The 57,671-nt window shown below is 37.7% G+C and carries 43 protein-coding genes, 4 tRNA genes, 3 rRNA genes and 1 CRISPR repeat array (2 of these 51 running past the window's edge); of the genes, 7 read left to right on the top strand and 43 right to left on the bottom strand.

Going from position 1 to position 57,671, the window contains the following annotated elements; all coding sequences use genetic code 11:
* Together LDX54_RS01925 and rhaB are read right to left on the bottom strand one after the other, a co-directional pair.
* Positions 1 to 322, bottom strand: partial view of an L-rhamnose isomerase gene (locus LDX54_RS01925; RefSeq protein ID WP_046324383.1) — the 5' end (the start) only. It extends 947 nt beyond the left edge of the window; 322 of the gene's 1,269 nt are visible here — the first part of the coding sequence; its start codon is at positions 320 to 322; its stop codon lies beyond the left edge, outside the window.
* Positions 323 to 515: 193 nt separating this feature from the next.
* Positions 516 to 1,937: a rhamnulokinase gene (gene rhaB / locus LDX54_RS01920; RefSeq protein WP_281214436.1), complete on the bottom strand. Its 1,422-nt coding sequence runs from the start codon at positions 1,935 to 1,937 to the stop codon at positions 516 to 518.
* Between the two features lie 295 nt (positions 1,938 to 2,232).
* Here rhaB and LDX54_RS01915 point away from each other — a divergent pair, with 295 nt between their 5' ends.
* Positions 2,233 to 3,204 carry a helix-turn-helix domain-containing protein gene (locus LDX54_RS01915; RefSeq protein ID WP_265667028.1) on the top strand — a complete coding sequence of 324 codons (972 nt, stop codon included), beginning with the start codon at positions 2,233 to 2,235 and terminating at the stop codon, positions 3,202 to 3,204.
* Between the two features lie 115 nt (positions 3,205 to 3,319).
* Here LDX54_RS01915 and LDX54_RS01910 read toward each other — a convergent pair whose 3' ends face one another.
* From LDX54_RS01910 to LDX54_RS01900, 3 genes are all read right to left on the bottom strand, one after another.
* Entirely contained in the window at positions 3,320 to 3,613 is a 294-nt protein-coding gene (locus tag LDX54_RS01910) for a HigA family addiction module antitoxin (RefSeq protein ID WP_265667029.1), read from the bottom strand.
* Positions 3,614 to 3,796: 183 nt separating this feature from the next.
* Positions 3,797 to 3,869 (bottom strand) — tRNA-Thr (locus LDX54_RS01905).
* A 67-nt stretch (positions 3,870 to 3,936) separates the two neighbouring features.
* Positions 3,937 to 4,695: an NADPH-dependent oxidoreductase gene (locus LDX54_RS01900; protein ID WP_046324363.1), complete on the bottom strand. Its 759-nt coding sequence runs from the start codon at positions 4,693 to 4,695 to the stop codon at positions 3,937 to 3,939.
* A gap of 140 nt (positions 4,696 to 4,835) precedes the next feature.
* Here LDX54_RS01900 and galE point away from each other — a divergent pair, with 140 nt between their 5' ends.
* Positions 4,836 to 5,828: a UDP-glucose 4-epimerase GalE gene (gene galE / locus LDX54_RS01895; protein WP_265667030.1), complete on the top strand. Its 993-nt coding sequence runs from the start codon at positions 4,836 to 4,838 to the stop codon at positions 5,826 to 5,828.
* Between the two features lie 37 nt (positions 5,829 to 5,865).
* On the opposite strand, the gene LDX54_RS01890 is transcribed toward galE, so the two are convergent.
* A complete protein-coding gene (locus LDX54_RS01890) occupies positions 5,866 to 6,414 on the bottom strand; it encodes a GNAT family protein (protein WP_265667031.1) in 549 nt (182 codons plus the stop codon).
* A 186-nt stretch (positions 6,415 to 6,600) separates the two neighbouring features.
* On the opposite strand from LDX54_RS01890, the gene LDX54_RS01885 reads away from it, so the two are divergent.
* Entirely contained in the window at positions 6,601 to 7,971 is a 1,371-nt protein-coding gene (locus LDX54_RS01885; RefSeq protein ID WP_265667032.1) for an amino acid permease, read from the top strand.
* 116 nt (positions 7,972 to 8,087) lie between these two features.
* Here LDX54_RS01885 and LDX54_RS01880 read toward each other — a convergent pair whose 3' ends face one another.
* The 13 genes from LDX54_RS01880 to LDX54_RS01820 form a co-directional block, all read right to left on the bottom strand.
* Positions 8,088 to 8,450, bottom strand: coding sequence for a DUF956 family protein (locus tag LDX54_RS01880; protein ID WP_110445632.1), 363 nt, complete (start codon positions 8,448 to 8,450; stop codon positions 8,088 to 8,090).
* Positions 8,451 to 8,456: 6 nt separating this feature from the next.
* The gene (locus tag LDX54_RS01875; RefSeq protein ID WP_265667033.1) at positions 8,457 to 9,371 is read right to left on the bottom strand and encodes a PTS system mannose/fructose/sorbose family transporter subunit IID; all 915 of its coding nucleotides are present in this window, start codon (positions 9,369 to 9,371) and stop codon (positions 8,457 to 8,459) included.
* Positions 9,372 to 9,398: 27 nt separating this feature from the next.
* Positions 9,399 to 10,208: a PTS mannose/fructose/sorbose transporter subunit IIC gene (locus tag LDX54_RS01870; protein ID WP_110445630.1), complete on the bottom strand. Its 810-nt coding sequence runs from the start codon at positions 10,206 to 10,208 to the stop codon at positions 9,399 to 9,401.
* A 17-nt stretch (positions 10,209 to 10,225) separates the two neighbouring features.
* On the bottom strand, positions 10,226 to 11,236 hold the full coding sequence (locus tag LDX54_RS01865; RefSeq protein WP_265667035.1) for a PTS sugar transporter subunit IIB: 1,011 nt from the start codon (positions 11,234 to 11,236) through the stop codon (positions 10,226 to 10,228).
* A 161-nt stretch (positions 11,237 to 11,397) separates the two neighbouring features.
* Positions 11,398 to 11,471 (bottom strand) — tRNA-Asn (locus tag LDX54_RS01860).
* A 10-nt stretch (positions 11,472 to 11,481) separates the two neighbouring features.
* A 5S ribosomal RNA gene (gene rrf, locus LDX54_RS01855) occupies positions 11,482 to 11,598 on the bottom strand.
* Between the two features lie 71 nt (positions 11,599 to 11,669).
* Positions 11,670 to 14,574, bottom strand: a 23S ribosomal RNA gene (locus LDX54_RS01850).
* A gap of 122 nt (positions 14,575 to 14,696) precedes the next feature.
* A tRNA-Ala gene (locus LDX54_RS01845) sits at positions 14,697 to 14,769 on the bottom strand.
* A gap of 41 nt (positions 14,770 to 14,810) precedes the next feature.
* Positions 14,811 to 14,884: transfer RNA gene (locus LDX54_RS01840), tRNA-Ile, on the bottom strand.
* Positions 14,885 to 15,013: 129 nt separating this feature from the next.
* Positions 15,014 to 16,573: ribosomal RNA gene (locus LDX54_RS01835) — 16S ribosomal RNA — on the bottom strand.
* Together the 16S, 23S and 5S rRNA genes with 3 tRNA genes alongside form the textbook arrangement of a ribosomal RNA operon.
* A gap of 568 nt (positions 16,574 to 17,141) precedes the next feature.
* Positions 17,142 to 18,449, bottom strand: a complete 1,308-nt coding sequence (gene serS, locus LDX54_RS01830) for a serine--tRNA ligase (RefSeq protein ID WP_265667036.1) — start codon at positions 18,447 to 18,449, stop codon at positions 17,142 to 17,144.
* Positions 18,450 to 18,769: 320 nt separating this feature from the next.
* Positions 18,770 to 19,312 carry a GNAT family N-acetyltransferase gene (locus LDX54_RS01825; protein WP_046324323.1) on the bottom strand — a complete coding sequence of 181 codons (543 nt, stop codon included), beginning with the start codon at positions 19,310 to 19,312 and terminating at the stop codon, positions 18,770 to 18,772.
* Positions 19,312 to 19,917: a VTT domain-containing protein gene (locus LDX54_RS01820; protein ID WP_046324322.1), complete on the bottom strand. Its 606-nt coding sequence runs from the start codon at positions 19,915 to 19,917 to the stop codon at positions 19,312 to 19,314. Before LDX54_RS01820 ends, LDX54_RS01825 begins: the two co-directional genes overlap by 1 nt.
* A 194-nt stretch (positions 19,918 to 20,111) precedes the next feature.
* Here LDX54_RS01820 and LDX54_RS01815 point away from each other — a divergent pair, with 194 nt between their 5' ends.
* On the top strand, positions 20,112 to 20,891 hold the full coding sequence (locus tag LDX54_RS01815; RefSeq protein ID WP_265667037.1) for an alpha/beta hydrolase: 780 nt from the start codon (positions 20,112 to 20,114) through the stop codon (positions 20,889 to 20,891).
* A gap of 119 nt (positions 20,892 to 21,010) precedes the next feature.
* Entirely contained in the window at positions 21,011 to 22,387 is a 1,377-nt protein-coding gene (locus LDX54_RS01810; RefSeq protein WP_265667038.1) for an NAD-dependent succinate-semialdehyde dehydrogenase, read from the top strand.
* An 82-nt stretch (positions 22,388 to 22,469) separates the two neighbouring features.
* Here LDX54_RS01810 and LDX54_RS01805 read toward each other — a convergent pair whose 3' ends face one another.
* From LDX54_RS01805 to LDX54_RS01720, 18 genes are all read right to left on the bottom strand, one after another.
* Positions 22,470 to 23,480, bottom strand: a complete 1,011-nt coding sequence (locus tag LDX54_RS01805; protein WP_265667040.1) for a zinc ribbon domain-containing protein — start codon at positions 23,478 to 23,480, stop codon at positions 22,470 to 22,472.
* A 98-nt stretch (positions 23,481 to 23,578) separates the two neighbouring features.
* Complete coding sequence (locus tag LDX54_RS01800) at positions 23,579 to 25,138, bottom strand: ATP-binding cassette domain-containing protein (RefSeq protein WP_265667041.1); 1,560 nt, start codon at positions 25,136 to 25,138, stop codon at positions 23,579 to 23,581.
* Positions 25,139 to 25,456: 318 nt separating this feature from the next.
* Complete coding sequence (locus LDX54_RS01795; RefSeq protein WP_265667042.1) at positions 25,457 to 28,489, bottom strand: MMPL family transporter; 3,033 nt, start codon at positions 28,487 to 28,489, stop codon at positions 25,457 to 25,459.
* On the bottom strand, positions 28,482 to 29,069 hold the full coding sequence (locus LDX54_RS01790) for a TetR/AcrR family transcriptional regulator (RefSeq protein ID WP_046324316.1): 588 nt from the start codon (positions 29,067 to 29,069) through the stop codon (positions 28,482 to 28,484). The genes LDX54_RS01795 and LDX54_RS01790 overlap by 8 nt, the downstream gene beginning before the upstream one ends.
* Positions 29,070 to 29,231: 162 nt before the next feature.
* Entirely contained in the window at positions 29,232 to 30,155 is a 924-nt protein-coding gene (locus tag LDX54_RS01785) for a serine hydrolase (protein ID WP_265667043.1), read from the bottom strand.
* Positions 30,156 to 30,169: 14 nt separating this feature from the next.
* Positions 30,170 to 31,087, bottom strand: a complete 918-nt coding sequence (locus tag LDX54_RS01780) for a magnesium transporter CorA family protein (RefSeq protein WP_046324314.1) — start codon at positions 31,085 to 31,087, stop codon at positions 30,170 to 30,172.
* A gap of 136 nt (positions 31,088 to 31,223) precedes the next feature.
* On the bottom strand, positions 31,224 to 32,528 hold the full coding sequence (locus LDX54_RS01775; RefSeq protein ID WP_265667044.1) for an extracellular solute-binding protein: 1,305 nt from the start codon (positions 32,526 to 32,528) through the stop codon (positions 31,224 to 31,226).
* 268 nt (positions 32,529 to 32,796) lie between these two features.
* The gene (locus LDX54_RS01770) at positions 32,797 to 34,107 is read right to left on the bottom strand and encodes an extracellular solute-binding protein (RefSeq protein ID WP_110445618.1); all 1,311 of its coding nucleotides are present in this window, start codon (positions 34,105 to 34,107) and stop codon (positions 32,797 to 32,799) included.
* Positions 34,108 to 34,157: 50 nt separating this feature from the next.
* Positions 34,158 to 35,453, bottom strand: coding sequence for an MBL fold metallo-hydrolase (locus LDX54_RS01765; protein ID WP_265667045.1), 1,296 nt, complete (start codon positions 35,451 to 35,453; stop codon positions 34,158 to 34,160).
* Positions 35,437 to 36,261, bottom strand: coding sequence for a carbohydrate ABC transporter permease (locus LDX54_RS01760; RefSeq protein ID WP_046324310.1), 825 nt, complete (start codon positions 36,259 to 36,261; stop codon positions 35,437 to 35,439). The genes LDX54_RS01765 and LDX54_RS01760 overlap by 17 nt, the downstream gene beginning before the upstream one ends.
* Complete coding sequence (locus LDX54_RS01755; RefSeq protein ID WP_046324309.1) at positions 36,262 to 37,128, bottom strand: sugar ABC transporter permease; 867 nt, start codon at positions 37,126 to 37,128, stop codon at positions 36,262 to 36,264.
* Complete coding sequence (locus LDX54_RS01750) at positions 37,128 to 38,213, bottom strand: ABC transporter ATP-binding protein (protein WP_265667047.1); 1,086 nt, start codon at positions 38,211 to 38,213, stop codon at positions 37,128 to 37,130. Before LDX54_RS01750 ends, LDX54_RS01755 begins: the two co-directional genes overlap by 1 nt.
* Before the next feature lie 332 nt (positions 38,214 to 38,545).
* Entirely contained in the window at positions 38,546 to 39,418 is an 873-nt protein-coding gene (locus LDX54_RS01745) for a DNA/RNA non-specific endonuclease (RefSeq protein ID WP_265667048.1), read from the bottom strand.
* Between the two features lie 105 nt (positions 39,419 to 39,523).
* A complete protein-coding gene (locus tag LDX54_RS01740) occupies positions 39,524 to 40,477 on the bottom strand; it encodes an exonuclease domain-containing protein (protein WP_265667049.1) in 954 nt (317 codons plus the stop codon).
* 10 nt (positions 40,478 to 40,487) lie between these two features.
* Positions 40,488 to 41,309: a Sir2 family NAD-dependent protein deacetylase gene (locus tag LDX54_RS01735; RefSeq protein WP_265667050.1), complete on the bottom strand. Its 822-nt coding sequence runs from the start codon at positions 41,307 to 41,309 to the stop codon at positions 40,488 to 40,490.
* A 13-nt stretch (positions 41,310 to 41,322) separates the two neighbouring features.
* The gene (locus LDX54_RS01730; protein ID WP_174794917.1) at positions 41,323 to 41,958 is read right to left on the bottom strand and encodes a DUF421 domain-containing protein; all 636 of its coding nucleotides are present in this window, start codon (positions 41,956 to 41,958) and stop codon (positions 41,323 to 41,325) included.
* Positions 41,959 to 41,971: 13 nt separating this feature from the next.
* A complete protein-coding gene (locus LDX54_RS01725) occupies positions 41,972 to 42,421 on the bottom strand; it encodes a DUF3290 domain-containing protein (RefSeq protein ID WP_046324303.1) in 450 nt (149 codons plus the stop codon).
* Between the two features lie 225 nt (positions 42,422 to 42,646).
* The gene (locus tag LDX54_RS01720; RefSeq protein ID WP_265667051.1) at positions 42,647 to 43,399 is read right to left on the bottom strand and encodes a PAS domain-containing protein; all 753 of its coding nucleotides are present in this window, start codon (positions 43,397 to 43,399) and stop codon (positions 42,647 to 42,649) included.
* A 164-nt stretch (positions 43,400 to 43,563) separates the two neighbouring features.
* On the opposite strand from LDX54_RS01720, the gene LDX54_RS01715 reads away from it, so the two are divergent.
* Together LDX54_RS01715 and LDX54_RS01710 are read left to right on the top strand one after the other, a co-directional pair.
* Entirely contained in the window at positions 43,564 to 44,478 is a 915-nt protein-coding gene (locus tag LDX54_RS01715; protein WP_122025658.1) for a proline-specific peptidase family protein, read from the top strand.
* Between the two features lie 459 nt (positions 44,479 to 44,937).
* Complete coding sequence (locus LDX54_RS01710) at positions 44,938 to 46,185, top strand: glycosyltransferase family 2 protein (protein WP_265667052.1); 1,248 nt, start codon at positions 44,938 to 44,940, stop codon at positions 46,183 to 46,185.
* 97 nt (positions 46,186 to 46,282) lie between these two features.
* Here the strand turns inward: LDX54_RS01710 and LDX54_RS01705 are convergent, their stop codons facing one another.
* From LDX54_RS01705 to LDX54_RS01680, 6 genes are all read right to left on the bottom strand, one after another.
* Positions 46,283 to 47,440, bottom strand: coding sequence for an MFS transporter (locus LDX54_RS01705; protein WP_281214433.1), 1,158 nt, complete (start codon positions 47,438 to 47,440; stop codon positions 46,283 to 46,285).
* Between the two features lie 674 nt (positions 47,441 to 48,114).
* A CRISPR array of direct repeats spans positions 48,115 to 50,394; the repeat unit is 36 nt; unit sequence GTTCTAATCATCATTGATCTAACAATCATCTAAAAC.
* Positions 50,395 to 50,426: 32 nt separating this feature from the next.
* Positions 50,427 to 51,095, bottom strand: a complete 669-nt coding sequence (gene csn2 / locus LDX54_RS01700; protein WP_265667054.1) for a type II-A CRISPR-associated protein Csn2 — start codon at positions 51,093 to 51,095, stop codon at positions 50,427 to 50,429.
* A complete protein-coding gene (gene cas2, locus LDX54_RS01695; protein ID WP_046324298.1) occupies positions 51,092 to 51,397 on the bottom strand; it encodes a CRISPR-associated endonuclease Cas2 in 306 nt (101 codons plus the stop codon). Before cas2 ends, csn2 begins: the two co-directional genes overlap by 4 nt.
* Entirely contained in the window at positions 51,375 to 52,286 is a 912-nt protein-coding gene (gene cas1 / locus LDX54_RS01690; RefSeq protein ID WP_265667055.1) for a type II CRISPR-associated endonuclease Cas1, read from the bottom strand. The genes cas2 and cas1 overlap by 23 nt, the downstream gene beginning before the upstream one ends.
* A gap of 223 nt (positions 52,287 to 52,509) precedes the next feature.
* Positions 52,510 to 56,697 (bottom strand): type II CRISPR RNA-guided endonuclease Cas9, encoded by a 4,188-nt coding sequence (gene cas9 / locus LDX54_RS01685; protein ID WP_265667056.1) that lies wholly within the window; start codon positions 56,695 to 56,697, stop codon positions 52,510 to 52,512.
* Positions 56,698 to 56,863: 166 nt separating this feature from the next.
* A protein-coding gene (locus LDX54_RS01680) for an L-lactate dehydrogenase (RefSeq protein ID WP_174794912.1) crosses the window boundary here: on the bottom strand, positions 56,864 to 57,671 show its 3' portion. Its footprint extends 101 nt past the window's final position; 808 of the gene's 909 nt are visible here — the last part of the coding sequence; its start codon lies off the right edge, out of view; the stop codon is at positions 56,864 to 56,866.

The following is a 57,671-nucleotide window of genomic DNA, read 5'->3' as shown; positions in this document are numbered from 1 at the left end:
TCTTTTTACCATCAGTCACAGCGTAAATTTGGTGCAGTTGCAATCTTTGCTTTGCAGGAATTAACTTAAAGGCTTCATCCAAGTCATTAGTTAATTCTTCAGGTGTTCTTGCAATGCCAGGGTAATTACCCGATACGCCAATTCCTCCAGACAAAGCAGCATCTGGTGTTAAGAAGCCATGGATATCATCTCCTTGCCAGCAAGGAAGAGATACACGAATATTTTGTAACTTCTTTAAAACCTTTTCTGTATCAACACCGACTTCTGCGTAACGTTCTTTAGCAACTTGATATGCTGTTTCAACTGCTTTTTCACTAACCATCGTTATTCTCCTTTTATTTAAAAAATACTTATAAACATAAATAACTAGACTATCCCTTGAATTTGCATGCATAGGTCTACTGTAAGGTTTGCTTACTGCACAAATTTTCGTTCAAGTATCGTGGACAATTGCATATGATTTTTATGATGCATTCTGACACTGATTTTATTTTTTACTTTAGCCGGGCCCACTCTTATATTGCTCCACCTCGGTTAGCTGTGTGCAAAAAGTTAATGTAGTCATCAAGGGTTCCTAAATACTTACCTTGTTCAGGTTTAAAATGCTTAATTGCAAATGAATCTTTAATAATTTGTCGCGCCGCTGAAACATTTGCAACATCGTTTCTGGTAATCATTTGAACTGCTAAATTACCGATTGCTGTAGCTTCACTTGGTCCAGCGTAAACATCGATGCCAGCAATTGTGCTCGTCAACTGATTTAGCAAGGCAACGTTTGATCCACCACCAACAATATTCAAAGTATCAATTTGGTATCCTATAATATGATTTAATTTTTGAATTTCATAAGCATAAAATAAAGCTAAATTGGAGTAAATCGCCATAGCTATTTCACCAGGTGTTTTTGGAACTCTTTGGCCTGTTTCTTGACAATAAGCTTGAATTTCTTGGATCATATTTTTGGGATTGACAAAACGTTCATCGTTAATATTGATAAATTGACTAAACGGTTTAGTTTTGCTTGCTAATTGCGCTAATTCACTGAAGGAATACTTATCATTAAAATCACGTTTTACACATTGAACCATCCACAGCCCCATGATATTCTTTAAAAATCTATAGGTGCCATAAGCGCCCCATTCATTAGTGTAATTTTCTTTATAAGCATCTGGACCATTTTCTGGAACATTGAGTTCTGTTCCCAGAAGTGACCACGTACCTGAAGAAATATATGCCCAATGATGTCCTATTCCAGGAGTGCCGACTACAGCCGAAGCTGTATCATGGGTTGCGACTGTAATCACGTCAGTATCAGGCAAATCATAACTTTGAAATTCTTCTCGCTTCAGTTTACCAAGCGGGGTACCAGCATCAACTAATTTAGGAAATTGATCTTGTCTCACATTAACTTCTTTTAGCAGATTCTGATCAAACAAGCCTTCTCTGAGACTCAACATTTGTGTAGTTGAAGCATTTGTCGTCTCTAAAACTGCTTTCCCGGTGAGAACATATCCAATATAATCAGGAATCATCATGATCTTATCCGCTTGAGCCAGAAGTTCTTTGTTTTCCTCAAACAACTGGTATAGAGTATTGAAATCCAGAAATTGGATTCCTGTCTTTTGATAAATCTGTCCCTTAGATACTTTAGCTGTTAATTCCTTAATTGCATTCGTGGTTCTCTTATCACGATAGCTAATCGGATCATCAAGCTTATTTCCATCTTTTCCTACTAGAACATAGTCAACTGCCCAAGTATCAATTCCTAAAGAAACTTTACTAAAGCCAGCTCTTTTTATTTTTTGCAGACCTAATAAAATCTCTTTGATAATATGGTCAATATCCCAGCGGTCATGTCCGTTTTTTAAGGTAAAACCATTTTTAAAACGATGCATTTCTGTTAAGACCATCTTGCCATTTTTTAATTGACTTAGCATCAGACGGCCGCTTGAAGCACCAATGTCTACCGCTACATAGGTCTTTGTCAATTGTAATCACCTCACTTTCAAACCTTACAGTTATATTTATACGTTAAAATGTCACCGCTTACAATGACATATAAGGTTGTGTATTGTATCATATTGGTAGGTTGATTTTTATTTGAATTATTTATTTATTAGTTTTATAGCACCATAACATAAGTATTAATTACATTTATTTATAAACTTATCTATTCTGAAGATAATATCAAATAACAATATGATAGGTAGTTATATTTGAGGTCGTAAATGGATGAACAATGAAATACTAAGCAAACTAAAAGAACTAAATCCGGTGGAAAAAAAGCAATATAATGAACAACTTTTTATTAATGACTTTAACGATAAAACCTTGCTACATGCTTCAGACAAAAAATTTGTGCCTATTTTTACCGAGGAATTTTTTAAAGGTAAAAATATATATGTCAGTAAGCACAACCGCTTTGCGCCCTATCCTAAACATACCCATACATTCTTGGAAATGAATTATATGGTATCAGGAAGTGCCAAGGAAAAAGTGAATGGTCATACCATTTATTTAAACCAAGGCGATATTTTATTATTAGGTGTCGGCACTACCCATTCAATTGCTACTCTGGGTAAAGATGACATTTTGATAAATATTATTTTCAGAAATAATATTAGTTTTTCTTTAGAAAATTTAAGAATCATTGGCAAGACCAAGAATGTTCTGTCCAGCTTTATTTTGGCCAATGACAACTCTCATGATTTTATGGTTTATAGAAAAAAGCATACTGAATCATCAATTCGCCAAATAGCCAATTTAATAATTGAAGAATATTACTTTGACAAGGATTTTTCTGATAAGCTAATTGACAGTTACCTCAATTCGTTATTGATATTGTTATCAAGAAATACTAACATCCATTCTGACAAGATTTTAAAAGAAAACACTCCCGATATTATTCTGTATATTTTAAAAGAAATATCTGCTAACAGTGCCAACATTTCTCTATCTTATATTGCAAAAAAGACCAGTTATAGTCGCTCTTACTTAGGCAATTTATTTAAGAAAACTGTGGGTAAATCTTTTTCAGATGCACTAACTGAACAACGGCTACTAGATGCATACAACCTACTTAATTCAACTAATTTGTCAATTTCTGATATTATTCAAAAGGTAGGGATTTCAAACAAAACTTTCTTTTACCAAAAGTTTAAGAATAAATTTAACTGCCTTCCTAGTGAAATTCGCTATTTTTAAATAAAAAAATCATTCATTTAACCTCAATTAGGTCATGAATGATCTTTTACTTTTAAGCCAATTAATACACTGATAAATCTGTTTACGAAAAATTATGAAAAATGGTTTTCTTTAGCTAAACAGATTGATACTTTTTAATTTGATCGTATTCTTTACCCTTTTTTATCTTAGCATTACGAAAAGCTATATCTTCCTGTAAATTAAAAAAATACTTGTTACTCACGCCAAATACTCTACCTAACCTAATAGAAGTATCGACTGTTATTCCAATTCTATCATGCAATATGTTTTGAATTCTTGAAGTAGGCACACCTATTAATTTTACTAGTTTATATGCAGAAATTTGCAACGGCTTCATAATTTCTTCTTTTAGTATTTCTCCAATTGTGGGTTTCGTAATTTTACTCATTTTATTAAACTCTCGATTAGTGATAATCAACAATTTCTACATTTGTAAAAATATTTTGTTTTTATTCTGAAGTTTTACCTGATTATCCAAATCTATTTAATACAGGTGCAATATAAAAAACCTTTCAAGCGCTCACCCATTAGGACTTCTTTGAAAGGTTTTGAACTATCTGAAATTTAAAAATGCTGATTGCCAGAATCGAACTGGCGACCTTTTCTTTACGAGGGAAACGCTCTACCAACTGAGCTAAATCAGCAACTTTCACAACGTTTAAATTATACCAAAACAAAAAAAGTCGTGCAATCGAATGCGCGACTTTTATTTTATTTCCAATCTAGGCAAAGCTCTTGCTTGTGCAACAATTCTGGCAACTCGTCACGATCAATTCTCTTATCGTTTAACTTGTCACCAGTTATTTGCTTGGTAAAAGAATCAATACGTCTATTAGCATCCCGCAAGTCATAGTAAGTGGTAACGACTTGGTCATAGTCTTTCAAGTCTACCACTTTAAAATCACGCGGATACTCATTTTCAAAAGTTGTAAATGCTAGTGGCAAGCGCGGTTTCAATTGCGGCTCTTGATCAGGAATACCCACTTGCATCCCTAACGCTGGAAATGTCAGCTTAGGCAAGTCTAATACGTCTAGCATTTTTAACGGATGATCATTAATGGTGCCAAGAGGCACATAGCCTAGATCCATACTTTCAACAGCATTAGCCACATTTTGCCAAGCAAGTAATGTGTCATCCATCCCCTGAAAGAAAATGTCAGTGGTATGAACACGTCCGTCATCTTTACCTAATTGGCGGCGAATTTGTTGGTTGCGGTATAAATCAACTACAAAGATAAACAAATCTCCTTCAGCACCAACATATTTTTGTCCGCACAATTCCCTGATTTTTGCCCTTTTACTTTCATCAGTAATATGAAGCATTGTCGCATTTTGCATAAACATGCTGGTCGCTGTATGTTGAAAAACGGTGTACAAAGTATTTAATTGTTCTGCACTTAGTGTTTGATCTTTAAATTTTCTGATAGAGCGATGATTAATTTGCTGGTTAATTGTGGAATTATGAATCATTTTGATACTTCTTTCTAACTATCTTACTAAAAGTAACTGTATTGCAAAATGATTTTACTGTCAATAATTGTCTTTTAAATTAACAGACTGTGCTAAAATTTAGACAGAAGATCATTACCATATAATAATTGGAGGAATTTATGCGCGTTTTAGTTATCGGCGGTGCCGGGTATATTGGCTCGGTAGCTGTTAAAAAATTAATTGAACAAAATAATGATGTTGTTGTCCTAGACGCTTTGTACACTGGACACAGAAAAGCAGTCAACCCTAAAGCCAAGTTTTACCATGGAGATATTGAAAACAAGTTTTTAGTTAGCCAAATATTGCGTCAAGAAAAAATTGAGGCAGTTATGCACTTTGCTGCATATTCTTTAGTGCCTGAATCTGTACAAAACCCACTAAAATACTATGATAATAACGTTTCAGGTATGATCGCACTCCTAGAAGCCATGAAAGATGCCGGTGTCAATTACCTCGTCTTTTCTTCAAGTGCCGCAACTTACGGCATCCCTAAGAAATTGCCAATTACTGAAGATTCACCTCTTAATCCGATTAGCCCTTATGGTGAAACCAAAGTAATGATGGAAAAAATCATGCATTGGGCAGATAAAGCTGATGGTATCAAATCAATTGCACTGCGCTATTTCAACGTTGCTGGTGCTGCAAGTGATGGGTCAATTGGAGAAGATCACTCTCCGGAAACGCATTTAATTCCTAATATTTTAAAAAGTGCTGTCAGTGGCGATGGTAAATTTACTATTTTTGGTAATGACTACGACACTAAAGATGGCACTAATGTCAGAGATTACGTTCAAATCGAAGATCTAATTGACGCACACCTATTAGCATTAAAACACTTAGTTACAACTAATAAATCTGATGTTTTCAACCTCGGGACTGCTCACGGCTACTCCAATTTAGAAATCTTACAAGCGGCTCGTAAAGTTACCAATGTTGAAATTCCATATACTATGGGACCACGCCGTGCAGGTGATCCTGACAGCTTAGTTGCCGATTCAGCTAAGGCCAGAACTATTTTAGGCTGGGAGCCGCAACATGAGAACGCTGAAGATATGATGACCAGTGCATGGAAATGGCACCAAAATCATCCTCAAGGATATGCAGATAAATAACAAAATTGCTGGTAAAACTTACCAGCAATTTTTTTTATTAGTTTTTAGGGTTAAATGTGATATATAACTCCATATCACAGAACTTGCCGTGGTACTTGACTTCATCTTTGAGCCTGGTCACATGTTCAAAATGCAGTCTTTCCGCAATGGCTCTACTAGGTTTATTATTATGATCTGCCAGTAATTTAATGCTATGTAGGCCCAACTGGTTAAACGAAACTTCCACTAGCTTTTTAACAGCTTGAGTCATAATTCCCTGACCCTGATATTTTTGTCCCAGCCAATAGCCTATTTCGCCGCTTTCATTTTTCAGCTTAATATTGTGCAGGTCAACCATTCCCGCTGGTTTGCCATTGACAAGAACAACTAGTACCAGTTTCTTATAATTAGCGGTGTCAACTCGCATTGCCTTAATAAAATCAACTTCATCTTTGACACTCGCTATCTTACCGGCCCAAGGTAAAAAATGTGCCAGCTGATCACGGTCATGGACAATAATTTCGTATAAAGCTTCTGCATGACTGACTTCCGGTAATACCAAACTAATCTCCAAGTTATTAACAGTAAATTGGCCAATGGTAAACATTAAATCTTCCTCCTTAATTTATTTTTAATAAAATATATGATACTACAATTTGTCTTCAAATAAAGCCCTTTTTAACATAACAAAATTTACAATTTGTTCAAATTTTAGTTTGGTTAAAAACATACGCTTATGTATAATGCTATAATTTAATAATGTAACTAATTTTTAAGTATTTGGAGTGATTTAATGAGCGAAGAAGAGGAAAATAACGGTTCTGGTTACGAACGAACCTTGACTAACGCGCATATTCAATTGATTGCCCTAGGTGGGACAATTGGGACTGGTTTATTTCTAGGTGTAGGTAATAGCATTAGACGAGCCGGTCCCAGTGTCATTCTGATTTATGTCGTCGTTGGTGTTTTCTTATTTCTACTAATGCGAGCTTTGGGTGAGCTAATTGTTTCAGACTTATCCAAGCATACCTATATTGATTTTATTGAAAAGTACTTAGGTAAAAATACTGGCTTTATCTCAGGTTATCTTTACTGGATTAGTTGGGTTACGTTAGGCATGGCAGAAATGACAGCCCTAGGTATATATTTCCAGTACTGGTTTCCCCATTTGCCCACCTGGGTGCCTGGCTTGATCACAATCGCAATTTTACTATTTATTAATTTGCTTTCTGCCCGACTTTTCGGTAATTTGGAGTTTAGTTTTGCTATTATTAAAATTGTGACTGTTATTGCTTTTGTGATTTTAGTAGCCTATTTGTTAATAACTGGTGGCAAAACCACTTTTGGTCCCGTTACTCTAGCTAACTTGTCTGCGCATGGTGGCTTCTTTGCTAAAGGGAGTACCGGCTTTTTCTCTGGCTTTCAAATGGTTATCTTTAGCTTTGTTGGCGTTGAACTAGTCGGACTGACTGCTGCCGAAGCCCAAAATCCTAAGGTAACGATTAAAAAGGCTATTAACGAAGTACCAATGCGGATAATATTATTTTATGTTCTCGCTATTATCGCCATTTTGGTCGTTATTCCTTGGGATAAGGTGGCTACTAACTCTAGCCCATTTGTGCAGACTTTAGCAGCAACTGGTATTCGCAATGCTGGTTCAATTATCAACTTTGTTGTCATTTCAGCAGCCGTTTCTTCAACTAATAGTATTTTGTATAGTGCAGGCCGATTATTATTTTCTGTTACTTTTAACGGTAAGGGTAAATTTAACCAGACATTTGGTCATTTAAGAAGACAATTACCACAAAATGCTTTAACTCTATCAGCTTGCCTAATGGCCTTAGCACCTTTTGTTATTATTATTATTGGCAATGAGGCCTTTAATTTTATTTCTTCTACTTCTACCAGTATGTTTTTAATTATTTGGTGTCTAATGCTTTTAACTCATATTGCCTACCGGAAAAAGACACCTGCACAAAAACTTACCGATTTTAAAATGCCAGGGTTTCCTTTTTTAGATTACATTACCCTGATCTTTTTTATTTTGATGATTGTTTTACTATTAATTTTACCTGCAAACAGAGTATCAATGGTTTCAGCTCTGTTAATCTTTATAGTTTTGTCAACCGTATCTAAAGTTTGGCACAAAGAAAAGAAGGCATAGCAATGCCAGCTTTGAAGCGGAAAATTCTGCGGAATTCGGTGTTGTGGTAGACATAAGTATTAAAACCAATAATTAACAAAAAATTCCTAGACAATTGATTTTGTCTAGGAACTTTTTTAATTATGTCTTATTCTTCTTTTGATTTTTTGCCATAATCCCAGCGCTTGTCGCATATGTTCAGCGGGAACATATTGACGAATAGCACGTAAAGTTTTCTTATTGTCTCGCGTAGTAAAAATAAACTTACCACTTGCACGAGTGCGAATTTCAAAACGAGGTATATAGCGTCCATGAAAATAAACATCCGCTACCACGTAGGTAACCTCTTGCCACGGAATTTGGACATAATCAGAGATATTGCGCTCATTATAGAATTCAAACGCCTTATCTCCAACCATTACTTTACCGTATGTTGATAACGCACGAAACCAAGTTGCATTTGCCGTTAAATCAACTTTAGTATTTTTTGATTCAACCATTTTAGCTTAAAGTACATGCAGAACGTGCAAAACGACACCGACAATAAAGATGGCAATAATGATCAAAATTGGTGAAACTTTCTTCTTTAATAGCCACATACAAAGGAAAGTAAGCAGCAGTCCGGCTAATCCCGGAATTAAACTATCCAAGTTGTTTTGCAAAGTAGTTACTTTAAACTTGGTTAGTGATAAGCCGTTGGCTTGATCTATTAAAGCTTGCTGAATTCCTTTGGCACCAGCAGGAAGTGATCCCCAGTCAATATAGCCACCCTTTTGAACTGGTGTCTTTGAAACAATCGGAGTGAACTTAATGTTAACCCAGCGTTCAATTAAGGAGCCTAAAACAAACATACCCATCATGGAAGCGCCACGAGTTACCTTTTGCAATAGACCACCAGACATATCACTGGTAATAGCAGAACCGGCCTTGTAACCAAATTCCTGTGTATACCACATAAAGGCCAATCTAATTAAATTCCAAATAACGAAGAACAAAATCGGTCCTAAAACGTTACCCTGAATAGCCATTGAAGCACCTAAGGCACCAACTATTGGTCTTACCGTGTACCAGAATACAGGGTCACCAACACCAGCCAAAGGTCCCATCATTCCGACCTTAACACCTTGAATAGCTTCGTCTTCAACTTTAGCACCATTAGCCTTGTCTTCCTCTAAGGCTAAAGTAACACCTAAAATTGGTGATACCAGATAAGGGTGAACGTTAAAGAATACCAGGTGTCTTTGCAAAGCAGCTGCCATATCATCCTTTTTAGGGTAAAGTTTCCTTAAAGCGGGAATAAGTGAATAGGCATAACCACCGTTCTGCATTCTTTCATAGTTCCATGAAGCTTGCAAAAATTGTGAGTGCCACATAACTTTGAAGCGGTCGGCTTTAGTTAATTTTATTTTTTTATCAGCCATTATAAAATCCTCCTCTTAAATATCACTCTAATAGTCATCTATGATATCGCCGAGTGGATCGCCGGTACCGTCATTATCAGAATTTGAGCTACCGCCATTGCCACCTTTTGACTCTAAAGATAAGTACATCAGTGCTAAAGCTAAGCCAATAGCACCTAAAGCAATCAAAGTTAAATCTTTTATTGCTGCCAGAGCAAAACCGATGGCAAAGAATGGCCAAACTTCACGACTAGCCATCATGTTGATAACCATTGCGTAACCAACAGCTACAACCATAGCACCACCAATTGACATGCCATCGCTCAGCCATGCTGGCATTAAGCCCAGCCAGTATCTAACTTGTGAAGCAGGAATAGCTAACAGCAGTGCAGCCGGAATAGCGATTCTCAACCCTTGTAGACAAACATCAAGCCATTGCCACATATTAATTTTACGCCAATCGCCCCTTTTAGCATCAGCATCCATAATGTGAACAATACCAGTAGAAATTGTCCGTACGATCATAGTTAAAAAGAGTCCGGCAACGGCCAAAGGCATGGCAATACCAGTAGCCATACCAATTCCTTTTGTTCCTTGACCACTTTGAACCAGGATGATTGCGGAAGCTACTGAAGCCAAGGCGGCATCAGGAGCAACAGCAGCACCAATGTTAGCCCAGCCTAGGGCAATCATTTGTAAATATCCACCTAGGATAACACCTAAAACCAGATTGCCAGTTACGAGACCAATTAATGTACAAGCAACTAATGGTTGGTGAAATTCCCATTGGTCTAAGATGCCTTCCATACCTGCAAGAAAGGCAACTATGACAACTAAAATCATTTGAATAGCGTTCATTTTTTACTCCTATTCTCTTACTTGTTTTGTTCGTCAAGCAAACTTTGAGCTTTATTTAAAATAGCTTCCATATTGCCTTCTTTATCTGTTGGAACTTTACGCACATCGTACTTGACTCCCAGTTTTTCAAGTTCGTGGAAAGTATCAACATCTTCTTGATTCATAGACAATACATTATTTGCATTGACATCTCCGACTTTGTAAGACATTGAACCGACATTAACAGTCTTAATGTCAACACCTGCCTTGATTACTTTTAAAACATCTTCAGGGTTTTCAAAAAGCAATAAGGCATGTGTATTGCCAAAACGGGGATCTTTAGCAATCTCTACCATCTTCTTCAACGGAACAGTATGTGCTTTGACCCCTGCAGGAGCGGCTTCACGAATCATGCTTTTACGCATTTCGTCTTTAGCTACACTATCGGAAACTACAATTACACGATCTGGGTGCATAGTCGGTATCCAGCCCGTTGCTACCTGACCATGCAAAAGACGTGAATCAATTCGCGCTAAGACAAACTTAATCTGACCATCACCAACAACTGTACCTTCAGGAATAGTTTTCTTATTAGCTGAATTAGCAGGTTGGGACGGTTTTTGAGCTGCTGCAGATTCCTGTGGCATTAAGTCCGCTGGCTTGGTTTTAATACCATCCTTTGCCGGATCAACAATAGCAGTCGCAATCTGATGAGCAGTAGCATCAGGATTGGTCATCCTCTGCGTCAATGCTTCAACAACCATTGGTAAGTTCATACCAGTAACAATAGCCCATTTAGGATGCTTTTCAAGCAGTGCATTGGCTTGATTAAATGGCGTACCTCCCCACAAATCAACTATCAGCAAAACTTCATCTTGATTTGCAAATGAAGCAATTGCCGTTTCCATTTTGCCTCTAATATCATCTGGACCTTCATCAGGTTTCAAAATGACATGAGCAAAATTATCTTGTTCGCCAAACAGCATCTGCGCAGATTCCGCAATACCGTCAGCAAAACCACCATGGCTGGCTAAAACAATTCCTACCATGAGATTTCCTCCTTTAGATAAAACATATCCAATATTATTTTATCGTTAAAAAGGTTTGATGTCACATTCTTTAAAAATTAGTTCACGTATTTCTAATATAATAGCCATCGTCACTTAAAAATAATTAGGCACAAAAAAAGAGGACCTTTCCAGGTCCTCTTCTCTCGGCTGTCAGACTCGAACTGACGACATCTTGATTAACAGTCAAGCGCTCTACCAACTGAGCTAAGCCGGAATACTAAAAAGCACGGCAGCGTCCTACCCTCGCAGGCAGTCTCCCACCAACTACTCTCGGCGTGAAGAAGCTTAACTGCTGTGTTCGGCATGGTTACAGGTGTTTCCTTCTTGCTCTTGCCACCGTACTTTTCCTTGTGAGCTTTTACACTCAAAACTAAATATAATCCGCTAAAAAAACCTTGATTGCCTTTAAGCTTTGGTCAAGTCCTCGACTGATTAGTACTGGTCCGCTCCAAGCCTCACGGCTCTTCCACTCCCAGCCTATCTACCTCTTAGTCTTTGAGGTGTCTTACTACTTGCGTATGGGAAATCTCATCTTGAGGGGGCTTCGCACTTAGATGCTTTCAGCGCTTATCCCGGCCATACTTAGCTACCCAGCGATGCCTTTGGCAAGACAACTGGTACACCAGCGGTATGTCCATCCCAGTCCTCTCGTACTAAGGACAGCTCCTCGCAAATTTCCTACGCCCACGACGGATAGGGACCGAACTGTCTCACGACGTTCTGAACCCAGCTCGCGTGCCGCTTTAATGGGCGAACAGCCCAACCCTTGGAATCGACTTCAGCCCCAGGATGCGACGAGCCGACATCGAGGTGCCAAACCTCCCCGTCGATGTGAACTCTTGGGGAGATAAGCCTGTTATCCCCAGGGTAGCTTTTATCCGTTGAGTGATGGCTCTTCCATGCGGTACCACCAGATCACTAAGCCCGACTTTCGTCCCTGCTCGAGTTGTCGCTCTCGCAGTCAAGCTCCCTTATACCTTTGCACTCTGTGAATGATTTCCAACCATTCTGAGGGAACCTTTGGGCGCCTCCGTTACACTTTAGGAGGCGACCGCCCCAGTCAAACTGCCCGTCTGACACTGTCCCATGCCTCGCTTAGAGGCTCTAGTTAGAGCAGCCATCAAACAAGGGTAGTATCCCAACATTGCCTCTGATAACACTGGCGTGCTATCTTCTCCGGCTCCTACCTATCCTGTACATGTTTAACAGCTGCCCAATATCAAATTGCAGTAAAGCTCCATGGGGTCTTTCCGTCCTGTCGCGGGTAACCCGCATCTTCACGGGTATTATAATTTCACCGAGTCTCTCGTTGAGACAGTGCCCAAATCATTACACCTTTCGTGCAGGTCGGAACTTACCCGACAAGGAATTTCGCTACCTTAGGATCGATTATAGTTACGGCCGCCGTTTACTGGGGCTTCAGTTCGCTGCTTCGCTTGCGCTAACAGCTCTCCTTAACCTTCCAGCACCGGGCAGGTGTCAGCCCCTATACGTCGTCTTACGACTTGGCAGAGACCTGTGTTTTTGATAAACAGTTGTTTGAGCCTATTCACTGCGGCTGGCTTTTACACCAGCACCCCTTCTCCCGAAGTTACGGGGCGATTTTGCCGAGTTCCTTAACGAGAGTTCTCTCGCTCACCTGAGTGTTCTCCACTCGACTACCTGTGTCGGTTTGCGGTACGGGTACCTATCTTCTCACTAGAAGCTTTTCTTGGCAGTGTGACGCTTGAACCTTCGCTACTATAATTTCGCTCCTCATCACGCCTTGTGCTTACCAGTAATAAGCATTTGACTCATTACCACACTTGACGCTTAAACATGGCTTCCAGCGCCATGCGTTCTTTGCCTCCTGCGTCCCTCCTTCGCTGTTAACGAAGATAAGCAGTACAGGAATCTCTACCTGTTCTCCATCGACTACGCCTTTCGGCCTTGCCTTAGGTCCCGACTTACCCTGGGCGGACGAGCCTGCCCCAGGAAACCTTAGTCTTTCGGCGGATAGGATTCTCACCTATCTTGCGCTACTCATACCGGCATTCTCACTTCTAAACGCTCCATTTATCTTCACAGTTAAACTTCGCCGCATTTAGAACGCTCTCCTACCACGTGCATTACTGCACATCCACAGTTTCGGTACTATGCTTAGCCCCGGTAAATTTTCGGCGCAGCGTCACTCGACTAGTGAGCTATTACGCACTCTTTTAATGATGGCTGCTTCTGAGCCAACATCCTAGTTGTCTACGCAACTCCACATCCTTTTCCACTTAGCATAGATTTGGGGATCTTAACTGGTGATCTGGGCTGTTTCCCTTTCGACTACGGATCTTATCACTCGCAGTCTGACTCCAGTGCCTTGATCGCTGGAATTCGCAGTTTATCTGAATTCAGTAACCCCTGACGGCCTTCGTCCAAACAGAGCTCTACCTCCATGATCATTTCTAGCACCAGGCTAGCCCTAAAGCTATTTCGGAGAGAACCAGCTATCTCCAAGTTCGTTTGGAATTTCACCGCTACCCACAACTCATCCCCGCAATTTTTAACTTACGTGGGTTCGATCCTCCAGTGCGCTTTACCGCACCTTCAACCTGGTCATGGGTAGGTCACTTGGTTTCGGGTCTACATCAACTAACTACTGCGCCCTCTTCAGACTCGCTTTCGCTCCGGCTCCGTCTTTTCTGACTTAACCTCGCTAATTAACGTAACTCGCCGGTTCATTCTACAAAAGGCACGCCATTACCCCTTAATGGGCTTTGACTATTTGTAGGCACACGGTTTCAGGTTCTCTTTCACTCCCTCCCGGGGTTCTTTTCACCTTTCCCTCACGGTACTGGTTCACTATCGGTCACAATGTAGTATTTAGCCTTGCGAGATGGTCCTCGCTGCTTCAATCGGGATTCCTCGTGTCCCGACCTACTCAGGATCCTGCTCAGCGCGCTTGGGATTTCGCTTACGGGGCTCTCACCCTCTCTGGCTTACCTTCCCAGGTAATTCTGCTATCCTTTGCGCTGCCTTGTCGCAGTCCTACAACCCCAAATGATAAATCATCTGGTTTGGGCTCTTTCCGCTTCGCTCGCCGCTACTAGGGAAATCGATTTTTCTTTCTCTTCCTGCAGCTACTTAGATGTTTCAGTTCACTGCGTCTTGCCCCAGGTGGCTATTGATTCACCACCTGGTAATGCATCTGCATGCATTGGGTTCCCCATTCGGATATCTCCGGATCTTTGCGTACTTACTGCTCCCCGAAGCCTTTCGTGGTTCGTCACGTCCTTCTTCGCCTCATTGTGCCTAGGCATTCACCGTGCGCCCTTCTTTACTTGACCTTACTCAAGATACTCTCTCGGTCGCTCTTTAGCAATCTGTTCTCTTTTGATTGTTTCTCGGTTTTTCTTGGATTATATTCAGTTTTCAATGTACTAACTCATTGGATCTGTCTCAGATCCAATGGAGGCTAACGGGTTCGAACCGATGACCTCCTGCTTGCAAAGCAGGTGCTCTCCCAACTGAGCTAAGCCCCCAATGTCTTTTCTAGACACGCTGCTTTTCTTATACTTGCCTATGGGCCTAAATGGACTTGAACCATCGACCTCACGCTTATCAGGCGTGCGCTCTAACCAGCTGAGCTATAGGCCCGTATCTAGCGTATCTTTTCCTTTTTCTGAGGTACTACCCTCAAAACTAAACAATGTCTTCCCTACTCATGTGCCTTTGCCGGACTTCTCTTAGTATTTCTACTCTCCGTCTCGGCTCCCTTTTCCTTAGAAAGGAGGTGATCCAGCCGCAGGTTCTCCTACGGCTACCTTGTTACGACTTCACCCTAATCATCTGTCCTGCCTTAGACGGCTGACTCCTTTGCAGGTTATCCCACCGGCTTTGGGCATTACAGACTCTCATGGTGTGACGGGCGGTGTGTACAAGGCCTGGGAACGTATTCACCGCGGCGTGCTGATCCGCGATTACTAGCGATTCCAGCTTCATGCACTCGAGTTGCAGAGTGCAATCCGAACTGAGATTAGCTTTCAGAGATTCGCTTGCCTTTGCAGGTTCGCTGCTCGTTGTACTAACCATTGTAGCACGTGTGTAGCCCAGGTCATAAGGGGCATGATGACTTGACGTCGTCCCCACCTTCCTCCGGTTTGTCACCGGCAGTCTCATTAGAGTGCCCAACTTAATGCTGGCAACTAATAATAAGGGTTGCGCTCGTTGCGGGACTTAACCCAACATCTCACGACACGAGCTGACGACAGCCATGCACCACCTGTCTTAGTGTTCCCGAAGGAAACATCCTATCTCTAGGACTGGCACTAGATGTCAAGACCTGGTAAGGTTCTTCGCGTTGCTTCGAATTAAACCACATGCTCCACCGCTTGTGCGCCTCGTCAATTCCTTTGAGTTTTAACCTTGCGGTCGTACTCCCCAGGCGGAGTGCTTAATGCGTTAGCTGCAGCACTGAGAGGCGGAAACCTCCCAACACTTAGCACTCATCGTTTACGGCATGGACTACCAGGGTATCTAATCCTGTTCGCTACCCATGCTTTCGAACCTCAGCGTCAGTTACAGACCAGAGAGCCGCCTTCGCCACTGGTGTTCTTCCATATATCTACGCATTCCACCGCTACACATGGAGTTCCACTCTCCTCTTCTGCACTCAAGAAACATAGTTTCAGCTGCAGTTCCCAGTTAAGCTGGGGGCTTTCACAGCTGACTTATCTTCCCGCCTGCGTTCGCTTTACGCCCAATAAATCCGGACAACGCTTGCCACCTACGTATTACCGCGGCTGCTGGCACGTAGTTAGCCGTGACTTTCTGGTTGATTACCGTCAAACAAAGATCAGTTGCTTTCCTTGTCCTTCTTCACCAACAACAGAGCTTTACGATCCGAAAACCTTCTTCACTCACGCGGCGTTGCTCCATCAGACTTGCGTCCATTGTGGAAGATTCCCTACTGCTGCCTCCCGTAGGAGTTTGAGCCGTGTCTCAGTCCCAATGTGGCCGGTCAGTCTCTCAACTCGGCTATGCATCATCGCCTTGGTAGGCCGTTACCTTACCAACTAGCTAATGCACCGCGCCCATCCTTTAGTGACAGCTCGAAAGCCGCCTTTCTCAGCTTGAGCATGCGCTCTTGCTGCTTATTTGGTATTAGCACCTGTTTCCAAGTGGTATCCCAAGCTAAAGGGCAGGTTGCCCACGTGTTACTCACCCATCCGCCGCTCGCGCTTCTGACTTCCTACCGAAGTATTCTGTCAAAATTGCTCGCTCGACTTGCATGTATTAGGCACGCCGCCAGCGTTCGTCCTGAGCCAGGATCAAACTCTCATTTTTTAAATGTTTGTTTGAATGTTTGCTCATTCGTTCCAAGATTCGCATCTCGGATTTATTTGCTTGCGAAATTGACTTCGCTCTTTTGTTTTGGGTTCTTTTAAACCCGCACATTTTTGCGAAAACATTGTTCAGTTTTCAAGGTACTACCTGCTGCTTTAAAGCAGCTTTTTTATTTTGCCAGATTCAGTTGCTTTTGTCAAGCACTTTTTTCTGACTTATTTTGCCGTCTTACCGGACAGCGTTTATTATCTTACTAAAACAATTGACTTTTGTCAACTGCTTTTGCTTGATTTGTTTTGAACTTGTTATTTGCTGTAACTCGCTCAAACACAAGTAATACCTTACTCTTTTTCTCTTCATTCGTCAAATTAATCATTTTGTTCGTTATTTAAGTAAATTCGCAATCAAATTAGTTTTGTCTAATATCTGATACTGCAATTTTTCGCTTTTATGACTAGACCAATTTGCTAATTATTCGTAATTTCATCATTTTTTACAAGTATTGCAGCAAAATTTTTTACAAAAAAAGCGCAAGTTTATTAAACTCACGCAAAAAATAATTGTTTCTCTAAATTAGAGTTTCTTCTTTAGTAATTTTTGTCATTCCGTTCATATAAGGAACCAAAACTTCTGGTACAGTGACTGTGCCATCTTCATTTTGATAGTTTTCTAAAATTGCGGCAACAGTTCTGCCAACAGCCAAACCTGAGCCGTTAAGAGTATGTGCTAAATGCAGTTTGCCATCTTCGTCACGGTAACGAATTTGTGCACGACGAGCCTGGAAGTCAGTACAGTTCGAACAACTAGAAATTTCACGATATTTATCTTGAGCCGGCATCCAAACTTCCAGATCATAAGTCTTGGCACTAGTAAAACTGGCATCCCCAGTGGATAAAGCAACTACATGGTATGGCAAATCTAGTTTTTGCAGTAAATGTTCAGCATTATGAGTCAGTTTTTCTAATTCATCCCATGAATCTTCCTGCTTACAAATCTTAACCATTTCGACTTTTCTAAACTCGTGCATCCTAATTAAGCCACGAGTATCACGTCCAGCTGAACCAGCTTCACTTCTAAATGCTGGAGATAATGCAGTAACATTGATCGGCAGCTTATCACCATGAATAATTTCATCACGGAAATAGTTAACAAGCGGTACTTCTGCAGTAGGAATCAAAGTTAAATCCCTGGGCTTGTCCGGATTATCATTGTCAACGATGGTATAAACATCTTCACGGAACTTAGGGAATTGTCCTGTACCTTGCATTGACTCATCATTAACTAGATATGGCGGAATTATTTCGGTATATCCTTCCTTGGTGTTTTCATCAAGGAAAAAGTTAAAAACAGCTCGTTCAAGCAAGGCACCAGCACCTTTATAATAGACAAAACGCGCACCTGAAACTTTGGCACCTCTGTCCCAATCCAGGATATCCAAATCTGTACCAATCTCCCAGTGTGCTTTAGGCTTGAAAGCTAGTTTAGTTGGTTCATGCCATTTACGAACTTCTTCATTATAACTTTCATCGGGTCCGATTGGATCAGAATCATCAGGAAAGTTAGGCAGCCGCAACAAAATATAATTTTGCTTTTCAGTTAATTTGGCAACCTTATCATCAAGTTCCTTAATTTCCTGTCCAACTTCACGCATTTTTTGAACTGCAGCAGAAGCATCTTCTTTATTTCTTTTTATTGCAGCAATTTCTTTTGAAACCGTATTGCGCTCTGCTTTTAACTGCTCGCTACGATTTAATTCTTCACGTCGATCAGCGTCAATTTTGACTAATTCATCCAATTCCTCCGGCTTAACGCCACGTCTGCCAAGTTTATCCTTGGCCCAATCAAGATTCTCGCGAATCACCTTAATATCCAGCATCTTTTTACCTCCACAAAAAAAGCCAACTCATCCCATCAAATTGGGACGAATTGGCTTATACATGGCTTCGCGGTACCACCCAGTTTCAGCTAAATTTAGCTGCACTTCATTAAGTCGGCGATAACGATGCCGCGTGCCGTGTAACTATTAATTACCCACATAAATGGAATCTGGAAACGACTTCTATTCGCTTACACCACTATGCGAACTCTCTTAATCAGTCTTAGGATTCCGTGTTTGGATATTATTTTAAGCTATTATGCATTTTTTAGCAAATAAGTTTTAATGTTTTTTACAATTTTTTAGTAAAAAGGTTTCTTTCAAAATTTAAGTTTTTGCTCAAGATCAAGCCAACCTGATTTTTTCAACAAGAAAAAATCCTCTTGATATTCAAAAAGACTACTTACTTTACTCATATCAACCGAATAAACCAGCTTAAAGCCTAAACGAGCAAGTAAATTTTGTGAACGGGTATTATTTTGATAAGTCCCAGCCCAAATTTCCGACTGATCAAGCTTTTTGAAGGCATAGTCAAAAAGTATTTTTAAAGATTCCGTCATATACCCGTGACCAGAAAAATCTTTATCAAGCAAAAAGCCAACTTCTTTAGTATGCAGCAGTTCTTCTTCGTTAGTTCCCCTATTATATAGTTCAACTAAGCCAATTAACTGCTGCGAATTACTCAAACAAATGCCATAACTATATTTTCTGGCAGCATACTGTCCTGCAGCAACTTCAGCTTCTGCTAAATTTTGATAATGACCAAAGCCGGCTAAACGCTGATAATATTCATCTTGGCCCCATTTAAGTAAAGTTGGTGCATCGGCTAGATTAAATGGCCGTAAATAAACGCGACTGACCATTAGTGACCAACCAGTTTGAGCAACCAGTCCATGCCGAAATCAAGTGCGAAGCTATAAGCAAGAATAGTCCAAGGCTTACCTAAGATAATTATCCAAAAATAAGTCCAGAACTTCATATCGGTTAAACCAGCTAAAAGACAGAGAACATCATCTGGCGCCATTGGTGCAACAATACAGATCGCAAAAAACCAGTTAAATTTACGCTGATTTTTAGTCCACTTCATATATTTATCAAGAGTTTTTTCAGAAACAATATGGAGAATAAACGGTCTGCCATAAAAGCGCGCTAAAAAGAAGTTAATAATCGAACCAACACAGATTCCCACGTAGTTATAAATAAATCCGGCTACTGGTCCAAAGAAGATAACTCCTCCCAGAAGTGAGACCCCGCCAGGAATAATAGGAATAACAACCTGAATTATTTGGATTAAAACAAAAATAATTGGTCCGATTATTCTCTTATTAGCCAAATATGCTTTCATTTTAGCTTGACTAGTAAATATTCCCATTTTGTACCAATAAATACACAAAAGAATAATGATAATCCCACTGACAACGGTCAGAATATTGATTAATCTTCGACTAGCTTTAGCAGACAGATGCATAACTTACCTCCAATTTAAGCCTCATTTTACCAAAAAATATGCAGCGTGATTACTTTTTAATTCATTAAATACTAATATTTAAATAAATTAAATATTTTGCTTTTAAAAATAAAAGGAAGCTAGTTTTAAAGCAAGTACAGCTTTCAGTTAAAGTATAATAGATACTAACAATATAATTTTTGGAGGAGAACTTAATGACCCAAATTATCACTGACGTTACTTATGATAAACCAAGAAAATTGCAAACAGATATTTATCATCCAGATAATAGTAATTCGAATGATATATTGTTGTTTTGGCATGGCGGTGGCTGGTTTCGCGGCGACAAAAGCAGCTTCAAAGCCTTATGTAGTAATATTGCTGACCAAGGCTTTACAGTTTTTGTACCTAATTATTCCCTTGCACCGCAACATCTTTTTCCGATTGCGCACCAAGACAGCATTAATTTTGTTGAATGGCTGTTAAAAACTGACTTTGTGAATAATAAAAAGCCCAACATTACCCAAATCGGTGCCAGCAGTGGCGGCACAATGGCACTTAATATTGCAGGTAAATATGGCTTCCCTACTGTTACTTGGTCGGCTCCTGTCAGTTATTCAACCTGGATGAAAGACCATCAGGATGTCAAAGCATCAGTTGATGGTCGTAAAGAACTGGGCTTATCTGATTTACATGATATCAATAATGCTTTTTATAAATATTTTACTTTGGCTTATGCAGGCTCAGAAAATGAAGAAACATTAAAAAAGATGGATGCTAAATCTTATGATTACACCAATTTACACCAGTTATTAATGATTAATTCTGCCGATGAGCTATCGCCTATCCCATACTTACTCGATTTTGTTAGCTATTTAGCACAAAATAATCACGCGGTTGACTTAAAAATAATATCTGGCACCAAACACGCGATGTCTTACGCTAATCAATATTTAGATTGTTCATTAAATTATCTTTTGCAAGCAATAAAATAATTTTTATTATTTACTTACTAATTATTAGTAAAATATTCTGTATGTGATATAATAATTGATGAAAACGTTTTATTTTATTGATAAGCTTATCCTACAAATATTTTTAAGGAGATAACATTATGGCTAAATATCAATCTATTAATCCTTACACTAATGAAAATTTTGCCAGCTACGACAACCCGACAGCTGAACAAATAGAAGATGCACTAAATTTAACTAACGCACTTTACCAAAAATGGCGTCATGAAGGGCCTGAGACTCGAACAGCAACATTGCACAAAATTGCTGATGGTTTGCGCGAGCATAAAAAAGAAATGGCCGAAATCATGACCCGTGAAATGGGTAAAATGATTGGCGAATCTGAAGGTGAAGTTGATCTTTGCGCCTCTATTTGTGATTACTTTGCTGACAAGGGTCCCGAATTGCTGAAACCTGAACCAATTGATTCTCAATTAGGTGATGCATATTACTTAAAGCAGGCAACAGGTGTGGTAATGGCATGTGAGCCTTGGAATTTCCCACTTTATCAAGTAATCAGAGTATTTGCACCTAACTTTATTGTTGGTAATCCTATCATTCTGAAGCACGCCCACAATGTTCCTGGCTCTGCAGCTTTGATTGCTAAAATTATTAAACAGGCTGGAGCACCCGAAGGCAGTCTGATTAATATGTATCCAAGTTATGATCAGCTGGACCAAATGATTGCAGATCCAAGAATTCAAGGAGTAGCTCTAACCGGTTCAGAACGTGGTGGTTCTTCTGTTGCAGAAAATGCGGGTAAAAATCTGAAGAAATCTACTATGGAACTTGGAGGTAACGATGCCTTCATCATTCTTGACGATGCTGATCCTGAAGTTTTGAAGCAGGCTCTTAGTTCAGCCAGAACCTATAACGACGGACAGGTATGTACTTCTTCCAAACGGATTATTGTTGTTAAGTCACGTTATGAAGAAACATTGCAAGAATTAAAGCAGGTCTTTTCTAGCTTAAAAGCAGGAGATCCGCTTGATCCAGCTACTACCTTGCCGCCAATGAATTCACAAGCTGCTAAGGAAAAACTGACTAAACAAGTAGATGGTGCTATTGCAGCAGGAGCAAAAGTGTTCTACCAATATCCTGAAATTGATTCAGATGGTGCTTTCTTCCGTCCAACCATTCTAACCAATGTTGATCGTGACAATCCTGCCTTTGACCAAGAGTTCTTTGGCCCAGTTGCTATCGTTTACGAAGTAGAAGATGAAGATGCTGCTATTGCTTTAGCTAACGATTCCAGCTACGGTCTAGGTTCTTCTGTTATCAGTTCCGACATTAAACGTGCACAAAATGTAGCTGCACAAATTGAAACTGGTATGACAGTAATCAACGGCACATGGATCAGTTCTGCTGAGTTACCATTCGGTGGTGTCAAAAAATCAGGCTATGGTCGTGAACTTAGTGACCTAGGTTTGATGGCTTTTGTCAACCAGCACTTAGTAATTTCTATGCCGACAAAATAATCAGTATAAGAGCATAAATTAAAAAAGCTGATGAATAGCGTCTTTGTTAGACGTTAATTCATCAGCTTTTTAGTTGTCATTTTTAACGGTGACGTAACAGATTGTACCCTGTTAGTCCCGTAGTCATTACGCTGGCCAAAATCAAGAAATATGTTGACGCACCAATTGAGACCGCATATAAGAGCAGCTGACTGGTGATGCTATGTAAAATTCCTCGGTTTGACAGTGTGCTATTAGACATTCTATATATAAGGTAAATGAGAAACACAGTTTCAATTAGAGAAAGGATAAATGCAATTGTCCTATTCTTTTTAGTATCCCTCATAGTATTGTATATAATAAATAACGGAATCAGAACCATGACTAGCCAGATTACACAAAGCACAACTCCAGAAAGCAATGTAGCATTGGAAGAAAAAAGTCTGCCAGCAAGTCCGAAAGTGACTCGTGTAATTGACATTTTTTGACCGTAAGTCATATCTAAGACAGATGCGCCCGATCCAGTAAATAAAACTATCAAGTTGATAACTGCTAGCAAAACGACTAAAAGCTGGACAAAGGTAAAATGCTTGTTTACCTGAATGTTCTCCTTATGTCTATTACCCTTTTGGGCCAATCTGCTTTTCGCTTTAACTTTTTCTTTAGACTCAGCCACATTATTAAACATATTAGACCCAAGTTGATTTACTTTTTGTGTTAATCGCAGATCCACAGTATAGCGCTCTATCTTTTCTGCACGACTACAAACAAAGTAGAGCCAAACGAGCAATGCAAAAAAGCAAATCCAGCCAAAACTACGGGAAAAACTCATAATAATTAATAGTGTAATGCCCAACAGAAAAACAATCATGCTGTTAACATGAATCCATTGCAGCATGCGCTCAATAACTGAATTTTGTTTTTCCGGATAAAATTCTTGCCGGTACACTTTGCGACTGGCAATTTTTTTAGCGGTTTTTTCGTCTTCAAAATGAGCTTTTTCGTGTTGGTCTGTGAAAAAAGTTTCACGATATTTTTGTAAATCAAAGTGGCAATTAGGACAGGTAACATCCACATCAGTAATGGGACGACCACAGTTTGGACAAGTAGTCATGAGAAGCTTCCTTTAATCAATAATTATAATACGTTAATCATAAAACAAAAATAGCGATAAGGAAAATGTCTTTATCGTTATTTTAATACAATATTTTTTTACTGTAATTTTTGAATTTGTTCTTTAACCTGCTTTATTTCAGCAATTGAAGCCTGCGAATCAAGCATTAATCGATCTAGTTTAAATTTGAGCAATTCTAATTCATTATTATTGCTTCTTAACGGCTTCTTTTTATGTGCTGCGGAAGTTATTAAACGTCCGTTTTTGATTTGCCATTTTTTAACTTTGAGTTGTTTAATAAATGCCTGATCATGTGATACCAGTATCATAGCAAACGGATAATCTCTCACAAATTCCGCCAGTGCATTAATAGAGGCAATATCTAAAAAGTTTGTGGGTTCATCAAGCAGTAACAAATTATATTGACCGGTAATTATTTTTGCTAAATTGAAACACACAAGCTGGCCACCACTAAGATCACTTATTTTGTGCTCGCCATATTGGCGCAAATGCAAATCGCCCAAGACCTGCATAGTCGAACTATCAGTAAAGATACTGGTGGCAAAAAGAGAATCAAATAAAGTTTTATCTGTTTGGCTCGCAACTATGTTTTGGTTAAAATAACCTATTTTTAATTGTGGACTATAAAAACCATGCAGCTTCCTATCCTTAACTTGTTCTAGAAAAACGGTCTTGCCAACACCATTTTGCCCAGTTAAAACTACTTTTGAACCATAAGCAAGATTTACTTCCTGCGTAAGATTAAATAACTGTTGCCCATAAGCATTGAGCGGTTGTTTCTTTAGCCGTAATGCCTTGCTTTTCGCAGAAATAGACAGATCACTTATCCCATTATTACCATTTTTCAGGGTAATTGCATGATGAACTGGCGGTTTTTTTAGTTCTCCTTTTTCCTTATTGATGCGGTTAGCAAGACTTTTACTGGCTCTGATAACATTATTTGCAGTTTTTTGTTTTCCCAGCGACTTTGACCGCCAATCTGATGAAGAAAGTCCTTTTTTGTTACGAGCAAAAGTTCTGGCCTGATTAAAATGCTGATTATAACTTCTCTTTAACTGCTCAAGGTGCTTTTCCTTTTGCTCATAAATCGTTTCTGCTCGTTTTTGTTCATCTTGCCTAAAACTGCGAAACTCTTCATATGTTCCTGAGTAATTGTGCAGTTCTTGATTTTGAATATACCAGATTGAATTACAGACACTATTCAAAAAGTTCTGGTCATGGCTGACAATTAAACAGGCAATTTTGCTTTTGTTTATTAACTTTATTAGCCATTGTTGCTGCGTAATATCCAAATTAGATGTGGGTTCGTCCAAAAGCAGCAAGCTCTTAGGCAGATTTTTCAATTTGGCAACCGCCCTACTGAGAGCTAATTTCTCTCTTTGCCCGCCACTCTTATCACCAGCATCAAGCAATTGCGGCACATAAGCAAAATTACAATTGTTAATAACTGCACCTTTAATAGTAAATAAATCCGGCAATTTTTCTTGAGCCAGAATCTTCATTAAAGTGGTTTTACCAGCACCATTGTTACCAATTAAACCAATTTTTTGTCTAGAATTGATGCTCAAATTTGAGACAGTCAGCAGTTTAGCAGCTGCTACATCAATTTGTAAATAATCTATTTTAATTAATTCCACTATAACACCTCAATGTATACGCGTAATTAGTAAAGTAAGACCGCAATTATAAGCAGCTAAAATTACTCTACCTGATAAATTATGATCGCTCTACGTTGAGTTAAAAATTAAAAGTGGTGCTTGATTTAAAACTACAACTAGAGCTTATTGATTATTTACTTGTCTTGACATGCCAGTATTCCTTGCTTTCTACTTAAAATTTAATTAAAAATATTATACTATAACTAATTAACATTTGTAAATGAATTAAAAAATTGTTTTGAACAAAAAAGGCTGAAACTCTCTAAATGAGAATTTCAACCATTTAATTAATTTCGCTTAATTTTTAGCACGTTTATTCTTGCGCCAATGAACACCTTCATAAGTCAACTTGACTGCAGCTGACAAGGTAATCGGCATAATAAATACTAGAATTAGCAAACCAATAATCACTGCCAATGCAACTTCAATCAGAGTCGGAATTCCTGAAGGAATTAATGCGGCAAATGTACCACCTAAGATAATGGCAGCTGAAACTACCACAGTTCCAATTATACCACACGCTTTAAGCATCCTTTGACTCGGGCTGCCGTTTTCAAGTTCACGGTAGCGTGTCATTAAGAAGATACTGTAATCAACACCCAAGGCAATTAACATGATAAAGCCAAAGAACGGTGTGTTCCAAGTTAGCATAGTTTTGCCTAAAGTAGCTTTGACTACCCACTCTGTAATTGATAATGAGCAGAAGTAAGCAATTAAAAGCGTACCCAAGATGTAAACAGGTTGCAAAAGTGAACGAGTGACAAAAATTAAGGCAATACCAATACCAATCAGCATAATGGCAGCAGTTCTAATAAAGTCCCTGTTGGCAATATCCTTAATGTCAGCGATGTTAGAACTTTCGCCACCCATTGCTACTGTGGCTTTTTTAAGACGAGTACCTGCAAAAGACTTTTTAGCCATTAAGCTCAGATCCTGCGCTTTCTTGGTTGCTTTAAGACTACTTGGGTTTGACTTGAAGACAATCATCAGCATGGCTGACTTCTTGTCAGGGCTCAAATAATTCTTAATCGAAGTTTGGAAAGTATCGTTTTTGATAAATTCTTGTGGAATATAGAAAGTATCTGCAGCAGAAGAACTAGCTAAGCCATTAAGGTAAGCGGCTCCTTGACCAAGTCCGTTATTTACTTGATCCACACCATCAGTAATTTTAGGTGTGCTTGAAGCCAGCTTGCCGGCGCCAGAGTTCAGTTGACCAACGCTAGAATTCAGTTGGCCGATACCAGAACTCAATTGACCAGTACTAGAGTTAACTTGACCAATACCCGAGCTTAATTGACCAGCACTAGAATTAAGCTGACCAATGCCACCATTCAAAGTAGCAGCCCCATTGTTTAACTGGCCAGAAGCAGTAGCTAACCTGCCGACACCGGATTGCAGCTGACCCATTTGACCAGATACATCTGGCATTGAGGCGGAAGCTTCTGCCCAAGATTTTTCTAAAGCAGCTCCTGCAGCTTGCATGGCAGCCATTTTTTGCTGCTGGGTTAAGCCCGGAATACTGCCAATACTCTTTGCTAAATTAGCTTTATAACTCTTTTCTAAAGCAGCCTTGGTATTTTTCTGCGCACTTGCAATACCGGCACTACCACTTGCAAGTTGCGAATTTAATTGGTTTAAGCCACTAGTCATTTGCTGTGTGCCATTTTGCAGGCGACTGGCGCCGCCTTGCAATTGACCAGTACCATTTTGCAATTGGCTGGCTCCATTTTGCAGTCTGCCAGTTCCGCTTTGCAATTGACTGGCACCGTCAGCTAACTTGCCAGTACCACTTTGCAGTTGACTAGTACCATCCGCTAATTTACTTGCACCTGCAGTTAGTTTTTTACTTGCATTGCTTAGTTTGCCTAAACCGGCACGTGCCTGATCAACTCCTTGATTGACAGTATCCAGCTGATTTTTAACGTAAAGTTGATCAATGCTTTCTCCGTATGGCTGGGTAACAGAGGTAACAAATGCTACATCATCTGATGCCTGAAGCTGTCTCGTTAATTGATCAATTAGACGTAGGTCGGCTTCATTATCAAGTTTGTGATCACTCTTAATATAAAGAGTTGATGGTTCGGCCATTCCTTTTGAAAAGTGATCTTCAACAACGAGCATCCCCGCTTTAGCCGGCACACTGTTATCAATCTCATCCGTATCATCATAATTCAAATGACCGGTGTACATCAGACCAAAAGGAAGGACAACTACTGCTAACACAATTAAGTAAATAATTGGATGGGCAAGTGTACCCTTTGAAATACCATGCCACAATTTGTCTTCATGCTCACCAGTAAATTTCTTTACCGGCCAGAACATTTTTTCGCCCAAAACAGCCATGAAGAACGGGTTGAGGGTCAAGAGTACTATTAATAAAACAGCAACGCCGACTGCAACGCCCACAGCTGATTGGTAAATTGAAAAGTTAGCCAGGCTTAGCGCTGAGAAACCAATTAAAATGGAAGAACCGGAATAAAGAATTGTTTTACCAGCCACCTTCAAGGCACTGTTCATCGCTTCGTAGCGGCCCATTCCTTTACCCAGATCCTCTTTAAATTTATCATACAAGAGAATGTTATAGTCTGTTCCAATTCCGAACAGCACAATAATCATAAAGACTTGTGTGAAGTTAGAAAACGGGAAGTTCTGGTATTTAACTAAGTTAGTAACAATCGCAAATGATGTAATAAAGGAAACGCCAACTGTTAGTAATGAGATCAAAGGCACAATTGGTGACCTGAAGACAATCACTAACACGATGAAAATAAAGATAACTGTTATTACTTCTGTTTTCTTGATTCCTTCTTGAATTGCATTTGAAAAGGCATTTTGTAAAACATCTGCACCAGTGACATAGGTTCTAATGCCGGCTGTTTTAACTGCTTTAGTTAGCTGTGATTCAACATCATTAATCGGTCCGTGCTTTTTGGCCACGTTTAACTGCATTATCCAAGTAGTATTATCCTTTGATTGCAGCTTTTTCTTAGTAGCAATATTATCGTCTGGACCCAATACCATTTTGATACCGTACTGATCCTGATCATCTTTTAATCTGCTAACCGTTTCGTTAATGGCATCTTTATCATCAGCAGTCAATTTGCCTTTTTGCTTATTAAAGACTACGGCAATTTGATAGGTATCCTTTTGTTTAGGACCCCAGTCATTTTGAATTGACTTTGCAACTTCACTTTGAACATCTGACGGTAAGGAAATATTTGAGTGCTCACGGGTTAACCCTGTAACGTCCGGCAAAGCCACAACAGAAATGATTAAAATTAAGATCCATGCAATTAACGAGAAAATATGATTTTTTACTAGTTTATGCACTCTGATTTTCCTTTCTATTTTTTTGCAATAATTTATTGGGCTGAACCAATTGAATAATTAATTCATGATAACCCTGGTCAGCCTCTTCACTAGTTTCTTCTGTAAAAGAATCTGATACATCTAAAAAAACGTATCCTAATACTGCTCCAATTAAGGAATGGAGTGAAACCGTGCTGTCACTTCTTAAATTTAGTTTGTCAGCCAAAGCTATTATCTTTAAAATTTCTTGAGTAATAGCATCGTCTTTTTGGTATTCGTTCAAATGATAAAGAATACTAATTAATGCGGGATCATCCAGAATAAAGTCGCGGACGATATCAGCAAATTTAAGTAAAGCCTCTTCACCTGAAATTCCAATCAAATTATCAACTAATTTTTTACCTAAAATTTTAATTCTGCTTGCACCTACAAGCGACAACAATTGCTTGCGACCTGAAACATAGTGATAGAGTGACTGCGAACGAACGCCTAACTCCTTAGCTAGGTTCGGCAGAGTGGTCGCGGAAAGTCCTTTTCGTCCAATCAGCTCCGTCGCCTTCGCAATCACCTTATCTAAATCAAGGCTTCTTTTTTTAATCATTTTCACCCCTCCTTTTGACAGCATAGTGAATAATATAGCACTACAATGTGAAGAATACAATCTACAAGGTGTAAATTATTTTTTAAAAAACAAAAAAGCCCCAAAACACTTAGTTAACGGGACTTAAAAGTTAAAGAATTAGTAAAGCTCGCATCAATATTGTTATTTAAAAAAGCCATCAACTACTTTACCTAATTTAGCAAAATTATGATCATTACTACTCCACACACTGACACAGTAGGCATTGCCATTAGATTGGACCAGCGCTACGTTTGCTTTACTGTCACCGATGGCATATATCAGACCTTTATGATCACGGACAATCTTGGGCTTAATTTTAGCAGCGTTTAGCGTCCCCAAAACCTGGTTGGAGTATTGTCTGCTTAAAATTTGATCATGGTAAAGACTCACCATGATTTTGTTTAAATCATTAGCAGTAGTTAAAGCTACCGGTGATTTAGAAAATTTATTTTTTATTGCTGTATCCTTAACACCTGTTTTTTTAATAACTGCGTTTACCTTTTTGGGTTTAACAGTACGAAGAAGGGCATTAGCCGCTGTTTGGTCGCCTTGCATCATTAATTGCTTTAAATAAGACGCATTATAAGCAATTCCCTTTTGCAAGAGTTTTTCTCCTTTAACGCGATCAGCTTTTTTTATTTTGATGGCTTTATTGGCAATGGACTTGCCATGTTGTTCTTGATAAGTCATTGCAATCAATAAAAATAAATGGCTAATTGAATTTACCCCATGATGTTGAGTAGTATTAGAAACGCCGGCAAATTTATTATTAGTAAGATCCTGAACGCAAACTTGATAACTCTGTTCTTTTCCCATCACCTGGGCAATACTTTCTGCCCATTTTTTCTCACTACCAGAGGCAATTTTAATATGATTAGGATATTCAACATTAGCAACTTTGGGTTCACGAACTGACTTTTGTCCTTTTTTATTTTTCACAACTTGTTCTTGCTTTTCGCCCACAATTTTTAAACTGCTATTCTCCACTCTTTTGAGGTTAGCAGAATATAACATAAAAGCAATTAAAGCCGAAATTAATGAGCCTAACAAAACTTTGTTTTTCATATCAATGCCTCAGTTTAAAAGAAATGATGTCGTTTCATTAATACAATTAGCCAGACCATCAGAAAAATTGTGATCACGGTAATTGCAATCCAGTCAGATGAACTATGACCAACTGGAAGACTGACATTCATACCGTAAAAACCAGTTAGGATGGTCGGAACAGTTAAAACCAAAGACCAAACAGTTAGGAACTTCATAGTATCATTCAAGTTATTGTTCATCATATTATTGGAAGTTGCTGATAAGGTTTGCGTAACCTGCTGCGAAATTTTCACCATTTCTGCTGACTGATTCGATTCAATCAGGACATCATCAAGACGTTCACGACTGGGCTTAGTAAAATCTAGTTTAGACATTTTTAAACTGTGCAACATCATCAAATTAGTCTGAATTGAACTGGATAAATACACCAAACTTTTTTCAATATTGGACAGCTCCACTAAATCTTTATTGTTAATATCACCAGATAGTTTTTGGTCCAAACTGTTGCGTTCCGTATCAAGCTGCGTAACCGCCCGTTGAAAATACTGTGATAAATACAACAAAAACTTCATTAATAATTCCGTGACATCTTGTGCAAGTGATAATTCCCGTCTTGTGGCAGTGTCATTGAATTCATCAAAGACATAGCTGGTTGATTGCGTATGAAAAGTAAAGATGTTCTGCCCAGATATTAAAAAAGTTACAGGATGCGCTGTAAAATGCTTAATCGCTTTAGTAGGCCAAATAGGTACATCGTAAACAAGCAAATTAATGTGCGTATGCGTATCATAGTCATAGTGCGGTCGTTCATGTCTGTCTGAAATATATGTAATCATATCAGGAGTGAAATTAAAATCTACTTGCAGCTTATTGCTGTCCTCTTCACTCAAATTACTGATGTCATACCATCTATAATTGGTTTCCACCGGAAACTTTTGCTCTCTAATCACTTTTTCACCCCTGGCCGCTATATTTAGTTGATATTACTACCAGCTTGCTTATGCCATTATTATCTTACCATTCAAGTGAAAAACGACAAATAAAAAAACAGGCCTCGGCCCGTTTTTTTAATATTTTAGCACTTAACTATTGTTTCCAAGCAGCATCAAATTTGTTTTTACCTGTTGTAATAGCTTTTTCTACATTACGGTTCTTTTGTGCAGCTGACAAAATTGATTGCATAATAGGAGTCAATTGACTATATGTAGCACTGGAATTCTTGATTACAGGAACGCTGTAGAGTGAATTGGAGTTGAGAATATCCTCTAATTTTGCCGGCAGCTTAAAGTCCTTGTTTGCCTTATAGTCATCAGACTTAGTAGCCGTTTCATTAACTGGAATATAACCAGTTTCTTTTGCCCATTTAATCTGTCCGTCTTTAGAAGACAAGTATTTCATAAATTTGAAAGCAGCTGCCTTTTGCATAGCACTGGCGTGGCTGAACATATAAATATCAGTCCCTTGCGACATCGTGTACTTACTTGGACGAGCTGCAACTTCATAAGTGAAGCCCTTCTTAGCCGCCTGTTTAATCCAAGTCTCTGTTGAAGATGAGGTCACAAACATTGCCAATTTTTGATTGGTAAATGGGATATAAAGATATTTATCTGAACCTGGCATTCTGAAGTAGCCCGCTTTTTCCCCATTTATAAAGTAGTTAAGCAACTTTCTAGATTTAGTACCGGTAAAATCAATTTTGCTGGAGAAATTCTCACCTTGATTTTTCATTCCTAAAACGTAGTAGTTGTCTAAGTCATCGAAGCCGGCACCAACTACCTTGTGATTACTCTTTTGGTAAATAGTTTGTGCTGCCTTTTTAACCTCACTCATAGTTGTAGGTACTTTGGCGATACCATACTCCTTAAACATCTTGGGGTTATAAATTAAAACTTCAATTGACTTGTTAAACGGAATACCATATTGGGTGCCTTTAATTTGTGCGCCATTCAGCATATCCTGTTTAATGCCTGATGCGGCAACGCTGCCCCAACCGACATCTTTATTATTAATGTATGGCCTAAGGTCTACCAGCATCTTATTCTTGGCTGCGCTTTCCAGCCAACCCGGATAAGCCTGAGTGATCGTTGGCAAATTCTTAGGTGATTGTAAAGTTGAAGTAATTTTTGATTGCAGATTATCATAATCACCTTGTTGCTCAAGCTTAATCTTAATTTTAGGATTTTTATTCTCAAAGTCCTGAGCTAAACTTTTCAGAGTTTTTTCCTGAGCACCCTGCATCCCGTGCCAAAAGACAACTGTGGTTTTCTTAGTTACTTTAGGAATTTTGCTTGAACTTGATGACGACGAATTACTGTTATTTGAACAAGCAGCAGTTCCAACTAAAGCCAAGCCCGCGACTGCTATAGCCGCCAGCTTTTTACCGAAATTCATAATATTATTTTTTCCTCCAGAACATTTTTACGCGCTCACTAGTGATACTGTGAGCATTAATTCCCATTAATTGTATAGCAAAAATAGATTAATTACAATAAATTAACCAAAAAAATTCGGCTTTATTTGTATATTTTTCTTTATTTAATTATATAGTTCACTACATTACGAACATTTATTAAGCAGTTACTCTCTTGCTTTTATTACGGACAAAAAAAGAGCCTGCCGTAAAAAGACAAGCTCTATGATAAAAATTGCTATTTAGTTTTTATTGTTTCCAAGCAGCATCAAATTTTGTTTTACCTGTTTTAATTGCATCATTAACATTTTGCTTCTTTTGTGCAGCAGCTAAAATGTTTTGCATAATTGGATTTAAGCTACCATAAGCTGCACCGGCATTCTTGATAATTGGCACGCTATACAGGTTAGCCATTGCATCTTCAAGTTTAGCTGGCAGCTTAAGCTTCTTAGAGTCCTTGTACTCGGCAGAATCAGCAGCAGCTTGATTAACTGGAACATAGCCGGTTGCATTAGCCCATGTAAGCTGACTAGCTTTTGAAGTTAGGAACTTGATGTAGGTAAATGCAGCAGATTTTTGGTCAGCTGAAGCATGCTTAAACATGTAAATGTCAGTACCTTGTGACATGGTGTATTTACCAGGACGAGGAGCAACATCATAAGTAAACTTATTGCCTACTCCTTGTTTAACAAAGCCTTCACCAGCAGAAGTACCAATGTACATTGCTACCTTTTGGTTAGCAAATGGTCCGGATAAATAGTGCTCTGAACCAGCAACTCTGAAGTAGCCATCTTTGATGCCATCTGCATAAAAATTAATAACTTTCTTTGAAGTGTCGCCAGCAAAGTCAATTTTACTTGAGAAGTCAACGCCTTCATTCTTCATGCCTAAAGTGTAGTAGTTTGATAATGAGTCAAAACCAGCACCAACGACTTTATGATTACTCTTGTTGTAGATGATTTGTGAATCTTTCTTCAGCTCATCCATAGTAGCCGGGGCTTTTTTAATACCATATTTCTTAAGCAAATCAGCATTATAGGTCAAAACTTCGATTGATTTGTTGAAAGGAATACCATATTGTTTACCGTTAATCTTAGCACCATCAAGAAGTGCACTCTTGATATTAGAAGCTTCACTACTGCCCCAACCAACTTCTTTACTATTAATGTATGGCTTTAAATCAACCAGCATGTTTTTGTTGGCAGCATTAAAGAGCCAGTCAGGATAGGCCTGAGTAATGGTGGGCAAGTTGTTAGGTGACTGCAAAGTTGAATTAATTTTAGCTTGTAAGTCGTTATAAGCACCTTGATTTTCCAATTTGACCTTGATCTTAGGATTTTTGCTTTCAAAGTCTTGTGTCAACTTCTTTAATGTAGCTTGTTGCACACCTGTCATACCATGCCAAAAGACAATATTGGTTGTCTTCTTGACTTTAGCAATTTTTTCTGAACTTGAAGATGAGGAAGAATTAGAATTGCTTCCGCCATTTGAACAAGCTGCAGTACCAACAAGAGTTAAGCCAATAGCAAACGCAGCGGCCAACTTTTTACTAAACTTCATTTGGTTAAAACCTCCCAAATATAAAAACTAAACAACATTTTTATGATTAATCAAAGCGTAACTGTTTGATTGCGCTTTGGTAAAATCCTTTTACCATAAGGGTTCTCTACCAGCTCCGGATGCAATGTGTGCACGGGAATCAGTGTTGGTGGTTGAACCAAATCAATAATTTGTCTTAGTTCTTTTTCGTCAGCGTGACCAGAACAACGCAACATTTGAACTTCAATATTTTGCTTCTCCAACTTTTGCAAAAATGGCTGATATGCTGGATCGAAATCTCCTAACGGCTCAGCATTTGAATGAATATATAAGCCTCCTTTTTGCAAATGTTCAAAATCAGCAACTGCCTGCCAGAGGAATTCGTGATCATCGTTTAGCAGTTCTTTGTATTGAACAGCCAATTCTGGTTTCAGATCAACGAATTTTTGCTCCCCTGGCAAGTAGTAATACGGCAAATCCTGATTAATGCTTTCCTTGAGCAAGTGAGCTCTTGCGGCATGTAAAACAACTTTACGCGGTGAAGCAGAGATAATGCGCAACAGTCGCTCTACATTGGTCGGATAAGTATTGAAAGTGATTTGCCGGTTAGGATTATCTTTTTGTAACTGAACAAATTCTGCGGTTAACTCATCCTCATTTTTAGGGCCGGTAAATTCTGCGCTATTTTCGTCATGCTTTTCTTCCGGCCAAGAAAAGCCGGTTGCCTCAGTAATTAAAACGTCGCAGTCTTTTGCAGCTGTCAAAAATTCTTTGACCCAATCAGGATGATAACCGTGCAAGCGAATGTCACCGGTATAAGCAATTGCTAAATCGGGTGTCTTAACAATAAGGCCAGTGGCACCATAGGCATCGTGGTCGCTAGGCCAAACAGTCATCGTAATATCGCCTACTGCTATTGGCTTTTGATACTCAGCCGCAATAATTGGGCGAGTATAGCTGGGTTCATGCTTAGCAGCTGGGAGTAGAAAGTCCCCTTTTTCATTCAAAGCCGGCAGCATCTTAGCCGTTAATGGTCCCGCATATAAAGGTATTTCGGGTGCCAAAAAATTCATGGCCTTGCTGTGATCCAGATGAAGGTGCGATATATAAGCAGCCGCGTGTTCCCAACGTTCATGATCAAGTGGCTTACCAGTTAATTCTGGATCATAAAAGTTAGGTACATCCCCAATCAACTGATTATTAACTAAAGTCTGGTATTTTTCATCAGGCAGATTCAATTCCGGTCTGTAGACCTCACCCAAGTCAAACAAAACATGAGACTTGTTATAAGCTACTTCAATCATTGGCCCGCCAATAGTATTTAAGCCGTTGTAAAACGTGATGGTGGTTTTAGCCTTTAAGGTCATTACGCACTACCCCCTTGATGATCTGCTTTCTAAAGATTAAATACAAAATTAAAATTGGTAAAACAGTTAAAGTTGCAGCAGCTAATTGCAGTTGTGTTTCGCTGCCGGCGTCAGAAGCAAAGGCTGACAAACCATTATTAAGAAGACGCATTGTATCTTCATTGGTGACAAGTAATGGCCAGAGAAATGAATTCCAGCCAGAAATAAAACTAAGTAAACCGACAGTAAACAAACCACCCTTTGACATTGGTACTAAAATTTTCCAAATGTAATCCCAATCGCTGGCACCGTCAATCATGGCCGCTTTATAAATCGTATCCGAAATTGAACCAAAGTAGCTCTGCAAGTAATACATGTAGAAAATGGAAGTCAAGAATGGCAAAACCAATCCTACATAAGTGTTAAGCAAACCCATATGAGCAATTGTGTTGTAGTTAGTAAAAATAATTGCTTCACCTGGTACCATCAATAAAGACAATAGCACCAGTTGAATTAAACCTTTACCTTTAAAGCGCAGATTGACCATGGCAAAAGCTCCAAGTAAAGAGTTAAACAAACTAACAATCGTGGTCACGCTGGCTGTTAGAACCGTGTTGACAAAGTAGCGTCCAAATGGGGCACGAGCAAAAACTTTGGCGTAGTTGGACCATTCAAAATGGTGTGGAATTAAAGTTGGCGGAATCGAAGTGGTTTCCTGAAAACTCATTAAGCCACCCAAAATCATATAAATAAAAGGAAAAACGGTAATGATGGCAAAGATAAATAAAATAATGTAACTGAATAAAACCCCAATGCGAATTCGTTTCATTTAATATTCTCCTATCTTCTTCATCATCTTGCGTTGCAGGAATGTCGCAAACAGAATTATCAGGAATAAGATGACTGTTGCCGCCATAGCAACACCGGGAGTACCGACAATTTGGAACTTATTGTAAATATAGAACACTGCAGTCGTTCCCGAATTACCTACTCCGGCCTGACCGTTAAAGAGGGCATAGACAGAAGTATAAATCTTAAATGCTCCAATAACATTCATTGTCAACAGAAAAGCTATTGTAGGAACAAGTTCGGGCATGGTAATCCGCCAAAACTTGTCACGACCACTGGCACCAAACATATCCGCTATAGTGTAAAAATTGGGATCAATATTACGCAACGCTCCCATTAATATGACGATGTTAAATGCTAAAGATGACCAAATACCAAAGATAATGATGGTCGTTAAAGACATTGCTGGATCATCAATCCAGTCGGGAGCTGGTAAATGCAGGCATCTGAGCACGAAATTTAACATACCGTAATCACCGTTAAAGATATAGCGAAAAACTATCCCAATGGCAATTGTCGAGGTGACATAAGGCATAAAAAACGTAGTTTCAAAGAATGACTTATGTTTTACTTTGTCAAAAATAATCCACGCCAGCATGATTGAAATAGCTAGACCAACTGGTACAGAAATAATGGCATATAGCACAGTATTTTTAATCGCTAACCAGAACTCCGGGTCTTTAAAAATATATTGATAGTTGCTAAAGCCATTCCAGCGCAGGTCAATTAGCGAACCACTCTGAAAGCTCATCCCAAAAGCTCGCAAAATGGGATAAATACTAAATAACGTGACAAAGATAATAGTTGGTGCTAAAAAAAGCCAAGCCTTCTTTTGATTAGTCTTCATTAGTAAACTCGCTCTCCTTCAGGCGTAAATAGAAATATCCTATTAAATCGCATTTTGAGTTTAATTTGATCGCCCCTCTTAATTGGAGTCTCCAGATTAATTAGTGAACGGACTTGCTGATCATCAAATGTAAATTTCAGAATACGTTCACGTCCAATTAATTCAATATCATCGACCTTGGTCTCAAACAGACCATCAGGGTCGGGCACAATATTTTCGGGTCGCACAGACAAGATATACTCACCATCTGGAATTTCGCGTTTAAAACGGGACTGTTCCAGATCAGCAAGATTAATCGTAAATTGGCTTGACTTTAATTCATTTGCAGTTTTAGTTATTTTAAAGTTATCAATTACAGGATTGCCAACAAAATTGGCTACAAAATAATTATTAGGCTCCAGGTAAAAGTTTTGCCCTAAATCATCTTGTTGAATAACACCGTCATTAAAGAGAATGATTTTATCTCCGATTGATAATGCTTCTTCTTGATCATGGGTAACAAATAAGGTAGTAATACCAACAGACTTAACTAATGAACGAATTTCTTCGCGAATTTTAAGGCGCAATCTGGCATCCAAATTGCTCAATGGCTCGTCCATTAATAAAATTTGGGGTTCTTGCACCAATGCACGTGCAATTGCTACACGTTGTTGCTGTCCACCAGATAGATTACCAGGTTTTTGATCAGCTAATTCAGTAATTTGGGTTAACTCCATATATTTGGTAGCAATCTTTTTGGCTTCCGCCTTTGGCTTCTTATTAGCTCCTACAATTAGCGGAAACATGACGTTTTGCAAAACAGTCATATGTGGATATAATGCATAGTTTTGAAAAACGTAGCCAATATGGCGGTCCTTGGGTGCTACTTTGACGACCGACTTACCGTTAAATAAAATATCTCCCTCTGTAGGATTTAGTAAACCGGCCAAGATATTCAAAATGGTTGTTTTACCACAGCCAGAAGGTCCTAACAGACACACCAAATCGCCCTTTTTAACAGAAAAACTAACATTTTTAATCGCTTCATGACCGTTGTCATAAACTTTCCGCAGGTTTTTCACTTCAACAAATTTATTGTTATCCATTAACTCGCACCACTATCATCTTTATTTCTTCTTTTACTACTCTCCTAATTTTAAGATAAAAAGCTTGAGAACACAACCTAATTTGCTTGATTAAAATTCGTAATTTTCTTATCATACCACCGCATAAGAGCTAAATATTCGTAATTATTGCACAAATTACTAATTATTATCAACAAATAGCTTTTATTGTTCTCTTTTAATTACTTTGCTGCAAACAGAATAAGCGGCAGTAAAACTTGCTGCCGCTTTAGTTAATCTCCATATATATTAATTATTAATTTATCCGAACATTTGGCTATTTTTAAAGGAGCAATTTTGCCTTGAAAGCTAAATTAATAGTTTTCTTTCACATAAATTTCATGATTTACTTTAGCCCGACCATTATTATAGTTAAAGGAATAGCCTGGCTGGACGTTAAATAAATAAACGTTAAAATCCAGTGTGCCATCAGTTGACACAGCCTGTAAATTAATCCCCCGTGCCATTAATTCATTGCCGCGAAAGACGGGTGTGGCCTGGTAAATTACTTTTTTATTCTGCCTTAGAGCCACACGAATACGGCTTTCAAACATTGTCTGAATCCTCTGATTTGAAAAAGCAGACTGGGTGAACAGATTTTTTGGATTATTTTGGTCACCAGAAAGATTACGCGGATTAAAATTGCCGTCAAGATCAATACCTGCCGAAACAGAATAAGCTATGAGGTGGCCGCGATTATAAATTTGGGTACCATTGCGCCGGTTATAATGCCAACCTGTTGGTTCGATAAACTGCCGCTCTCTTAAGCTATCATTAGCCACATTACGCTTTTGCAAAAAAGCCGTATTGGAGTGGGAAGTACGGTTTAAGCTGTCCAAGTCAGAATATATTACCCGGTTAACGCGCCAGGCATTTTTAATTAAAGTTGAATGGTCATTATTAACTGTAATATAAGAAGAACTGCCGCTTTTAAAATCTAAATCAGCCAATTTCTGATAGTCCTGGCTGGATAAGCCACCATAAACTTTTGCAGCGGGTTTAGCTTTTTCTATTTTATTATCCTTTTGCTGGTCATTGCGAGTTATTCTATTCCTCGTTTGTTGGCCACTGGGGTCTGACCCACCTTTAGTTGAAACAAACCAGAATAAAAACAAGATAATAATGACAATTGCCCAAAAATCCGCGTTAGTTGTCTTAGTATTTCGTCTGCTCCTCCTGCGTGCCATTCACATTGCTCCTTAGTTAATAATAATTAAGTATAGCTAATCGAACTGTTGTTTGCAACAGGAAATAATAAAAAAGCAAGGCTGAACAATTTCCTTGCTTAAATTCTAACTTCTGGCCCATTCATCAAGCATATTTAAAAAATAACTTTCAGACAGCCGCTTAACTTTGCTGCCAGCACGGTTATATTCCTTGGCCTTGAGAGTTTCCGGATTAGTTTTACTAAAAAAGCCGTCATCACTCATAATTAAATAGTCTGTATCTGGCTTAACACCAGTCTGGGCTAGACCGTTCATATTATTTACCATTTGAGCTGCTTGCGCCCTATCCATTTCTACTTCAGGAGCAAAGGCAATCTTTTTATTATTAACCGGATTGCGAAAGCCCAATTCCCAGGCTTCCAGTTCCGCATGCAGTAAATCCATATTTTTGAGCCTGCCTTGTGCTTCTTGCAAAAGTTCAGGTGTAAAATGCTGGCGAAAATCATCATAAACTTTTTTAGTATCAAGGGAGTCAGCTAAGCCGTGGTGCTGCTCAACTTGGGCAATACCAGCGCGCTGAATGCAGTCAAGCAAGCGATTATGTTGCATGGGATAGTAAACACGAGCCAAACGCAACACATCGACATAGTCGTTATTTAATTCTGGTAAATGAAACTTTTTGGCCAAATCATACAAGAAATTTAAGTCAAAATTGACGTTATAGCCAATGATAATATCCGCGCCAATAAATGAGCGAAAAGCTGTCATTGCCTCTTTTACCGGTATTCCCTCTTTAAGAAGCAGCTCTTCAGTAATGCCATTTAGCTTGGTAATAAAACTGGGTACCCGGTTCGACCGCGGATAAACAACCAATTGGCTAAACTCAGCCACTACTTTGTTATTGTGGACTTTAACTGCACCCATTTCGGTTACATGATCACGGTAGGGATTTAAACCTGTGGTTTCGATATCCAGCATAGTATAGTCGGAAATAAAGTCGGGCCATTCCTGCCCTTTGCCCCGGATTTTATTCTGAACGCCAGAAACATGGAGCACGCCATTTTTTACATAAATACTCATTGAGAATCAGTTACTCCGTTACAAGATTATTAATTAAACTAACTGTATCTGCATTTGTACCGGCACTGCGCTCCTGAATTTCCGGTAACAACGTCTCCTGCGGATAATCTGCAGCGACATAAGACCATTGCGGGTATTCTGCAACCAAATGTTCAATTGGTTCGCGCAGTTGCGGACTGGTTTCATCAACTCCCAATTCCAAAAAGACAGTCTTTTTCTCTTCATTACCTGTTAAAAACCAGCGAAAGCGGGAATTGGCAACAGTGTCGGGATAAAAATGGTCATTAAGCGGCAGATGAATTTCCAATGGCTGACCACATACCTCACATTTTGGTACTAATTTTGCTAGATCAGTACCTGGCTTGGCCGCAATAATTTTTTCAGCGGCAGTCTGAATGTTTGCAAGACCATGATTAATCCCACTCGCACATTGTGCTTTAGTCCAATCGCCAAATGCGTTAAAAATGCGGTTTTCGTTAAAACCGGCAGTTTCGAAAAAGTGGCCAAATGCTGAGGTAGCAACAAAATACTGTCTATGACTAATTAGTTGCAACAGATTTTTTAATGTACTACTTGGGCGGTAATCAAAGGAGTATTTTTGAATAAGGCTTGACCACAGTTGCCATTTTTCAGACCATGAAGGAATATGTTGATCCAGTGCATATCCGACTGAATGAACATCGTATTTTTGGACAACACTGGGAAAATCACGTTCAAAATCTGCTTGACCTAAAAGATCAAGTCCCTCAACTTTTGCCAAACCATTACCAGCAACTACAACCACAGCCTCCGCCTCTTGGACTAACTGCTTTGCCTTATTCAAATTTTCCATTTAATTCTCTTTCCTATTTTTGATTGTAGCCAGTAAACGAAACCTGGCCATTCTCAAATTCTCCTAAGAAAACATCACTAGGGTCATTATAGCCGGCTTGTTTGAGCTGCTCTTTTAACCAATTTTCATCCTTATTAATAGATTCAAGCACATCTTGGTTAATTTGACCATCATTAATTAAAGGAAAACGGACATTTTTCTCATCTTTTTTAATAACCGTTAGTTGACCGTTCTTTTCAAAGATGCAGTTTTTCACCTGATCAACAGAATAAATACCCTGACTGCGTAATTTGAACATTAATTCATTAGCTGACAGCCCAGCAGACAAGCAATTACGTGGTAAAACCTGACCGTTTTTAACTATTTGAATTGGTTTGCCATCAATCAGGCCGCGAATAAAGTTGCTGTGCTCCCGCGCAAATTTCAAGATAAAGACCACCAGAGTCCAAACGATCAAAACGAGCAGAAATTGCAAGACGGAAATGTTGGCATTGTAAATAACGCCGCCGATAATACCACCTAAAACATAGTTTTGCAGTTGATCCAAAGCGGTCGTGGGAGCGATGTTGCTTTTGCCAAACACATTTATTTGAAAAATTAAAGTTAACACACCTAATACGAATTTAATAAAAAGCTGCGTATAATTCATTATTATTTCCCTCCTAATTCTTTATGTCGACCGTGTGGTTAATCACATGAGCCTGCTTTAAAGAATATGAATTGTTGTCATCATTTAATTCCAGCTGATAGTCAATATCTTTTGAGTCAACTCTGACGATTAAACCGTTTTGCAGTGTAGTAGAACTGACCATCACATCTGAAACCGGTACATTGTGATCTTTAGCAACTGATTTTATAAATGGTGCAATTTGCTCAGACTGAGATTTTACTACGTTCGTTTGCACGTATTTTTCGTATTGTGTGCCCATAAATAAAAGTAAAAATAAGAGTGCAATGATCCCCAAATCACGGTAGCGGGTATCGAATCTGTGCCTGAGATACAAAACAGTGAACGCGATCATTGTTAAAGCCGCAACTGCAATCAAGATGTAGAGAATGGTTTTACTAGTATTTTGATTTTGCTCAATATATTTAAGTGTGTAAAAAGTCATAACATAATTACCTCTATCAAAAATAATTTATTCTAGTTTTCATAAGTTAATAGCAATAGCAAAATCACATATTAACTAAATTAAATATTATCAAATATAGCTAAAATTGTTCGCTTCCTCCCTACCAGCTTACCTTAACTGTGTTTATAAGCCTACATATTATTAGTATAACAAAAAAGTAGTTAGAACCTGTCTAACTACTACTTATAAATATTTAATTTAAACTTAGTTTTGGGATGCGCCTGTGGCCGTGTCCGGCTCAGTTTCATTCTTGACCTCTTCTTCTGCAGCGGCCGCTTCGGCTTTAGTTGAAGCTCCAGTTTGAGCATCAGGATCAGAATTACGCCTGTACGTAGCTCCTGTCGTAGCATCCGGATCGACCACCAACTTTTGTCCGGTTGTTTCACAGAAATATTTTACTAGTGGATATAGGTCCTGTACCCATTCATAAATACCGGCATAGTTACCTTCATCATCTTCAACACGCTTGTAATAATGTAAAACAAGTTGCTTAAGGTTTCCCGTTGGTACAGGCATATAAACAGCATTATGACCAGCTTCCTTCGTGCGCAAAGCATGAACAACTTTTTTAGCTTCGGGAATAACATCGCGAACATCAGGATGAACTTCTCCCATGGTATTTCCTACTTGTGCGGGAACTCTCTTAGCCTTCATCTTGGCGTTAGGATTAACCGGACGATTATACCATAAGAATTGGTTATTATCATCTACAAAAGTTAGTTCGCCAATTGTGTTACGCAACATCCAGTTAATTTGATTGACTGTTAATAATCCACTGTCAAGCTTAACATAATCGTCTCCTGTGGCAGCATGGGTCTTTTCTGCTGCTTTATCAAGCCAATCTGGATCCTCTTTTTTAAGCCCCTCTACTGTATAACGGCTTTTGCCTGTAGCATCAAAGTCTTCTTTTAAATATTCATCAGAGTTCATATCTTTTAACCATTTGGGTTCAGCCATTTTTCATTCTCCTTTATCATTATTTACAATAGTAAACCAATTGTAACACGGAAGCGCTTATTTTTAGGCATCTTTTTAAATTATCCTTTATCTGAGATTTATTTTTCTTTCTATCATAATGAGCTAAAATAGATAGTAATAGATAAAGTTTAAAGGAGAGAATTATGCAAACTGGGACAAAGATTATTACATTAGATAATGGTTATCATTTGTGGACGAACACTCAAGGCCACGGAAATATCCATTTATTGGCTTTACACGGTGGCCCCGGAGGCAATCATGAATACTGGGAGGACACTGCTGAACAACTGAAAAAACAGGGGTTGGACGTACAAGTAACTATGTATGATCAATTGGGTTCTCTTTATTCCGATCAACCTGATTATTCTGACCCTGCTATTGCTAAAAAGTATTTGACCTATGAGTATTTCCTAGATGAAGTTGATGAGGTACGGCAAAAGCTAGGTTTAGACAATTTTTACCTCATCGGTCAAAGCTGGGGTGGCCTTCTAGTCCAAGAATATGCCGTCAAATACGGTCAACATTTAAAAGGCGCAATTATTTCTTCAATGGTTGATGATATTGATGACTACGTTAAAGCCGTTAATCGCCGGCGCCAAGAGGTTTTGCCCCAAACCGAAATTGACTTTATGCATGAATGCGAAAAGAATAATGATTACGACAATGAACGCTATCAAGAAGACGTTAATATACTAAACATTAACTTCGTTGATCGTAAACAACCGTCTAAGCTATACCATCTAAAAGATATTGGCGGTACTGCCGTTTACCAGGCATTTCAAGGTGACAATGAATTTGTAATTACCGGAAAACTAAAAGACTGGCATTTTAGGGATCAACTTAAAAACATTAAGGTGCCGACACTGCTAACCTTTGGTGAAAATGAAACAATGCCGATTGCCACCGCCAAAATTATGCAAAAAGAGATTCCTAATTCTCGCCTAGTAACAACTCCTGATGGCGGTCACCACCACATGGTTGATAATCCTGCTGTTTATTACAAACATTTAGCTGACTTTATTCGTCAAGTGGAGGAAAACACCTTTAAAGGAGAATAACAACATCTTCCCAAGTCAAATACCAACGCAAAGAAAACAAGCAAATGGTTGCTTGTTTTTTACATGCAACAATAAAGATTTAAATTACATTAATTTTTAAAAATCATGTTTTGAAAATTTTAGCGATTCATTTCACTATGCTTATAATTAAAATAAAATAACAATGTAAAGAAAAAATATATTTTTAAATAACCATACCATTGTCTAATCCACTTATTATATTATTATTAACAAGTGGATTAGGGAAAGTAATTAGACAATAAAATAATAACTAAATTTTTATTTTAATTAAGCTAAAAGCTTTAACCATGGGCTTTTATAATAAAGGTATACGTATTGCTTTATAAATATATTATTTTTAACAAACATATAAAAATAATATTTTAAGTATAGACCAATTCATGTTATTATAAACTTATAGTTATTGATAGTATCAAAAAATAACTGGAGGATAATAAAATGAAATTATTGATAGCCATCATACTAATTATAGGTGGTTGTTCATACATTCTTGATTTAATCTGGACGCTGTGTCTGACATTTAGCAGTCGTGTTCGACAGGATAGGTATGGCGAGCGCTGCCGCGATTTTGATACTATGTTTTTGTTAATCCCCGCGATGAATGAATTTCAAACTTTACGCAAAAATATACCAAAATTATTAGATGTACAAAAACAATGTGACGATTTTATCAAACTTAAGCTAGTATTTATTGATGATGATTCAAGCGATGGGACCACTACTCTACTGCAAAAGTATGCCTACCATCCTGATGTCATGGTTGTACATCGCACTAAACCTAATGCGCAACAAGGAAAGGGGCCAGCACTAGAATATACAGTCAAGCGCATTGCTAAGATGAACTACCCCGAAGACAAAACAATTATTGGTGTTATCGATGCTGACAGTATTCCAGGAAAAAAGTACTTAAAGGAAGTTGTATATGCCTTTAATCATTCCCACTATGATTTAGTGCAAACACGCGTGAATATTTACAATTTGCAACAAAATATTGCGGTGATGCAAAATTTTGAATTCACTGTTTATAATTCTCTTTTACAAATGGCAAGAACTAGCTGGGGCTCATCTTTAGCTTCAGGTAATGGCCAATTTATGACTTTAAAAATGACTAATGACGTTGGTTGGTCATCATCACTACTCGAAGATTGCGAATTTTCAATAAAAGGTCTATTTAAAGGCTATCGTGGTACTTTTATAAATAAAGTAAGTATTGCACAAGAAGGCGTTACTGGATATAAGAAGTTAGTTCGCCAGCGCACACGTTGGTGCCAGGGCGGATTTCAATGCTTGAACAAATATGGCAAGCAGATAATTAAATCATCTGCCATTCCATCAATGTTTAAAGTCTTTGTAATAGCGTTTTTGACTATTCCCGCAATTTCCCTTTTAGTTACGCCAGCCGCAGGAATTTCACTAATAATATTACTAATTTATATGAAAACTAACGTCTGGGCTAGTTTAGCAGTTATTGGCGGTTTGCTTTTCATTGAAGTCTTGACAAACATTTTGTTAATTATAAAACAATGGCGACAAGCCAGGCTTGACTTCCCATTAAGATTCTCTTATTTGGTCAGAATCATTATCATGTTTGATGTCTATAGATGGTCTCTGGCAATAGTACCGTATAAAGCTATAATACGGGCTATGTCTGGAGATGAATCATGGTCAAAAACTGCTCATGATTAATATTTATCCTAGTGACCTATACCAACTGTGAAAGGTTAAATTTTCTTTATGGATATGATTAGCTCAAAAGAACTGCTTAACAGTTTCTTATTAAGTTTTACTCATTATGTTTCTTTTTAAGCGTGAGCAGACAAGCGCTAAGCGCTGTGACTGCCAAGAGTGCAATTGCGGAAACTCCAATGCCTGATCTTGAACCTATTTTTTTGGCAACAAGACCACCTAAAAGAAAGCCAAAAGAGTTTACCCCAATTAACACTGTTTTATAGATACTTGTAACTCGACCCAGATATTTTTGCTCAACTTGCTGTTGCCTATTCGTGATTATACTAATATTGATGATGGATTCAATAATTGCAATAACTGCAATAGCTAAAACTAATACCAATACGTTCTTAGACAAGGCAAAAACAGCACGAAAAAGAGCGCCTGTAAAAATTAGCAGTGTAAACAACAAATTAAAGCCAACTCGTTTATTTAACCAATTAACAACCAAAGTACCGATTAAGGCACTAATAGCTGCAATTGCGGAAACAATTCCGATATTTCCAGAGGAAAGGCCTATTTGCGTGCGTAATATTATGAGACTATCGTTATCAAAATTTGCTGAAGCAATATTAACTAGTGCGGCCAGTATTAATGGATATAAAACAGAGTGAAGACTAAGAGTATAATTCAAGCCCTCTTTTATATCCATTTTTACTGTTTTAAGTGCTGGCTTCAGGTCTGCTAGTCCAGTAAAGGAAGTGTTCTGGGAGCGCAGATTTATCATTTTTTCCAGTAAAAGACTAATTAAATAGAAAACGGCACAAATAAGAATTAAAATACTGTGCGAAACAAATTGATATAAGACGCCACCTACGATAGGCAGTGCAAAATTAGCTACATATTGTATGCCGTAAACCAGACTGTTTAGTTCAGAGAAATCTTTCTTTTCAACCAAAAAAGAAACAAAGGTAATTTCTGACACTGTATTAAGTGTATTGGTGACGCTGACAAAGAGTGAAACTGCATAGATAATAAAAATCGTGCAATCTATTGTTAAATGCAATGCAATCGCGGTAGCAAAAACTAGATAACTGATAAGTCGAATTAAATCACTAAAAATTAGAATTTTTTTGACATCGAATTTATCTGTGAGCGCACCTGCAGGGAGGCCAAGAACCAAAAAGGGCAGGGTTTGAATTACAGAGATTATTGACAAATGAATTCCATTTTTAGTGATATCAAGTACCATCAATGGTAATACAAATGCCATTAACGCACTGCCGAAGTTATCAGTAATTACTGACAAAAGATATAGTCTGTTGTTTCTACTTTTTAGTATGTTTTTCATGTGAATAAGCTTACCTTTTTAGTTTATACCTGCATAGTGGAAGTCACATATAAGGAAATAGAATATACCTGTCTATTTTGTCGCTATTATCATGTGTGATTAATTAGCAGATTTATTATCTGTTACTACTTATCTTTTCATTATCAATATGATTTCTTATAGAATTTCAAGTATCAAAAAGATTTAAAAATGGGTATACTAAAGATACTTCAAAAAAGCGCCTTTTTGCAAGTTAAATATTTGTTTAACAGATAACCCTTATTAATGTACAGCTTGTTGATAATCATAGATTTGATTTGTGTGAGCCAAATGCATGATTGTACGATTTAAATGGTTAACGTAGGCTATTTGAGCTACCAAATCCTTTTTTTGGAATATGGTGGCTCTTTTGATTTGCAGTAATAGTCAACTAGATAATTGTAAATCTTGCCTTGATTCGACACAAAGTAGAAAAATATATAAATTTCATTCTAGTTCAAATAATAAAGACTAGGTTTACTGACAATAAGCTTCTGTCATCTTTATAAAATAGTCTATGAGAAAATGCTTGTTACTTTATCCATTTTTATATAGCTGCATTCATAGTGGTAGTAAATACTTGGGCTGTCATTGGTCTAACAATCATCTAAAACATATCCCTAAAATGCTAGGTGGTGTTCCTTGTTCTAATCATCATTGATCTAACAATCATCTAAAACATTCGGCACGCGAACTGTTGACGCTTGGCGGTTCTAATCATCATTGATCTAACAATCATCTAAAACATCGCCGTAAGTTACCGCACCCGTTACTTTGTTCTAATCATCATTGATCTAACAATCATCTAAAACCGCCTAGTTTATCCTTGATCCATTTAATTGGTTCTAATCATCATTGATCTAACAATCATCTAAAACACCAAAGCTACTCGTGCCTGGGAATTAATTGTTCTAATCATCATTGATCTAACAATCATCTAAAACCAATTTTATCGTCCGTCATTTCTTTAATAAGTTCTAATCATCATTGATCTAACAATCATCTAAAACTATCCACAAAAACCGTGCATATCGCATTATGTTCTAATCATCATTGATCTAACAATCATCTAAAACCGTTAATTGACCTAGAAACCTACTACAAAGGTTCTAATCATCATTGATCTAACAATCATCTAAAACCTTATCTAGCGCTTTGCCAAAGCCTTTGGAGTTCTAATCATCATTGATCTAACAATCATCTAAAACAAACCTATTGATGAAATTTTTTTGCCTAGGGTTCTAATCATCATTGATCTAACAATCATCTAAAACCCAACGTAATTGTGTAATTGGATTAGTCCGGTTCTAATCATCATTGATCTAACAATCATCTAAAACTTACTTTGCAGGTGTCAAAACCCCGCCTACGTTCTAATCATCATTGATCTAACAATCATCTAAAACATCGCCAACCCGATTAACCTCACCTAGATTGTTCTAATCATCATTGATCTAACAATCATCTAAAACTTGGACAAGACGACTTACCTAGCTGTCCTTGTTCTAATCATCATTGATCTAACAATCATCTAAAACTGCATCTAGCACGCTTTTAAGTAGGTTATCGTTCTAATCATCATTGATCTAACAATCATCTAAAACCGCACGTGTGTGATTCAAGTGTTGCTAAATGTTCTAATCATCATTGATCTAACAATCATCTAAAACTTTTCTAGAGTTCTGTATTGAATATCAAGCGTTCTAATCATCATTGATCTAACAATCATCTAAAACTTTAACAATGAAAAAGAAATCGATGAATAAGTTCTAATCATCATTGATCTAACAATCATCTAAAACTAATTATTGAATTGACCTGGTTAATTGATTGTTCTAATCATCATTGATCTAACAATCATCTAAAACTCTAAAATCATCCAGATTTTGTCCATCAAGGTTCTAATCATCATTGATCTAACAATCATCTAAAACCTGAATTGCTGTTGCTGTGACTGACCGCATGTTCTAATCATCATTGATCTAACAATCATCTAAAACTATCTGCTTTGCCTCATCAGGATCATAAATGTTCTAATCATCATTGATCTAACAATCATCTAAAACAATGATACCTGTTGGAATTGAAAGAAATAAGTTCTAATCATCATTGATCTAACAATCATCTAAAACTGGGAAGTAGGAGGTAAAGCGAATACTTATGTTCTAATCATCATTGATCTAACAATCATCTAAAACCGGTAAAAGACCCCAACCCTCCAAAACCAAGTTCTAATCATCATTGATCTAACAATCATCTAAAACCCGTTCTAATTTCAATTTTTGCAAACGAATGTTCTAATCATCATTGATCTAACAATCATCTAAAACTTATTGTTTGCTTTAAAACACGACAGCTCCGTTCTAATCATCATTGATCTAACAATCATCTAAAACTACAAGGACAAATTAACCTTACAAAGTCAAGTTCTAATCATCATTGATCTAACAATCATCTAAAACAAAGAAATACACGAAAGACTTGTTCGCGTTGTTCTAATCATCATTGATCTAACAATCATCTAAAACCTATCAATTATTTTTTCGAAGTCTGTAATTGTTCTAATCTTCATTGATCTAACAATCATCTAAAACTTACATAAGTTTTGCAATTTGAGTAATCAAGTTCTAATCATCATTGATCTAACAATCATCTAAAACCTCTCTGGTTGTTTTATAGGTTTGGTTTAAGTTCTAATCATCATTGATCTAACAATCATCTAAAACTAGCATTCTGGTTAACTTTTACAAGTTGAGGTTCTAATCATCATTGATCTAACAATCATCTAAAACACAAGCCAAGGGTAGAGATTACAGCAATTTGTTCTAATCATCATTGATCTAACAATCATCTAAAACCGATATTTTATAATCTAATTTTAATATTGTTGTTAATACCAATCGATTAGATCCTTATCAATAAAATAAAAAGGTATGTCTTTAGGTATTGCTAAACTTTCTTTTGTCGTGAATTCAATTACAACCAAAATCAAATTCATTTCTTTGACAAGACTAGCTAACTCTTGCCATTCCTGTTTTTCCAAGTAATGAGCTACATTACAAATAACAGGAATAGTTTTTAAATCACATGTTTGGTGAATTTTTAAAACTGTTTCTATTATACCATACGGACTAAGCAACATTGATTTATCCAAATGTATCTCTGTCAATTTAAGTAGCTTCTTTAAATCTTCATCAAAATTAATTGCTAAAGGTAAATCTTCAAGTAAAAGTGAATCCTGTAAAATCGTCTCTAAACTATAAAATGATTTAATCATCTTGTTACGATTTTCTTCGTCTAAATTTGTCAAATAGCTATTTACAATGTGCGGCATATACTTTTTAGTGATATCGCCACTAAGTAATGGATCGCCAATGAAATCAAACGTCTTGCCGATATCAAGAGGATTATAATTATCCTCTGAGCAAAGCAACATTTTATTTTTTCCTTGAAATCCTTGAATTATATCACAGTAAGCTATTGGACTTTGCAAGCCAATGATTTTTATACCAGGATCCTTAAACACCCACTTTTTATGAGTTGTATAAGTTAAAATCATAAGATAATCGTCCTATCTGAAGTATTACGCACATCGTCAATTGGTTTGCCAAGTAAAAAATGCATGTCATTATATTGCTTTTCTGTTACCATAAGTGACTGCACTAGTCCTCCTCGAGGTAAGAACTTTTTGATACGATTTTCTAAAAACTTAGCCGTTTGTCTAGTAACACAGACTCGCACATATACTGAAAATTGCACCATTAAAAAGCCTTCATTAATCAACTTTTTATGAAATTGGCGATATTCTTTTCGTTCTTGGGCTGTTTCCGTGGGCAAATCAAACATTATCATTAAGCGCATTATTCGGTACCTCATTTGTCAAACTCATCTCCATTTCTGGTAATTTTTTACTTTCTCCATTAAGAAATTTTAAACATTCTCGTACATAAATTGTAATGGCATTTGTCAAAAGTGTCTTTTTACCGTTAAACTTTATTTCCAAGCTTAAAAGTTCAACTAAACCGTACTTAATATCTGGTGTCAGCTCTTTGATTTTTGCATGAGCCTTAACCCAATAGTCAACAAACGGTCGAAATGGTTCCATTAAATCCGAAGCCAAATTAAATTGGTTTTCTTGTGAACAATGGTGAATACCAAAATAAGTCAAATAGCCATTCATTACAATTTCACGGTTAAAACTAGAAAGCAAAATGGCATAACCATAATCTAGTGCTGCATTAATGGCACTGGTATCACGTCTAACAAAATTCTTATCGAATAAAAGCATAAAATATTTACGGGCCGCAATTGCTTCTCGATTGCTTTCATCATTAATTTCCAGCTGGTCCAGTTCACTTTGAACCTCATCTTTATCCAAATGATAATTAGCTAAAACTGCAATCTGATTTTTGATCTTTTGACTAACTATCCTTGTCCACAACACTTCTTTTAAATGTTCATCCCAATTAAACTGCTTTTTTAGCTTGGCCATATTTCTGGCTCCTGGATAATAAACAGCCGTTTCAACCACTGGATTGTCCTTTTCATCAACAAATATAACTTTGGTTTGATTTTGCGCCAATTTACTAATGAGTGCACTGGTAATCACTGCCTGTGTAGTTGAAACAAGCAACAGATTAATATCCTCAATTGGAATTTGATTAATGCCATCACGAGTTTGGACAATCATCATTTGCATTGAATACGTTAATTTCGCATGTTGCGTGATGATTACTGATCTCCATCCCATATTTCCTCCTTGTATTTTTGAAAATAAATGTTATACTGTAATTGTTGGTTAGCTACCAACGATCTAATCATTATTGATCTAACAACCAGATTTAAAATCAAACAATGTATCTTTGAGATACTAAGTTTCAACGCGGTTATTACCGTCCTGCCTCAGCTCTATAGCGGAGGTTTTTTTATACACAAAAATAGGGAATCGGATTATTGCGCTTCCCTATTTTAGTTTATAAATCGGCTATCCTAACCCGTTTTTCAAAAAGTCCTGTTGGCGACTGGAAAATTAATACTGCATTGGGTGACAAAGTTATACCAGAAGACGATTGCATTTTACCAAATGGAGTTTTAATTCCCAAGTTCTTCAAATCTGGATTAACCATATTATCATGTAACCCATCTAATACTTTACTTAAAACAATTTTTTTATCCTTAACAGTCAAATCAATAAATTTAGTTCTACCATTATGAAGGCTTGCTCTAAACTTATTGGCATCAAACAATGGCAAATATTGATCGACTTTTTGTAATATCTCATCATAAGCATTTATAAGAAGTTGTTTTTCATCTTTATAATCCTCTTTTTTTAGATTATCAGTCACTACTTTCATAGTTTTATGAGAAAGTGTTAATTGCTTAGCATTGGCAAAATAACGCGCAGAGTACAACATGAATTTTTTATCGCCGTCCAAGACGACTTGCTTAAAGTGAACATGGTCTTTTACTATTCTGAAACCTTTAACTCCCCGCTTAGGTTTACCATTTTTATCGAGCATGATCTGGGGCTCTAGCACTTTGCGAAGTTCTTCCTGATAATTTCCTTGCTTTTTGGCCTGGTTTAAGCTTGCAAGAGCGCGCATCGGGATTCCAATAACTTTATAGATAGATTCTTTTGCTTTCTCAATCTTGACAATTGCCATATATGCATCAGTGTTGCCGCTATAGCCACCATAAATTTTGGTATCGAGCCGATTACATTTAGGAATTAGCTTTCTAGTTTTCTTACGATCACGCTCCCCGCGAGGATAAACAGTCATGTTAAACATACTACTATCTTCAGTCGTAGTTTCTCTTGAGACTAGCATGTATTTATAATTATATGCTTTACGTAATTTGTCAAAAATGTCTGGATGCTTATAAAAGACTATCCGATGGCTAACATTTTCCCTAATTTCTTCTAGGGCTTTACGCTTAGAATTATCTTTTTGCAGTAAAGGCCACAAGAAATTTTGTAACTTTAGATTTTTAAGAATATCTTTTTCCAAATTTTTGTCTTGACTAAATTTTTTAAACTGACCATATACAAAATATGGCCGAAGTTTAGGATACACCTGATATAAAAAATTCCCACAAACTATAGTTAAATAGGCATCAATAGCATGATGATAATCATTAACTTCACGACTCTTATATAAATCTAAACGCTGACGCAAAGCAGAGTTGTCACCAGCCTTAACTGTAATAATTTCTGCATCTGGATATTTATTTTGTAAAATAACTGATACTAACTTAATAATTTGACTTGTTTCTACCAGCTGCCTATTAATAAAATGTTTTTTCTGCTTATCAATATCCTTTCCAGGATTAAATAGCAAATTATTTAATTTTTGTTCATTAATTAGTCCGTCTGCATACCACATTTTCCACATTTCTGGAATAAGCATTTTTGAACCAACTGCAACTTTAGTTCCAAACACTTTAAGAGCATACCGGTTACCTTTTTCTTGATTTAATTGAGTTCTAGTTAGTACACGATTATTAAATGAATCATCTTTAATAATTGTCTGTGGCAAGATATGATCTATTTGATAATTTTTAGGAATATCATCTATATCTATTTTTTCACCTGAATATGCATCTCTACCTGCCTGCATGAAATATAAGAAATATTCATCTTTAAGTAATTTACGGTTAACTGTATATTCTTCTAATTTGTCAGTTAGATTCTGGTCTACCAATTCGCTAGCAGTTTCTTCATAGATTTTAAGCAACTTAGTGCCACGTATATGAGATAGCTTTAAATTTCTCTGTGGTTCTCGTGTAAATTCAATTGCAAATTGGTCTGGAGTCTTTCCGCCAGCAGCTTTAACAATATCGTTAACAACCTTAATTACCTGTCTAATCGCCTTTTTATTAGCCGGCGAAGTATAGGCATCTGCCAAAATTGCCTCAACACCATTTTCCTGAGTAACGTCCTGGTTTTCTTTAGCAATTGCTTCTTTAAACTCGGGCTCCGTCACAATTTGCATAAAATTCTTTTGGCTAGTCCATAGTTTATTCATAATATTATGACCTTTTGTGTCATGTAATTCAACTAGGAGCTTACGCGATAATCTGCCCCAACCTTGCAAGCGCCACGTTGAAATTGCTTTAAACTGCTTAGGAGTTAGCCACTTAAATTCGTCCCTTAATTTTTCTTGAAAAATCTTTTTATCCTCAAAAATAGATGAATATTCAATTATTTTTTCAAAATCTTTTTGATATTGGGGATCTGCTAATTCCATATCAAACACATGTAAGTTTTTGAGATGATAATAACTCGACAGACTTGAATTAAATTTGGTTGGATCTGCTAATCCCTTAAGTTCCACAGTCGGTAAATGCCTATTATTCTTTAAATAATTGATTAATTGATCACTTTTAACGTTTTTATTCTTTTTAAAAAGATCGTTAAAAATTCGTTGCTTGAGGCCTATGCTGATTTTTCCACCATTAACCTTAATTTTATTAAGCTCATTTAAAACTTCAAATCTTTGATAAAGCAAACTATTTGCAGGTAAAACATCTTCACCTAAAAGATAGGTATCCTTGATAGTCATCCGCTTAATAAACTTGTTGGCAGATTCTTGCCGGTCTACTTTTTGCTCGAAATTCCAGGGGGTGATCTGGCCATCTTCTTTTCTGACCATCCAAGCAAAGCTCTTACCGGAAGTCTTTTCCTGTTCATCAGCTGTAATCATTGGGCCCACATAATAAGGCACTCTGAATCTGACCAGTTCATCCAATTTGTATGGTGCTTGTTTACGATGATCTTCTACCGGATTTTCTGCAGCTAAGAAGGGGTAATACTTACTTTGATTAGCAATAATCTTATCCAGTTCGATTTGATGCAGTTGAAACGGAATTACACCATTACTGTTCGTCCTCTGCTTAGGCATAAAATTATCGGCAGCTATCTCTTGTGCAATCTTATGAGCGAGTTCAGAGTCATCTAGGTTATCTTTAACAGTTTTATAAAAATCTTCTTTAGTTAAAGTGCCATCCTGCTTAAATTCAGTCTTAGCTTCCAACAAATGACCATGACGATTATTAACGTATAGATCATAGGCTAACAGCAACTTTTTAGCTATACTGCGATCCTGCAAAGTGTCGATATACGCTTTTAACAATTTGTAATCTTGATGATGTTTATTATATTTTTCTACCATAGATTGTGATAAACTCTTGTTTTCATCAACAATGGTACTTAATGTAATCGCGCTAAACAATTTTTGAATTTCAGCGACAATAGTCTGATCATTTTCATCAAGATCCGGCAGTAAGGCATCCAGCTTATCATCGGCATCCGCATCCGAAAGTTTAAATTCCCATTGCGCCTTGTCGCTTTTATCGATTTCTTTGCCTAAGACAGTTTCAAATTGAGTTTTGTAACCCATGATGGCGTTAGCAATCTGCTTGGCCACATTTTTCTCTTCCCTAGCAGTTGAATCTGTTAATAACTTGGCAATTTTTTTGACCTTGTCCATCTTATAAACGGTTTTGTCTTTATCTTTGCCGCGAATAACAGCTTCAATATCCGCAGAGTTTGCCACATTTAATTCAATAGGACTTTGATCTTCAACTATTTTTTCCGCAAAAGCATTGTTGATTTTCGATAAAATAGGACCTACTTCAATTTTAGAAGCTTCAAAGTCTTTAACAGGTGTATCCTGCAAAAAATTACCGCGATACTTAACGATGTGGTGGATGGCTAAAAATATTTCACGCAAATCAAATTGACGATCTTCCCTCATTAGTGCGTCGCGCAAATGATAGATCGTCGGATATTTTTCATAAAAATCATGATCTGCCTTAGCTGTCGGAAAAACAATGGCCTGGTATTTTTTTCTGCTTTTATCTAATGGTGACACCCAAGATTGATGCAGGCGCACAAAAAAGCCTGGATCCACTTCAGCCATCGGCTCCGCAAAAATCTCTTCCAAAAGTCTTAAGCGCCACTTTCTGCGCTTAAGGCGTCTTCTGGTGGTTCTAAAACCGCGACGATCAGCAGCAGAATGTCCTTCTTCAAATAAATGTGAGCCAATTGCTGTTTTTCCTCTGAGCTTTAATAAATTATTTTTCTTATCAGTCACGGCCCAGCCGCAAGAATTGGTCCCGATATCGAGACCCAGAATATAGTCATCTATTCTTTTCTTCATATTCTTTCTCCTTACATCATTTATTACTATAAGAATACCCCTTATAACCATAGAATTCACTACAATTTTTAAAATAATATAAAAATGTTGACTATTTTGACCATAATTTTTAATAAATAAATCAAAAATAGTCCCAGAAGATATATAACTCCTGGGACTTATTTCATTATTTATTGGCTTTTTCTTTAATTGTTGCAGCAGAAGCCTGTAACTTCTTTTCTTCTTCATCTGTGAGTGTCAATTCAACAGTTTGAATAATACCATCACGACCAACAATTGCAGGATAAGACAGGTAAGTACCATATTTTTCCTGGTAATTTGAAACTGGCATTTCAGTATGGGCATCGCTTTGAATAGTTTCTACTAAGCGAGTCACAGCCGCTGAAATTCCATAGTTAGTATATTGCTTGCCCTTATATACTGTTTGACCACCAAACTTAATCTCGTCATTTAAGTCTTCAAGCTTTAAGTGCTTTGCTTTAGCTACTTCAGTAATTGGCTTTTCCAAAACTTTGACTGTTGACCAAGCCGTAAATTGTGAATTACCATGTTCACCCAAGTTAAAACCTTCTACTGAACGAGGATCGACATTCATGCGCTCACCAACTGCACGCTTCATACGGGCTGTGTCTAACAGAGTACCAGTACCAATGACGTGCTTGCGCGGTAAACCAGTTAATTCCTGATACATATTAGTAATTGCATCTACTGGATTAGTAATAGCAAGTAAGATACCGTTGAAGCCACTCTTCTTAATTGCTTCCGCAATAGCTCCAATCCGCTCACGGTTGTAGTTCAATTCGGCGAAACGTTCACCGCCTGCTTCCAACTCAATGTTTCCAAAAGCACTAATTACAATATCTGCATCTTTGAGGGCCGAATAATCATTGATAGTAATAGTAGTGTGGTGCTTCAAATTTGCCATGGCATCTTGAAAATCAAGCTGATCAGCTCTAACCTTTGCTTCATTAACG

This window comes from Lactobacillus sp. IBH004, assembly GCF_026185255.2.
Lineage (GTDB): Bacteria > Bacillota > Bacilli > Lactobacillales > Lactobacillaceae > Lactobacillus > Lactobacillus melliventris.
This window is presented reverse-complemented; position numbering and strand designations above follow the sequence as displayed.

Bases quoted from the DNA above. Each gene is read 5' to 3' on its own strand.
- LDX54_RS01900 (WP_046324363.1), bottom strand. From the start codon at position 4,695: ATGATTCATAATTCCACAATTAACCAGCAAATTAATCATCGCTCTATC.
- LDX54_RS01870 (WP_110445630.1), bottom strand. From the start codon at position 10,208: ATGAACGCTATTCAAATGATTTTAGTTGTCATAGTTGCCTTTCTTGCA.
- LDX54_RS01880 (WP_110445632.1), bottom strand. From the start codon at position 8,450: ATGGTTGAATCAAAAAATACTAAAGTTGATTTAACGGCAAATGCAACT.
- cas9 (WP_265667056.1), bottom strand. From the start codon at position 56,697: ATGAAGAAAAGAATAGATGACTATATTCTGGGTCTCGATATCGGGACC.
- LDX54_RS01915 (WP_265667028.1), top strand. From the start codon at position 2,233: ATGAACAATGAAATACTAAGCAAACTAAAAGAACTAAATCCGGTGGAA.
- LDX54_RS01785 (WP_265667043.1), bottom strand. From the start codon at position 30,155: ATGAAAAACAAAGTTTTGTTAGGCTCATTAATTTCGGCTTTAATTGCT.
- LDX54_RS01910 (WP_265667029.1), bottom strand. From the start codon at position 3,613: ATGAGTAAAATTACGAAACCCACAATTGGAGAAATACTAAAAGAAGAA.
- LDX54_RS01745 (WP_265667048.1), bottom strand. From the start codon at position 39,418: ATGGCACGCAGGAGGAGCAGACGAAATACTAAGACAACTAACGCGGAT.
- LDX54_RS01740 (WP_265667049.1), bottom strand. From the start codon at position 40,477: ATGAGTATTTATGTAAAAAATGGCGTGCTCCATGTTTCTGGCGTTCAG.
- LDX54_RS01790 (WP_046324316.1), bottom strand. From the start codon at position 29,069: ATGATTAAAAAAAGAAGCCTTGATTTAGATAAGGTGATTGCGAAGGCG.
- LDX54_RS01730 (WP_174794917.1), bottom strand. From the start codon at position 41,958: ATGAATTATACGCAGCTTTTTATTAAATTCGTATTAGGTGTGTTAACT.
- LDX54_RS01720 (WP_265667051.1), bottom strand. From the start codon at position 43,399: ATGGCTGAACCCAAATGGTTAAAAGATATGAACTCTGATGAATATTTA.
- LDX54_RS01885 (WP_265667032.1), top strand. From the start codon at position 6,601: ATGAGCGAAGAAGAGGAAAATAACGGTTCTGGTTACGAACGAACCTTG.
- rhaB (WP_281214436.1), bottom strand. From the start codon at position 1,937: ATGCTAAGTCAATTAAAAAATGGCAAGATGGTCTTAACAGAAATGCAT.
- LDX54_RS01805 (WP_265667040.1), bottom strand. From the start codon at position 23,480: ATGACTACTTGTCCAAACTGTGGTCGTCCCATTACTGATGTGGATGTT.
- LDX54_RS01770 (WP_110445618.1), bottom strand. From the start codon at position 34,107: ATGAAGTTTAGTAAAAAGTTGGCCGCTGCGTTTGCTATTGGCTTAACT.
- LDX54_RS01750 (WP_265667047.1), bottom strand. From the start codon at position 38,213: ATGGATAACAATAAATTTGTTGAAGTGAAAAACCTGCGGAAAGTTTAT.
- LDX54_RS01890 (WP_265667031.1), bottom strand. From the start codon at position 6,414: ATGTTTACCATTGGCCAATTTACTGTTAATAACTTGGAGATTAGTTTG.
- LDX54_RS01715 (WP_122025658.1), top strand. From the start codon at position 43,564: ATGCAAACTGGGACAAAGATTATTACATTAGATAATGGTTATCATTTG.
- LDX54_RS01725 (WP_046324303.1), bottom strand. From the start codon at position 42,421: ATGACTTTTTACACACTTAAATATATTGAGCAAAATCAAAATACTAGT.
- LDX54_RS01755 (WP_046324309.1), bottom strand. From the start codon at position 37,128: ATGAAGACTAATCAAAAGAAGGCTTGGCTTTTTTTAGCACCAACTATT.
- cas1 (WP_265667055.1), bottom strand. From the start codon at position 52,286: ATGGGATGGAGATCAGTAATCATCACGCAACATGCGAAATTAACGTAT.
- LDX54_RS01705 (WP_281214433.1), bottom strand. From the start codon at position 47,440: ATGGCATTTGTATTACCATTGATGGTACTTGATATCACTAAAAATGGA.
- LDX54_RS01875 (WP_265667033.1), bottom strand. From the start codon at position 9,371: ATGGCTGATAAAAAAATAAAATTAACTAAAGCCGACCGCTTCAAAGTT.
- LDX54_RS01710 (WP_265667052.1), top strand. From the start codon at position 44,938: ATGAAATTATTGATAGCCATCATACTAATTATAGGTGGTTGTTCATAC.
- LDX54_RS01810 (WP_265667038.1), top strand. From the start codon at position 21,011: ATGGCTAAATATCAATCTATTAATCCTTACACTAATGAAAATTTTGCC.
- LDX54_RS01735 (WP_265667050.1), bottom strand. From the start codon at position 41,309: ATGGAAAATTTGAATAAGGCAAAGCAGTTAGTCCAAGAGGCGGAGGCT.
- LDX54_RS01815 (WP_265667037.1), top strand. From the start codon at position 20,112: ATGACCCAAATTATCACTGACGTTACTTATGATAAACCAAGAAAATTG.
- LDX54_RS01865 (WP_265667035.1), bottom strand. From the start codon at position 11,236: ATGGTAGGAATTGTTTTAGCCAGCCATGGTGGTTTTGCTGACGGTATT.
- LDX54_RS01820 (WP_046324322.1), bottom strand. From the start codon at position 19,917: ATGCATCTGTCTGCTAAAGCTAGTCGAAGATTAATCAATATTCTGACC.
- serS (WP_265667036.1), bottom strand. From the start codon at position 18,449: ATGCTGGATATTAAGGTGATTCGCGAGAATCTTGATTGGGCCAAGGAT.
- LDX54_RS01775 (WP_265667044.1), bottom strand. From the start codon at position 32,528: ATGAATTTCGGTAAAAAGCTGGCGGCTATAGCAGTCGCGGGCTTGGCT.
- LDX54_RS01760 (WP_046324310.1), bottom strand. From the start codon at position 36,261: ATGAAACGAATTCGCATTGGGGTTTTATTCAGTTACATTATTTTATTT.
- csn2 (WP_265667054.1), bottom strand. From the start codon at position 51,095: ATGATTTTAACTTATACAACTCATAAAAAGTGGGTGTTTAAGGATCCT.
- cas2 (WP_046324298.1), bottom strand. From the start codon at position 51,397: ATGCGCTTAATGATAATGTTTGATTTGCCCACGGAAACAGCCCAAGAA.
- LDX54_RS01765 (WP_265667045.1), bottom strand. From the start codon at position 35,453: ATGACCTTAAAGGCTAAAACCACCATCACGTTTTACAACGGCTTAAAT.
- LDX54_RS01825 (WP_046324323.1), bottom strand. From the start codon at position 19,312: ATGGTCAGTCGCGTTTATTTACGGCCATTTAATCTAGCCGATGCACCA.
- galE (WP_265667030.1), top strand. From the start codon at position 4,836: ATGCGCGTTTTAGTTATCGGCGGTGCCGGGTATATTGGCTCGGTAGCT.